The organism is Aliivibrio thorii, from assembly GCF_057368585.1.
On sequence record NZ_CM170654.1, the window covers coordinates 576,714 to 634,384 of the forward strand.

Consider the following 57,671-nt stretch of genomic DNA (forward strand, 5'->3'; position numbering starts at 1 on the left):
GATTTTGTATTGATAGGCTCATTACCCGTCACTTTCCTTGTTGTTAGGTTTAGATGAGGACGATAAGAATAGAATCGTCCAATGAAGATCGTCAAGCTGAAGAAAATAAATGGCAATAGTGCCTGCCATAACCCATAGAGTGCAGTAATTCGACGATCAAATCCGCTTGAAAGAGCGACGGCTTCTGTCGTTAATGTCATTATTCGGCCTGCTCCTAGCATTTGTGTTGGTAAATATTGTGCGAGGCTAACACTTATGCCTATAGCCCATGCATATAACATTGCGGGCAATAATAAAGGCAGTTTTATTTTTATCCAGCAATGCCATGGTGATTTTCCAAGACTTAACCCTGTTTGGGTCAGTCGTTGATCAAAACTGCGCCATGGCCCATCTAATGCGAGAAATATATAAGGGAAAGAAAAAAACACATGCGCCCAAATAACCCAAAACCAATAAGAATCACTCGAGAAATAGAGCGCACTGACCTGAAGACCAAATAATAATGAGAGTTGAGGGACTAACATTGGAATAGCGATTAATAGAGAAGGAATATGCCATCTGTATTTAATTTTAAACTCATGCCCAAGTAAGGCAAAGGCAAGAGCTATTGTGGCAGAGATAATTGCGATAATAACGCTATCTGTAATAACTGGCAGTAGAGTTCCCCATTCACTATTCCAAAAACGAAAAGTAAATGTGCTTGGTAAGAGATCTGGGAAGCGCCAACGTTGTGCAACACTCCAAAGTACCATTACAGGTAATGATAGAGCGACGATACTTGCAACAGCAGTAAAAAAAGCTAAGCCAGGGAGGCGAAGTCCCATGCGTCCAGATATTTGCCAATGACGACAGTAGGTTGTAATTCCCCACTCTAGAAAACGATGAAAAGCTATGAGTAAAAAGCAAATAACAAGGAGTATGATAGCCCCTGCACCTGCTCTAGGCTGTAATTGAATATCAGGATCACTAAACCATTGCCACACTAATACTGCAAATGTGGGTGGGTTAGTTGCCCCTATAATTAAGCTTACATCAACCACTGATACGCTATAGGCAATCACCGCTAATAGCGGAAATCGTATTTTTTTAAGCCATTGTGGAAATATACATTTCCACCATATTTGGTGACGTTGATACCCTAGGCTTGTTGCTATTTTTGCCGTTTGATCGACATTGAGTTGTTGCATAATAGAAATGCTCATTAAAAGAAGAAAAGGCACTTCTTTAATAATCAAAACTAAAATAAGTCCGACATTAATGGCGTCATTAATAATTACGGGAAAATCAAAATCTCCGACAGGGTTAAGTAGTCTTGCAGCTATTCCTGTTGGTGAAAAGAGAAAAGCGAACCCAATAGCAAAAGCGACATGAGGCATAGCAAGAAGTGGAGATAGTAAAGGTTCTATTTTTTTCCAAACAGATAATTGCCATGTACTTTGTAGAATTATAAAAGTAATCAAACAAGAGATAAGCGTACTGATAAAGGCACTGCTTATTGTTAAGGAGATGGAGTGCCAAATACCACTCCATTCAAAGACAGATATATATCCATTGAAAGATAAGGTATCTAGACCAATTGGGGGCATATAGCTTAAAGATGCACTTAAAATTCCGAGGATCCCAGGAAGGAGCGGAAGAATGCAAACCATGATAAGTAAAATATAAAAAAATGGTAATATCATGGTCTTGTTAGTAATACCTATATTAAAAATAAGCGAATAGTAGTGAAATAAGATTATGTACTATCACTGATAATGTATTGAATAAGACAAAAAGTAAACTAATTAGTTCATTTTTAGTGAGGTGCTAGTTTTGATAATTCCCTTTATTACCAATATCAAAATGAAGAGGCATTCTCCATTTCTGAATGGCTAAAAAAAGAAAAATCACACCAGATAGAGCTAAGCATATTAATGCAATAAGCCATACCTCCATCGCTAACATCAGTGTAGCGATACATAATAGAAATGGTACAAGCCTTAATCCCATCACTTTAAAACAGAATGATTCCTTTAAGGCTATGCCAGAAAAAGTAACAAAAATAAACCCAACAGGAAGCCAAAAGAAACGGCTGTCATCTAATAAGCTTAATAGTACTAATCCTATCCAAGCTGACCAGGTAATGAGCATTCTTATTTTCTTATCATAAACATGTAAATTTGCAGCACTCATTGCGGCGGAAAGAGCAAGAGTTATAAAAGTAAATTCTTTTAATGAGCCATCAATTAATACCAACGAAATATCATCGGCAATAGCAAGGCTACTTAGAAATAGAGTTAGAGAAAATAACGTAATGCCCAATCGGTAGGTAATAACGCTGATTTTATCTAGAGAATCTAATATCTCAATATGTTCTGTATTTGCCATATTTAAGTACTCAAGGTAGATATTCTATTATTAACTTTAGCATGCTTAGTGAATGTTTATTGTGTGAATTTCGTTGTAAATGTTTAATTTTAATGTTGCTCGTAAGGGGTTACTTTTCATGTTTGTAATTATTTGCTGTCAATATTTTTCTAGGAAGTAAAAATTAGTGATTTGTATCACATAAAAGATGATTTTAAATCTGCGCTATGTATACTCCTTCCCCCAATACAAGCCGTCACATGGAACAGTGAATGACCCCAAGGATTAGGACCAGCTACTGTTAAACAGCTTGTAAAGGAACCCAAATGAACATCTTTTTATATAATGTTATTCCTTCCTCTTGGAGTAACTACTTTATACCTTTATCGTCATCCTCTATGGCGAGTCCTTTCGTTTCTTCATCTTTACCTCAATCTATTAAATAGGCATTATTATGACCATTTTATTTAGCCTTATAGGCATGTGTGCGCTTATCTTTTGTGCATGGGTATTTTCAGAGAAGCGTTCAGCTATCAATTGGAAAACCGTTCTAAGAGCTCTTTTTTTACAATTCTCTTTCGCTGCTCTTGTTCTTTATTTTCCTTGGGGACAAGCAGCGCTAGCAGCTCTTAGTAGTGGGGTTTCTAGTTTATTAGGTTTTGCGGATGAAGGTATTGCATTTTTATTCGGTGACTTAGCTTCAAATGGTTTTATCTTCGCAATTCGTGTCTTACCAATCATCATCTTCTTTAGTGCTTTAATTTCTGCTTTATATTATTTAGGCATCATGCAAAAAGTCATTGCTGTTTTAGGTGGTGCAATTCAAAAATTCCTGGGTACAAGTAAAGTTGAGTCATTAGTTGCTACTGGTAATATCTTTTTATCTCAAGGTGAATCTCCTCTACTTATTCGTCCATTCTTACCTCAAATGACTCGCTCAGAATTGTTTGCAGTAATGGCGGGTGGTATGGCATCGGTTGCAGGTAGTGTACTTGGTGGTTATGCAGGTTTAGGTGTTGAGCTTAAATATTTAATTGCAGCAAGCTTTATGGCTGCACCAGGCAGTTTATTGATGGCTAAGATTTTAGTCCCAGAACAAGAAACGCCAGTTGATCAACATGAATTAACTATTGATAGAAGTGAACAAAGTAACGTTATTGATGCATTAGCAAGTGGTGCAATGAATGGTATGAAAATCGCAGTAGCGGTAGGTACTATGTTGATCGCATTTGTTAGTGTGATTGCTATGCTAAACAGCGGCTTAGAAATGGTTGCTGAATGGTTTGGTTTTGCTGGCGTAACATTACAAACTGTTTTTGGTTACTTGTTTGCACCAGTAGCTTGGATTATTGGTATTCCAAAAGCTGAAATGGTGATGGCTGGTTCTTATATCGGTCAAAAAGTAATATTGAACGAGTTCGTTGCATTTATTGATTTTGTTCAACATAAAGATCAACTATCAGCATACAGTCAAGTGATTATCACATTTGCACTATGTGGTTTTGCGAACGTAAGTTCTATCGCGGTTCAGTTAGGCTCAATTGGTGTTATGGCACCAGAGCGTCGTGCTGAAGTTGCAAATATGGGTTTTAAAGCGGTACTGGCAGGTACGTTAGCAAACCTTATGAGTGCATGTTTAGCGGGATTATTCTTTAGCTTGTCGTTGTAATCATTTAACTTCAAGTTAAAAATAAAAAGCCCATGCTGTATGAAAATACGTATGGGCTTTTGTTTAAAAATATGAGGTCAAATTAGCCGATGACAATTTGGCCTAATACATAACCAACCATACAGGCAGAAATGACTCCGATTAAACCTACTGACATAAATGAATGGTTAAAGTAGTACTTACCAATCTTGGTGGTTCCTGAGCTATCAAAGTTAACTGTTGCAATGTCTGATGGGTAATTTGGAATAAAGAAGTAACCATAAACGGCAGGCATTAAACCAATCACTAAGGCTGGCTCTAACCCTAAAGCCAGACCAACAGGTAGCATCATACGAGCCGTTGCTGCTTGAGAGTTTACAACTACCGATACAATGAATAGTGCCAAAGCAAATGTCCATGGGTGAAGTGTCACCATATCGACAATGCCCGCCCTAAATTGAGGCATCGCATATTGGAAGTAAGTATCAGACATCCAAGCGATACCGAAGATAGCTATCGCTGCCACCATACCTGATTTAAATACCACACCATTAGGCACGTCACGAGGATCGGTTTTCGTCGCTAATAGAATCACACCACCAAACGCTAACATCATCATTTGGATCACAACAGACATTTTGATCGGAGCGCCACCTTCAATGATAGTTCTTACTTCTGGCCACATAGCGATAACGACGATAGAAACAATTGCCCCTAGGAAGATAAGTACCGCATTACGTGCTTTAGTTGGTAGTTGTTCATCTAAAGAGGTTGATGTTGTATTTAAGATTTTTTCACGCCAGACAGGATCTTTTAAGCGTGCTTGGTATTCTTCATCATCTTCCAGTTCTTTACCACGACGCAAGCTGTAAAGTGCCAACATTAATGTACCAAACAAGGTAGAAGGCACAGTTACCATTAAAATCGACATTAAGGTAATTGATGCGTCAATATCGACTAATTGTGCAAGATAGTAAACTACTGCAGCTGAAAGTGGAGAAGCCGTAATTGCAATTTGAGAAGCGACAGATGCCGCTGCCATTGGACGCTCGGGGCGGATACCATTTTTTAGTGCCACATCACCAATGATTGGCATAATTGAATACACTGCATGGCCTGTACCTAGTAGAAATGTCATTGCATAAGTAACAAATGGTGCAATGATGGTAACGCGTTTAGGGTTCTTTCTTAAGATCCGTTCAGCCACTTGTAGCATGTATTTCAAACCACCTGCGGCTTCTAATATAGAGGCACAAGTAACAACGGCTAAAATGATTAACATTACGGTGACGGGAGGAGAGGTTGGAGGCATTTTGAAGATAAAGACTTCAATAACTAAACCAATTCCAGAGACGACCCCTAAGCCTATCCCACCAAATCGAGACCCGATATAGAGTACGAGTAACAAAAAGAGAAATTCAAAATACAACATAGAACCACCTGCATTAATGCAATTATAATTAAAATCAACTACAGACATTAATACCTTATATTTCATGGGGTTTAATTGAGCGAGTTCTCATTTAGATTGTTGTTGGTTTTATAAATAGAGGCTTGGTTGATCTGAATTAAATGAAAGGTCATTTTTTATCAAAAAAAGAAAAAATGGGCGCTACCTATCGGATTGTATTAGCTATCATATGTTGGGGTTTGGGTATTAACTAAGAGCTAATACCCAAAATTAGATTAATCTCGAGTGAAGTTTTGTTCTGAGAAATGGTCAAGATCGTATGGTGTTTGTTGGTAAACACAGTAGTTTAGCCAATTAGAAAACAGTAAATGACCATGACTGCGCCACGTTGCTTTTGGCGAGATCTCTGGGTTGTCATTAGGATAGTAATTTACTGGAATAGTTGGTTCCATACCTTCACCTAAATCACGAATGTATTCATTATGTAGAGTGAAAGAATCGTATTCAGGGTGACCTGTTACAAAGACATTTCGTTTGTCTTTGGTTGAGGCTAAGTAGACACCTGCTTGTTCAGACGTTGCTAGAATATCTAAGTCAGTATGTTCGCTCAAATATTTGGCTGAGAAATCAGCGTAACGAGAGTGAGGTGCTAAAAATTGATCATCAAAACCACGTAAAATAGGATGGTGTTGATCAAGGTTATCATGCTTATACACACCGGATAATTTTTCTTTACGAGTACGTTTTGGTAAATCATAAAGTAACTTTAATCCTGCTTGTGCAGCCCAACAGACATATAAACTTGAAGTCACATGATCTTTTGCCCATGTCATAATCGTTTGTAAGTGATCCCAATAAATCACATCTTCAAACTGGACTAAGCCTAGAGGGGCACCGGTAATGATCAATCCATCAAAATTACGATTCTTAATGCCTTCAAACTGGCGATAAAAGGTATCTAAATGTTCTGTTGGTGTATTTTTACTGGTGCGATTATCAATACGTAATAGCTCAACATCCACTTGTAATGGGCTATTTGATAGCAAACGTAAAAATTGAGTTTCAGTTTCAATCTTCTTTGGCATTAAATTTAAAATGATGACTTTTAGAGGACGAATGGCTTGCGTGGTGGCACGGGATTCTTGCATGATGAAAATATTTTCTTCACGCAATACTTCTGCAGCGGGGAGTTGGTCTGGTATTTTTATTGGCACAACTTATCCTTAAGTTATTTTTAATCTGTAGCATTCTATACGTCTATACCCCTAAACTACCTCATTATGAATAGAGTGTCGATACAAGAAAGGACACCAACGTATCCTTTTCTTTTTCTTTAATAAGAAGAACTCAATTACCCTAGGGTTTTAAAAAGAGTCTTCGAGCCAATTAAGCTGACTTATAACGTATTTTAAATGTGTTCAATGAAAGCTTATTTCGTGGAAGCTTTGCTAATAAAATACCACTAAGTAGTGGAAACAACATCATTAATGACTGATCTGAAATAACCGCCCCAGAAGTAAGTGCAGAGAGACTTAAAGCAACTAATGGAAAAATTAAAAAGCAGATTGAAGCTGTAAATGGTGTTGAAATTTGTCCTAATTTAAAATAAGCCACAATGCCACCAACGCTAGCAAACACACCTAAATAGACGACAGCCATAAGTGATGATGGTGAAAATGTTTGAACCGTAATATTTTCAAATGCAAATGAAGTGATAAATAGTAGCAATGAAGCGATAAAGCTAGGGATAGCGTTGTAAGTAATTACTTGAATATCTTTGCAGTGTTTCTGAACCATGACATACATTATTGCATGAATGATGACAGCTAAAGCCAATGCTCCAGATCCGATTAATAAATTATTACCTCCAATGCTCAATTCATTCGATAAGATTAGATATAAGCTCGCCACTGAAATAAATAGACCTGCAAATTGGTGAGGTGACAGTCTAAGTCCTAAAAATAGTGTTGATGTGATCATGACAGCAATTGGCATGTTAGCAAAAATGATAGACGCTAGACCTGAAGATATATACATCTCACCCGCTATCATTAACGTAAATGGGATGGCGAAATAGAAAACAGCGATAATAACCACCCATTTATTTTTTCCTTGTGGAAAGAATAACGGTTGGTTAAATACCTTTGAAAGTAAAATAAGAATCGGTGAAGCAATTAGAAAACGTAAAGCCGTTGAAAAAATTGGCGGTATACTTTCTACTGCTACTTCCATTGCAAGCCATGTTGTTCCCCAGATAAAACACACTGAGCAAAAAAGAATCAGAGAAAGGTATTTCTTATCCATATTAAGTTCCATTATATATTATTGACATTTATTTGTTTTTTATGCGTGCTGTTGCAACAAGATTAAGAGGGAATATACGTGCTTTACGGGAGGATAACTTACTTATTTGAATCTTATAATTGTCTTTTTATAGAAAATTTTTCTCTTATTACTGCTTTACGATGTCTATATGTTATTTTTACCCCTTGTTTAATTAGATCTTTCTAAATTTGAATTTGTTAAATTAGCTAGTACTAAATAACCATTGACTAATGTATTGTGTTTAGTATGCTTATCTTTTAATTATCAATGAAGGTAAAGGTTTGTAATGGGGATAGTAATTCCATGGGGGTCCTTATTTGGCGGTATACTGTTAGGTGTCTCGGCGACTTTACTGCTTTTACTCAATGGTAAAATAGCAGGGATCAGTGGTGTATTAACTGGTGTGATCATGCCTAAGAATCAGGATTATGTATGGCGTGTATTATTCATTGTTGGAATGATCTGTGGTGGTGTGATTGGAACTTACTTTCTCGGTGCAGAAGTGCCAAGTGAATATTCAACGACACCCGGATTGCTAATTATTGCAGGAATACTCGTAGGCATTGGAACAAGATTAGGTAACGGTTGTACAAGTGGTCATGGAATTTGTGGTATTGGACGGTTGTCGATACGTTCTATAACGGCGACAGCTATCTTTATGTGTGTTGCCGCGATTACTGTTTTTATTCGCCTCCATCTTCTTTAAATAAGGCAGATTATGACTACTTTATTATTTCGTATCGTTTCGTTATTTTCAGGGCTTTTATTTGGTATAGGTATGGTGATATCTGGTATGGCGGATCCTCAAAAAGTGACTGGCTTTCTTGATATTACAGGGCTATGGGATCCAAGCTTAATGTTTGTGATGGGAGGTGCATTACTCATCTTTATGCCTGCGTATTTTTTATTGATAAAACCTAAAGAGAAACCAATAAATGCAGAAGAATTTTGTTTATCAAGCAATACTCAAATAGATAAACGATTAGTTATTGGTGCTGCTATTTTTGGTTTAGGTTGGGGGATTGCTGGTGTATGTCCAGGGCCTGCGGTATCTAGTTTTGCTTTAGGTAATATGGATGTCATTGTTTTCTTCATTGCCATGATGGCAGGGTTAGCTATTACACATAAAGTGAGCCTGCGAAAATAAAATAATAGCAGTTCATTTGTAAAACAAGGCGTTCATAATAAAAATGAGCGCCTTTTTATATTTGGCTAGCAAATATAGAGGTTAGTTAGTGTAGTTATAACGATCACTTAGATTTTTAGTATCGTACTCAATTAGCTCCCATTCAAAACCGGATTTATCGTAAAAGTAGATTCGGCGTCCATATTTTTCTTGGGTAATGTTACCATTTTGTTCATAGCCTAACGCGAGTAGTTTGAGCTGGGTATTATCTAAATCGTCAACGATCATACCAATATGATTAATCGAAATGTTTTGGTATGGCCTACGTGTGTCTTTTGCTGTTAAGGGATCGTTTGGTTCTTGCAGAGCAAAGTAACAACTCTCATTTCCAACATGAACCCATCGATAGCTATTTTCAGGCGTTTGATCTGCTTTTATTCGAAAATCAGGTGCTGCATTTAGAAGAAAAGCGAGAGCAGCATCAATATTTGGAACGGTGATATTTGCGTGTTCAAATTGTGTCATGGTGACTCCTTGTCTATTTATTGCTTAAGTTATGCACACTTTAAAACCTCAAGTTAAGATTAGGTCAATCATTAATTTAAGGCACAATGAACTATTTATATAATCAGATATGTTTAATATAAAAACTTAATGATGGATATATTATTTGTAGTTTTAGGTTTTATTTATCTTTATTGTCCATGCTTTATTTAAGGTTATGAATTGATAAAACTTGATCTGTTTATATTCTATTTATGTTGCGTTCATAATCAGTAAGTTCCATTAATATTAAAAATGAGATTGTTCATGCTGAAAATGATGATTTTATGTTATAAATTCTATCTTGTTTTTATGTTTAGTATTTATATATCAATAGTATACAGTATTTCTTTGATGCTGCTTATAGGGCGTTTCTTGTTGGATCCTAAGATTCCATTTTTGAGAGGGGGAATGATATATCCACGAATACATAGTTTATTTATAATCCCTACCTCTTTCATAAATAGTATTTTAATTAATCGTGAATCTTTATTTTTTGAGATGTATAGACTATTTATATTAATAACGATTTAACACTAATGAGTATCTTATGGTCGGATTATGTTTTCAAATTAATGACTGGACTCTTGTCATTGAGGAAAATAAATTATATCGCCAAGATAGGGAAGTCTCTGTTGAGCCACGTTTAGTCAATTTATTACGTTTTCTTGCTCAGCATTCAGGTGAGGTTTTTTGTCGTGATGAGCTTATTCAACACGTTTGGGATGGCGCATTTGTTACAGACCAAGTAGTCACACAATCCATTTTTGAGTTACGTAAGATTTTAAGAGACGGTCGATTAGATAACGCAAGATATCTTGTGACAGTGCCAAAACGTGGTTACAAGTTGGTGGCAGAGACCAAGTTAGTGAATCTTGAGGACACTGAATTCTGGAAGCCTTCTGATCGTTTTATATCAGCAACACCTTCGGCTAATTCTGAATTAAAACCACAAAATGATTGCAATCAAATGATTGATAATAAAGGGGAAGATGTAAAGCCAGATCTTTCTTTTCCATCGGGGCCATTAACACGAGCAATAGCGACGATATCTAAAGATGTAGAGAAAGAGAAAAAGAAACAAGGCTCAGGTTTTAATTCTTTTCATCGATGGAAGTTACTCGCCTTTGATGCTTTTCTCGTCTGTATATTAATTGCTGTGATTGTGTCTACAGCATATCAGCAATCCGCGATTCATATTACGAAAGCCATTGATATTGACCTGATCCAATTCACTTACAGTGAAAGCAGAAATCAAAAAGATGATACTGAATTTTTAGCTGATGGGATCAGCCAAAAATTAATGTCAGATCTCGCTAGCGTAGGAAAATACCGTGTGCAGTTAGATAAAACAGCATTTACTACAGGGATATTACCGGGAAAAGTGGTTAATGTTCGGGTAGAAGAGCAACAGAGTAAAACCTATTTAGATATTGAATATCGTAGTAATACTTCAAATAAGGTTCTTTTTAGCCGTCAATATAGAATGACGAATGCAAATTTAGAGCATGTATTGCGTCAATCCTCTTTGGATCTAATGAGAGCACTTGGTGTTTCAGTCTCTGAAGAACAAATTGATATTTTAATGCTTGGTTTACCTAAAGAAAAAGGGCTACTTGAGATGCTGGTTCAGGCAAATCATTATATTAATCAACCGAATCCTAAGCGATTTGAACAAGGTATTCGATTATTGGAGAAAATATCAGAGCAAGAACCTGACAATGCTTACATTTTGGCTGAGTTATACATTGCTTATAATGCCTTTTCTGCATTAAATCCTGAACTGGAATTAACGGATAATACGTTAAAAACAGAGAAATTAAGTGAGGAGCTCGTTACTTCTTATACGAATAACATGGATAAGGTATTACCGACACGTATTTATGAAGCATTAGCGATGAATGCCATTAAACAAGATGAAAAAGAAAAAGCACAGCAATATCTGGATCTTGCTTTTGAGAGAAGAGAATCGGCTCTTTCTTATATTCTTCAAGGAAAACTTGCGGAATTGAATGGTAATTTAGATCAGGCTGGTGATGCTTATAGTCGAGCATTTTTTATGGATACATCATTAGAAACGTACATGTTAAGTGAAAATATAGCTTTTTATAGTGACTTAGAAACAGTTGCTTATTTCATGTATAAAGCGGTAACCCCGAGTGAAATTCGATTAATGTAAATCAGCAGTAATTAATAAAAAGCCCGTCGAGCATTAGTTCGACGGGCTTTTTTTAGTTTGTGGCTAAGAAATAATTAGTTAGAGCAAATATCTATGCTTTTTTTTTCTTTGGGTGCCATGCACCGTCTAAATCATCAAGCTCAGGGAACTTAGTACGGTCAAACTCTGGCGTTTTACCCGCTTTAAGTTGAACTTCGTAATCTTTAATGATTTTGATAGCCAGCTTAGAAAGAAGGATTAATGCAATAATGTTGATTAATGCCATCATACCCATAGAGGCATCAGCTAGGTTCCACACAACAGGTAGTGAAGCTACTGAACCAAACATAACCATAGCTAGAACACACAAACGGAAACCAAACAGACCTTTCTTAGAGTTGCCGTTTAAGAACATTACGTTCGTTTCAGCGTAGCTGTAGTTTGCAATGATTGAGGTGAAACAGAAAAGAAGAATAGCCAGTGCCATAAAGTAGCTTGTCCAACCGCCTAACTCATTGGTTAGCGCTTGTTGAAGAAGGCTGATACCAGTAGCTGCATCAGGTTGGTCCATTACGCCTGAAAGCATAATCATTGCCGCAGAAGCAGTACAAATAACTAGCGTATCAACAAACACACCTAGCATTTGCACAAAACCTTGTGATGCAGGGTGGTTAGGGTTTGGTGTAGCACTTGCTGCGATATTAGCCGCAGAACCCATACCCGCTTCGTTCGAGAAAAGACCACGAGCGATACCTGATTGCATTGCTTGAGCGATAGTGTATGCAACACCACCCGCTGCCGCTTCTTGCCAACCGAATGCACTTTTAACGATAAGCGTTAATATGGCAGGAACTTCAGTAATGTTCATTACAACAATAATTAATGCAATAGCAAGGTAACCAATTGCCATTACAGGAACTATTTTTGATGATGCGTTAGCTACACGACGTAAACCACCCATAATGAAGAAAGCAGAAACAGCAACAATCACCATGCCCATAATAGTTTTATCAAAACCAAATGAGTGATTCAGAGCGTCAGTAATAGTGTTGGCTTGAACTGCGTTGAATACTAGACCAAAAGCGATGATTAAGAAGATAGAGAAAAGCGTACCCATCCAGCGTAGACCTAAACCTTTTTCCATGTAATAAGCTGGACCACCACGGTATTGACCGTCAACGTCTTTCACTTTGTAAACTTGTGCCAGTGTTGATTCAATGAAAGCTGTTGCCATACCAAATAGAGCAATTAACCACATCCAGAAGATAGCACCTGGGCCACCAACGGTTAATGCAACTGCAACACCTGCCATGTTACCCGTTCCCACGCGGGCTGCCATAGAGGTACAAAATACTTGGTAAGAACTGATGCCATTTTCGATTTCTTGGCCACTACGTAAGATTTTGATTGAGTGTCCTAGTTGGCGAATTTGAATAAAACCAAGACGTAGGGTGAAGTAGACACCCACACCAACTAATAAATAAACAAGGACTTGTCCCCAAAGAAGCCCATTGATACTACCAATAACCGAAAGCAAGGCTTCGTTCATCGATTCAATAAGCGTTGAATCTGTGTTTGTCATGAAATTTCCTTATTATTAATCGTTAATTTATTTTTCTTAAATAATGGATAACGAGCGCCATCCTTTAAGAAATATAAATAACTTTGTTATAAAGTTGTATAAAATATCGTTTGCTAAGGATTTGCGGCGATTAATATAGTTCAGTCGACTTTAGCTAGTCAATCATAATGAAACAATATGTCGTACTTTTTTTACGTGTAGCGATAAATATTTACAATTTTTTCATTGAAATTTTCTCACTCAATTAACCATGAAAAAAACCTGGTCTTTAGCTGGTTAGTATTTTTATAACGAAGAGATAAAGGTCATAAATAACCCCTTATTCTTATCAATATTAGAGGTTTATATTTTTTGTTTTTTTTAATTAAATCTAAAGTTAAAACTTTAACTTATTGAAAATAATCGTAATTTAATTTTGGCTATCTTCGCTTATCAGTTTTCTTCTTTATTTTTTTATCATTATTTTATTGATAATTTTATCTTTATTTTTTTTCGATTCATTGGGCGTAATCTTCATCTCAACATTCGAGCGGGATGTTGTGTATTTACCCCAACAGAGTTTGCATGCTCCGTCTAAATAACATCTCGCCATCTTAAATAAAATTTCGCATCACGGGCTAAATAATAGAGCCCATTCGATAATCCCTGGAGATGTTATGGAATCGAATACAAAAAAAATTGGCTTAATTGCCTGTACGGGTGTTGTTGCCGGCAACATGATGGGGAGTGGTATTGCACTATTACCTTCTTCATTAGCGGCAGTTGGCTCAGTATCCATCTTTAGTTGGATTATCTGTTTAGTGGGTGCCTTAAGTTTGGCGTTTGTTTTTGCCCGCTTAGCAACGAAAAACCCTCAAGAAGGTGGCCCAATTGCTTATGCAGGTGAAGTCTCTCCTGTATTTGGTTTCCAAACCGGTGTCCTTTACTACCACGCAAACTGGATTGGTAACTTAGCCATCGCTATTACTGGCGTTTCTTACCTATCTGTTTTCTTCCCTGCTTTGAATGACCCTATCCCCGCGGCTGCCGCGACGATTGCATCAGTATGGTTATTTACCTTAGTTAACTTACTAGGTGGTAGCTGGGTAAGTCGTCTTTGTACTTTAGGTTTAGGTCTTATCCTTATTCCTGTTGTGGGGACTGGTCTTGTGGGTTGGACTCACTTTGATCCTGCTTTATATAACCAAAACTGGAATGTATCTTCAGGCACAAGTAGCCACGCTATTATCAGTGCTGTGCTTATCTGTTTATGGTCTTTTGTTGGTGTTGAATCAGCAGCGGTATCATCTGGTATGGTAAAAAATCCAAAACGCACCGTTCCTCTAGCAACAATGTTAGGTACAGCGATTGCGGGTGTGATTTATATTCTATCAACTCAAGTAATCAGTGGCATGTTCCCAGCAGCAGAAGTTGCAGCTTCAGGTGCGCCATTTGCTCTAGCAACCACTGAGATTTTCGGTAGTTGGTCAGCCCCATTTGTTGCGGCATTTACAGCCCTAGCATGTTTCACATCACTGGGTTCTTGGATGATGTTAGTTGGTGAAGCAGGTAAACGTGCCGCTCACGATGGTAACTTCCCTAAAATCTACGGTGAAACTGATAAAAACGGTGTTGCTAAAAAAGGCTTAGTCTTAGCATCACTTAAAATGACAGCACTAATGATTGCGTTAACTGTGTTCAGTTCTCAATCAGCTCACACTGCGGATTTATTTAATCAGTTAACGACTGATGCTGTACTACTAACAATGCTTCCTTACTTCTACTCAAGCATTAACTTAATTCGATTCGAAGGTATGACAACACGCAGCGGCTTTACCATGTTCTTCTCTGGTATTGCTTGTGTATTCTGCATGATTGCACTGGCTGGCGCAGAGGGTGCAACACTAACTGCAACCTTTATCGTGTCACTTGTCATCCTTATGTTCTACGCAAAAAAAATGGGTCTGAAACAATCAGAGCAACACATCAGCACTGAAGCTTCTGCCCATTAATGTCACTCGATAGCGTAAACACTTAACGCTACCAACTTAATAATTTTACCCTCAGGCGCTCCACTACCTCACCATCAAAAAGATGGGGAGCGCCTTGTTTCGTCTTGGAGATATAAAATGAATATTTTTGCTATCCTAAATCACTCAGGTGTTTTCTTTAAAGAAGAGCCAGTTCGCGAATTGCATGCTTCTTTAGAAAAAGCAGGCTATAAAGTGGTTTACCCAGTAGATGCACAAGATCTATATAAAATGATTGAAATGAACCCACGTATTTGTGGTGTGTTATTCGATTGGGATAAGTACTCACTAGACCTATGTACTGAAATTAATACGTTGAATGAAAAATTGCCGCTATATGCATTTGCAAACCAACATTCAACATTAGATATTTCATTAACTGATTTACGTCTAAATTTACATTTCTTCGAATATGCCCTAGATATGGCTGACGACATCGCACTGAAAATCAATCAAGCGACAGAAGAATACAAAGACCAAATCATGCCTCCTTTTACTAAGGCATTATTCAAATACGTAGAAGAAGGCAAATATACCTTCTGTACTCCAGGTCACATGGGCGGCACTGCTTTCCAAAAAAGTCCTGCTGGCAGCATCTTCTATGATTTCTACGGTCCAAACGCATTTAAAGCGGATGTATCAATTTCAATGCCTGAGCTGGGTTCATTGCTTGATCACTCTGGTCCTCATAAAGAAGCTGAAGAGTACATCGCTCGTACCTTTAATGCAGACAGCTCTTACATCGTAACTAACGGTACTTCTACATCAAACAAAATTGTAGGTATGTACTCAGCACCTGCAGGAAGCACAGTACTTGTTGACCGTAACTGTCACAAATCTCTAACTCACATGATGATGATGAGTGATGTTACGCCTATCTATTTCCGCCCAACGCGTAACGCTTACGGTATTTTAGGTGGCATTCCACAAAGTGAATTCACTCGTGAAGTGATTGAACAAAAAGTAGCAGCAACACCAAACGCAACCATGCCAGGTTATGCAGTTATTACTAACTCAACTTACGATGGTCTGTTGTACAACACTCAATACATCAAAGAAACACTAGATACTAAATACATTCACTTCGACAGTGCTTGGGTTCCTTACACTAACTTCAACAAAATTTATGAAGGTAAGTGTGGTATGAGTGGCGAAGCAATGCCGGGTAAAGTGTTCTATGAAACACAATCAACTCATAAATTATTGGCTGCGTTCTCTCAAGCATCAATGATCCACGTAAAAGGTGAGTTTGATAAAGAATCATTTAACGAAGCGTTCATGATGCACACATCAACATCACCTCAATACGGTATTGTTGCATCAACCGAAACAGCTGCGGCAATGATGCGTGGTAATACAGGTAAGAAACTAATCCAAGATTCTATTGATCGTGCGATTCGTTTCCGTAAAGAGATCAAACGTCTGCAAAGTGAAAGTGACAGCTGGTTCTTCGATGTATGGCAACCAGAAAACATCGATACAACGGAATGTTGGAAACTGGATCCAAAAGATTCATGGCACGGCTTCAAGGACATCGATGATGATCACATGTACCTTGATCCAATCAAAGTAACGCTATTAACTCCAGGAATGAACGAAAATAGCGAAATGAGCGAGACAGGTATTCCTGCATCAATCGTTGCTAAATACTTAGATGAACACGGTATCGTAGTAGAGAAAACAGGTCCATATAACTTATTGTTCCTATTCTCTATCGGTATTGATAAATCAAAAGCAATGCAATTACTGCGTGCATTAACTGACTTTAAACGTGGCTTCGATCTTAACTTAACAGTGAAAAACTTCCTCCCTTCACTGTACAACGAAGATCCAAGCTTCTACGAAGGAATGCGAGTACAAGAATTGGCACAAGGCATTCATGAGCTAACTCGTCAATACCGTTTACCTGAACTAATGTTCAAAGCGTTTGATGTATTACCAGAGCTTAAAGTAACACCACACGCAGCATGGCAAGAAGAGCTACGCGGTAATGTGGAAGAGGTGAAATTGGAAGAAATGGTTGGTCGCGTAAGTGCCAATATGATCCTTCCTTACCCACCAGGGGTTCCACTAGTACTTCCAGGTGAAATGGTAACGGCTGAGTCTCGTCCAGTACTTGATTTCTTAGAAATGCTATGTGCTATCGGCGCACATTACCCAGGCTTTGAAACGGATATTCACGGTGTATATGCTCAAAAAGATGGCAGTTACACAGTGAAAGTTCTAAAAGAAGATTAAGCCCTAGGGTTTTGAAGGAATATCGTTTATTTTAGGGCACGGAAGCCCTTACTCTACTTAAAATTATGGTGATGTTATGAAACGTATTCTTTCCATTCAGTCTCATGTGGTATTTGGTTGCGCAGGCAACAGTGCTGCGGTTTTTCCAATGCGAAGAATGGGAATGGAAGTATGGCCTATTAATACGGTACAGTTTTCAAATCACACACAATATCAACAAGGTTGGAAAGGCATCGCCATGCCTGCTGGCCACATTTCAGAATTGGTTGATGGCCTATCAGCGATTGAAGCAACTCATGTTTGTGATGCGGTGTTAAGTGGTTACTTAGGATCAGCAGCGCAAGGTCAAGAGATCATCACAGCGGTTCAGAAAATAAAACAAGACAATCCAAACGCAATTTACTTCTGTGATCCAGTGATGGGGCATCCTGAGAAAGGCTGCATTGTTGCACCAGAAGTGACCACTTTTTTTAAAGAGTCTGCACTCGCATCAGCAGATATTATTGCGCCTAACTTATTAGAGTTAGAAAGTTTAACCGGTATGGCGATCAACACCTTAGAGCAAGTGATTGAAGCTAATAATCAACTGCTTGATCAGGGCGTTAAGATGGTGGTGGTAAAACACTTGAGTCGTGCGGGAATTCAAAAAGATCGTTTTGAAATGCTACTGACAACGAAAGAAGGCAGTTACCACGTTTCTCGTCCTTTATATGACTTTGATGCTAAGCGTCAGCCAGTAGGAGCAGGGGATTTAATCAGTGGTGTAATGCTTGCCAACTTAATGGCGGGTTACTCTCCAATTGATGCGTTTGAGCGTACCAATGCGGCGGTTGATTCAGTAATGCAAGAAACCTTTAATTGTGGAGCATATGAACTGCAACTTATCGTATCACAAGAATGTTTTAATACACCTGACATTATCGAAAAAGCTGAAAAAGTTGCGTAATTTGGTTAATACTGAACTTGATATTTAATAGATAAAATGCATAGCCCACGATTTGTAATATTGAGGATCGTGGGCTTTTTCTTTATTAGATTATTTAATTACACCGCATACTAATCGTGATCCGCCACCACCTAGTTTTGCAGGGTGATAAGAATGGTTATCTCCGCCAGCATGAATCATGATTGAACGACCTTTAAGATCATCTAGTTTAATTATTGTTGAGAAATATCATTTAAAAATTGAAGACGCTCTTTCTCTTGTTCTGACATTTGATAGGGTTCGTCAGTTAAGCTTGACGTATCAAATGAGGAGATAGGAAAAACTGTTTCTTTACTCGCTCCATAACGTGTTTTTTCTCCTGGAAAATCCGACATTCTTTCTATTGTAATCGTGCGTAATTCAAAATTATCACCTTTCCCTTTTAACACTGAACTATGTGCTTTTAGCTCAAAAATACCAACGCCTTGAGAGAGCTTTGCTTTATTACTTAATGAGGCAATAGGATCCCCATTTTCTTGATATAGATTTGCTCTAATACGGTAATTGCCTGATTCTTTTATATCCATATTTAACGGTAATATCATATCAGCACCTGAAGAATAAACAGGGGATAGGGAGTCTACATATGCAACTGGATTTGAAAATTGGATATCAGCAATGAGCGTATCTTTCCCTTCTAAAAAAGAGATGGCTGCTTTTATTCTGACCTCTTGAGGCCAATCTTCTTGCGGTGAAAATTCAGTAGTTAGTTCTTGAGTATATTTTGAGGTAAGTGACTTTCTGGTTTCAGGATCAAGTAATTCATAATCGATATGATCAATCGGCAATTCTGAAGTTAGAGTAACGATAATTGGTTCCGGGTAATCAAATCGATATTTTTCTAAAGATAAAGCTGCGGTATGTGAGCCATCTAATACCGGAATATTAACCACGCTAAAATGATTAGGTTTTAAGTAATTAATATTCGAACTCAATAGAGGTATTGAATAAGATGGGTAACTGATGTCGTCAGCATAAGCTTGAGATAGTAAGCTAAATTGTTCGGTCAATTTTTGAGGAAATTCTTGTTTTATTTCTTTTGGTTTTAGTTCATTTAATGATGTTGATACCACATGATTAACGTTTTCTTTTAAAGCTGGTTGTAAGGTGGTATTTGCTTTAGGTGTGTGACTATTTAAGGTAGACGCTCCCTTTATTATTGATGATGAGTTGTCACGCATGATCCAATGAAAAGTGGCGGCTGAGAGCATTAATAGCACGCCAATAAATAATATATTTTTATTCATTACAGTAAATCACTAGCAAGTTCAGACATGGTTTTTGTATTGGATTTATCGACATATCGATAAGTTGTTCCAGTCATTGGGTAGGTTACAAATTTGGTCGTTACCTCAATGGGTGTTCCATTTAGTAAAGTCGCATATTTATTTGCAGCCACAACACGACCTTGGATATCAGAACCAATTAAACCACTGTGGCTATAATCACCCCCCATTAATAATGGATAATGGTAGGGCATAAAACTGGTGACAGCTTTTGCTTGGGGAGCCACATTTCCATTGAATGCAATGGTTGAAGAACATCCACTAAATGAACCTGATTGGCTTGAACCACAAGAAGAATGACTTGAAACTACTCCATCATCTTCACCCGGTAGAAAAGGGCTTGTGGACTCCAGATAGTCACTTCCTTTGCCAACAAAGCGAATGCGAGGTATGCGATTATCAGGAAGAGGAGCTAATTGACGTGCATTTGCTACTTTCAAATCATTTAGCACACCAGTGTTTTGACTATTAGGAACTTCACCAAGCCATTTTTTCATCGCGTACTTTAAAGGTGCATTTAAATATCCATTACCTTCTGAAATATTAATCGCAATATCACCCAGCTCAGAACCGCCTCCTGCTCCTGCAAAATCAAAGGTCGCAATAATATTAAGAGGAGTTAGCCCTACATTGGTCAGCCAGTTTTCTTGATTGTCTAACAAATAGCGAGCGACCAGATCCCCAGTAGAATGAGTCACTAAAATACAGCCATTTTGACAGGTGTTATTTTCAGAAAGAGCTTTTAATTTTGGCCATATGTAATCGCTTGAAATTTTTCCTGCAACACGTTCGTGAGAAGGCCAATCAATGCGGTCATCCGCTTTAGATAACCAAAAGCCTTGCCAATAATCCGCGCCTTTTTTTATCACGGTATCATGATCTGGTTTTGTCTGAAGCTGACTGGCTTGAAAGCCGTGAATAAGAATCACATAGCACTAACAGCGAAAGTAATTTCATATAATTTAATTATTTTTGAGTAATTATGTTTGTAGAATATGATTTTTATCGTTATTTATCAAATGAATGAATGAATCGATTGCGTTCTCATTTGTATAAGAATGAATCACTTTATTTTTTAATAAGATAGAGTTGTGAGTGTAACGATATATAAGATTTGCAACTTTTTCTTACAGTCCTTAATGGTATCCAGCTGCGTTATTCGTTACAGTCCGTCCGTCTTAATTCTGCTCATTTATGAACAATCCGATTAATCATTGTTTCGGATAAGGAAGCACATCATGAACACCAGTAAACAGGAACCCCCAAGTTGGTGGTTTAACTCTTTTTCTACATGATGATCTGAGGGTGATATGTCTTCAGATCTGGAGACGTATTATGGAATTCGTACAACAAAAAACAGACACAGAACATATTGAAACATCAGACAACATGCATAAAGGTTCTGGTGTTGAAGGCATTAGTATCAGCATAAAAAATGCATCAATTGGCGTGCTTTATAAGAAACGCGTATTTTGGTTAGTGCTGCTTGTTTTTGGTAATGTATTTTCAGGGGCGGGTATTGCTTACTTTGAAGAAATTATTACCTCTTATGTCGCGTTGGTTTTTTTCTTACCTTTATTAATTGATAGCGGTGGTAATGCCGGCTCTCAATCTGCAACTTTAATGGTTCGAGCGTTAGCTACCGGTGATGTAAAACCAAATGACTGGGGTAAAATGCTTGGAAGAGAAGTATTTGTCGCTCTAGGACTTGGTTTGAGTATGGCTGCTGCCGTTTACCTTTTAGGTTTATATCGCGGTGGCTATGAAATAGCGATGGTCGTTGGCTTAAGCATGATAGCCATTGTATTAATCGGTAGCTTAATTGGTACTATACTTCCTTTTGGTTTACATAAGCTCAATTTAGATCCCGCTTCTGCTAGTGTACCAATGATTACTTCTATTGCCGATATTTCAGGGGTATTGATTTACTTTGCTATTGCCTCTGCGGTATTAGAGATAGGCTAACCACTATATTATTTTAAAATATTCGCTCATTGATGAATGTATTAAAGACGCTAAAAAGCTCAATATCACTTTTGATGTTGGGCTTTTTTCCTATATAAGGCGTTATCGATTATAATGAGTTATCGGTAAATATTTCATTTTGCATCAGTTCTAAAATATGATTTTTCCTTTATACCATTCTGGATAAGTAGTTGTTCAGATTATTGCATAGGAAAAATCGATTAGAGCAAGGTATAAATTACAGTAACTAGTGGGTCTAATTACACCTAATTTTTGCAATAGAAAGGTATAACGCAGATATAATCGTTTTTAACAAGCAAGAATGCTCAAATACTTATGTAGATTGGTATTAGAGGTTAAACATATTCACTTATTTGAGGTTCCGTTTTTATGTTGTCAGAGTGGCAAAATCACAAGGCGCAATTGCGTAGCTATGTGTATAAACGAGTGGATGATGCAAGTGCGGTAGATGACATACTTCAAGATGTGTATATAAAAGCCAGCAGCAATTTGCACCAATTAAAATCTCAAGGTAGCTTGAAAGGGTGGTTATATAAAATTGCCTATAACACCATCATGGATTTTTATCGTGATAAGTTGCCGTATGATGAGTTACCGGAAGATTTAGTCGCAGAAGATGAAGATACGGTAGAGGAAGCTCGAAAAGAGATGGCTGAATGTATCCGTCCACTAATTGATGAGCTTCCAGAAAAATACAGTATTCCTTTACGTTTAGCTGAACTAGAAGGCGTTCCTCAACAAGAGATTGCTGATAAGTTAGGGTTATCCTTGTCTGGGGCAAAAAGTCGAATTCAACGTGGGCGAGTAAAGTTTCGTGAAAATCTTATGACCTGTTGTGATTTTGAACTCAATGATGGGGGCATTGTAACGGGTTACTCGCCTAAAAAGGGAAGCTGTTCCTCAGGTCAAAAGTAACCTCATTTCCTATTTAAAATAGACGGTAAATAGAAACATTATTTTCCGTTTATCTACTTTTATTTCTTTTTCTTTTTCATTTTATTTAAATTTTTTTGCGTCTTTTTCTCTATTTGTGCGTCTTCAAGTTGTTAAAAATATTTTTATGAAGAACAAAAATGAAAAATACAGATGTGAAATACCTAGAATCTAATGTGCTTTCTTTTTTAAATAACGACAATGCCATAAGTACATTGCATGACATTCGACGTGGAATTGAAAGAGAATTGATCCGTACTACGTCTGAAGGCCGTATTTCAAACTTATCTCATCCAGAAGTGTTGGGTTCTGCGTTAACGCACCCTTACATAACGACTGATTTTGCAGAAGCACAATTAGAGTTAGTTACCCCTGCAATGACAGAAAGAAAAGCGACGTTTGATTCGTTGGCTTCTTTACATCATTTTGTTGCGACTCATTTGCCTGAAGATGAAATCATGTGGGGGGCAAGTATGCCACCTGAACTGCTAAATGATGATGAGATTAAGATTGCCTCGTATGGGTCATCGAACGCTGGGCTGCATAAGGTGCGTTACCGTGAAGGCTTAGCCAATCGTTATGGAAAAAGAATGCAGTTAATTTCGGGCATTCATTATAACTTTTCATTACCCGATTCATTCTGGGTAACGTTACACGCGCACCTTGGAAGTGAATTATCATTAAACGATTTTATTTCAGAGCGTTATTTTCACTTGATCCGTAATGTTCTACGTAACGGGTGGGTTATTCCTTATTTATTTGGCGCATCGCCAGCGGTAGATAAAAGCTATTTAGCTGATCAAGAACACCCTTTAGCTACTTTTGATGAAGATACCTATTATTTGCCATGGGCGACTTCGCTACGTTTAAGCAATATGGGGTATAGCAGTAATGAGCAGTCTCTTTATCCAACGAGCTTTAATAGTAAACAAGAATACTTAACTGATTTATGTCATGCATTAACAACACCAAGCGCACGTTATGTTCACCTAAATGCTGAACAGCAGTTAAATGGGTCAGTCCTACAACTAGAAAATGAATTGTATGGTTCTATAAGACCTAAAATCGTTAATGATCAATTACGCCCTTTATATGCGATGTGTCATCACGGTATCCAATACATTGAATTACGCAGTTTGGATAATAATCCACTATTACCATTAGGGATCAGTGAAGAACAAAGTCATTTTCTTGATGTATTTCTTACCTACAACGCTTTAGCACCAAGCCCAGAATTAACCGATGATGAGCGAGTGTTAATTGCCCGACGCCAAGAATCAGTAGCAATAGAAGGGCGAAAAGAAGGGTTGTTATTACCAACGCTACAAGGTGATATTGAGCTTAAAGATCTTGGTTCTGAATTACTTGATGCAATGATACCTGTTGCGACATGGCTAGATAATGCGTTTTCCACAGAAGAGCATAAACAAGGTATTAAACGTGAACATACTAAGTTTTTAGATAGTAATTTAACGCCATCAGCACAACTGCTAGCAATGATGAAAGAGGAAAAACTCTCATATAAACGAGCAACACAGAGACTCTCAATAGTGCATTTTAAACAGCATCAAAACACTAAGATTAATGAAGAGGAAATGGCTAGGTTAACTCGTTTAGTGACGGAGTCTTTAGTTAAACAGCAACAGATGGAGACACAACAAGACATGAGTTTTGATGAGTTTATTCAAGAAAAAAATCATTTACAGTGCGACTGTGAAATAGAAGAGGCGGTAGCGTAATTTAATGAATATTTTGTGGAAATTGCGCGGTTACATCAAGATATTTTCTCGCCAATACATTATTGCCATTATCGCATTGCAAGTGGTGGCCTTATTAAGCTTGGTGCCTTCTTGGTTAATTGGGCGCATTATCGATAGCATCAGTGCCAACGAATTAACCATGTCATATTTGTTGATTCATATTGGTGGTATTGCTCTCTCTGCAATTGCAATGTATGGCTTACGCTATGTGTGGCAAAGTCAATTGTATGGGGCTTCTATTGCTATTGCGAAAGTGCTGCGTCGAGACTTATTTAAAAAGTTTTCAAGGTTGTCACCGTCATTTTATTCTCGTCGAAGTACGGGTGATTTAATGGCTCATGCCACGAATGATTTGAATGCGGTTGAAGAGGCAACAGGAATGGGGGTTATGACCTTAGTCGATTCCTTTATCGCCGGTTTGACTGTTATTTTTGGCATGATATTCATTGTGAGTGGTGAGCTTACTGCTGTTGCACTATTACCGTTTCCGTTATTGGTTTATATCACTAAACATTATGGTACTAATCTGCATAAAACATTTGGTCGCGCGCAAGCAAGTTTCGCTCATTTAAATGAAGAAGCGCGTGAAACTGTTTCTGGTATTCGTGCCGTTCGCTCTCATGGTATTGGGCAGCGTCAAGAGCAACGCTTTGGTAAAACATTGGATGAAACATTAGAAGCAAATTTAGCAGTTGCGAAAGTGGATGCCGCATTTGCACCAACTATCCAGTTAATTTACGGCTTATCATTTGTTATTTCATTGGCTTATGGTGCGTGGTTAATAAGCCACGATCAGATCTCAGTGGGTTTGTTTACTACGTTTACGTTATACCTTGGGCAATTATTAGGACCATTTCTACAATTTGGTTGGCAGTTTAATGTTTTCCAACGTGGCAGTACGTCGTGGAAACGCTTAGAGGCACTTTTTTCAGAAAAAGAAGAAGTGGCAGAAGGTACCGTTACATTACCAACTGATGCGAAAGCAACGCTGAATATTAATATCGCTTCATTTTCTTACCAGAACTCGAATCGCCGAGCATTAGAACACATTAATATGACGGTAGCTGAAGGTGGCTTTGTTGGTATAACCGGACCAACCGGCAGTGGAAAGAGTACCTTATTACAATTGATCCTAAGGCAGTTCGAGTTACAAAGCTCATCAAATATAAGTATTGATGGTCATTCTGTTGAATCATTAACGTTTCATTCATTACGCAGCAAGATGGCGTGGGTTCCACAAAAGCCATTTCTTTTTTCAGGCTCTATTGCTGAAAATATCGCACTGGCTAAACCGGAGGCAACAGAAGAGCAAATTAAACATGTTGCAGAGATGGCGGGAATTAAAAGTGAAATTGATGCCATGCCTGATGGGTTTAATACTGAATTGCGAGAAGGAGGAAGTAATCTTTCTGGTGGGCAACGTCAGCGATTAACACTGGCAAGAGCTTTACTATCTGATGCGGATATTCTGTTGTTGGATGATCCATTCAGTGCGTTAGACATTAAAACAGAAGTAATTGTCCGTCGAAATCTAAAAGCAAATTACAGCCATAAAACCATGTTATTAGTGACTCAACGTTTACCTAATTTAATCGAAGCAGATCGGATCTTTGTATTAAATGAAGGGCAAATTGAAGAGCAAGGGTCACATCATGATCTGTTGGCTAATCAAGGTTGGTATTCAATGGTTTACCAACGACAAAGTCAGCTAAATACCGTTATTGAAGATATCCCAAGTGAGAATATTCAAGGGGCAAAATCAGAGGGGGGATCTCATGCGTGAAGACAATGCACAACAGCCTAGTGATGTTTTTTTATTTAAGCGGTTATTAGCCTATTCTTTACCTCATAAAGCACGTTTTATTGTCGCCTTTATGATGCTAACGGTAGCGATAAGTGCTGAAATGGCGATTCCATGGCTAGCAAAGATTATCCTTGATGAGGTAATCGTACCGCAACAGTTTGAGTGGCCACACCTGATTGGTCTTGTTAGCTTGGTGATGTTGTTTTATGTGATATCGGCGTTATTTACGTACTTGCAAGCCGTATCATTTCGTCATAGTGCCTTGTTGGTGATTAATGATGTGAGAAAACAGCTGTTTAATCATGTGTTGAATTTCTCGATCAGTACTTTTGATAAATTATCTGCCGGTAAATTGGTTTCTTATATTACCAATGATACAGAATCCATGCGTGATATGTTTGTTTCAACGATACCGACGATCATTCAAGGCAGTTTACGCATCATTGCGATATTTATTGCGATAGCGATCTTGGATTGGCGCTTGATGCTATTAAGTTTGGTATTGATCCCGATATTACTGACAACAATGCATTTGTATCGAAAAATCTCAATGCCAGTGTTTAATGGCATTCGAGAGCAGATCAGCAATATCAATGGACGCATTAATGAATCGCTACAAGGAATGGCGCTGATCCAAGCGTTTAATCAAGAAAAAGCATTTAAAGAAAAATTTGAGCAAGAAAACCAACGCTGGTTTGAGTTTAGAACCAAATCAATCGCAATAGATAGCTTCATGCTGATCCCATTAACCCGTTTAGTGTCGAATCTAACGGCAGCAGGAATTGTGGCGTGGTTTGCTTATGGATCATTAACTACCGCAGTTGAAGTGGGTACGTTATACGCATTTTTGAACTACATCGAACGTTTCTTTGACCCGTTCCGTCAGCTTTCAATGGAGCTACGTAAATTACAGGTGGCAACGGTTGCATCAAAACGTGTATTTGAATTATTGGATGAGCAATCAGAACAGAACCGCTATCCACAAGAACATGTTGAAATCTCAGCGCCGCATGACATTGAGTTTCGTCATGTTGATTTAAGTTATGACGAAGGTAATTTGGTCTTATCTGATGTGAATTTTGTGGCTAAAGGAGGGCAGTTTACAGCGATAGTTGGTCATACTGGCAGTGGCAAAAGCTCGGTGATTAATTTGCTGATGCGATTCTATCAACAGCAACAAGGCTCTATTTTAATTGGAGGTCAGCCGATTGAATCTTTACCTGAAGTCCAATTACGTAAATTATTTGGTCTGGTTTCTCAAGATCCAACGATTTTTAGTGGTTCAATAAAAGAAAATATCGATTTATCTCATGATAGGCCAAACGAAGAAAAAGTGATGCTAGCGGCGCAACAAGTTAACGCTGATCACTTTATTAAACGTCTTACCGATGGCTATGATTATCATCCTGGTCACGGTGGAGGTTCGTTTTCTGTAGGAGAGCGACAACTGTTAGCTCTGGCTCGTGCCTTATCACATAACCCAAGCATTTTTCTTTTAGATGAGGCAACGGCTAACATTGATAGTGAGACGGAAGAGACAGTAAAAGCGGCATTAGAAAATATTCGAGATGGGAAAACGGTCATTATGGTCGCGCATCGATTATCAACCATTAAAAATGCCGACCAAATATTAGTAATGAACAAAGGAAAAGTGGTTCAAAGTGGCACTCATGATGAACTTATTGTGCAAGCGGGTGATTATAGAGAGTTATATTTAACGCAAAAAGCACAAGAAGAAGATGAACATCAGAACAGCACGCTGGGTTTAGCTAGCATTACCGCTGCTTGAATTATTTAATTTAAGAGTAATTAAAATGAATACAGAAAAAAAACCGTTTGTTTCTCAACAAATTATTGAAGACGCTTGTGAGTGGGCGATTATGCACGGTGTGGCTTTTCGACAAGCAGATAATACAGCACGACACTGTCCATTTAGTATCGCCCCAATGAGTATTGAGCGCGAAGTGTATAATCATTTATTAACAGTGACCCCATTGATAACTAAGCTTATTCATAATGTCTCTGAAGATCATGATTTCCTGCAAACATCATTAAGTAATATGGCAAAAGCCGATCCTTTCTTTGGTTTATTAATGTCACGACATCAACAATTGCATGGTGATGCAGGTAATAAACTAGTTGCCGAGCGTAAGCCATTATTATTGATGCGAACTGATTTTATGGATGACCGTCAGCACGGCGCAAAAGTCATTGAATTTAATGGCATCGCAGCAGGGATGGGGCCGTTTGGGCAGCGAGCAGCTGAGTTCCACTCTTTTATGAAACATCAATGGCCTGATACTTATAATCAATGGATTGAAGACAGCTCAGCGGTACCTGCGGATAATCATGGTTTGGAGCAATTGGCCTATGGTGTTGCAACTACTGCGAGAGCGATTAAAACGGATTTTTCAGACCAAGGTAAACCTACGTTTTTAATGGTGGTTCAGAAGAATGAAGATAACGTTTATGACCAACATTTACTTGAAGTTGAGTTGCAAAAACAAGGAATACGCACAGTAAGACGTACCTTTGAGCAGTTAAGTACTCAGCTTTCTAGTGGTGAAAGTAAGCGATTGTTACTTGAGAACGTAGGGGCCATTGATGTTGTTTATTTACGTGCGGGTTATCAATATGAAGATTATTTCGCACCGGAATTAAATGAGAAAGTCTGTTGTCAGACGCTAAGCCAAACACGATTGCTTATTGAACAGCATCATGTCGCAGTTAACGCAACAATTAGCCAGCAATTAGCGACCAGTAAATCAATGCAAATGTTATTAACCATGATGCCAGAAACTGAATATGCTCGCTGGGGACTAACATTAGAAGAGGCTCAATTAGTTAAAAGTGTGCTGGCAGAGATGAAGCCGATTAATACGCAAACGATAGATTGGTTTACGACAGAAGCAGACCAAAATCAATGGGTATTAAAAAACCAAGGAGAAGGTGGTGGTCATTGTATTTTTGGTCAGGATATCGCAGAAAAATTAAATCAGTTAGCACCAGAAGAGTACGATGCATGGGCGTTAATGCAACGCTTGTATCCCCATGAGAGAGATACTCCTACCATTGCAGTGCGTGATGGTGAGCAAACGCTAGTGAACGATTTGGTCAGTGAAATTGGCTTATTTACGGCGTATTACAATGATAAGCCAGTAACAGAGCTAGATGGCTATGCGGGATATTTAATTCGCAGTAAACCTGCCAGTGAAAACGAGGGTGGAATTCACAGTGGTAAGGGAATTTTAGATTCACTGGTTTTAATTGATTAATACAACCTATATCTAATATAGAGCCCAATATTATTTTTATATTGGGCTTTTTTATGTTTTTTAATAAATAATTCAAGTTTATAAAATTGATCTTGGATAATAAATAGAACGTTAGTTATTTAACATTATAAAAACATCTACCTGCCGAGAGTTATTTATCATTATGAAAAATAAGGCTATTTAGTGTTGTGAGATTACATTATCGATTAAAGCGATGATTATCATGGTATTTCTTCCTTGGAAAGAGGGATTTTTTCTCTCTATCGTGTGCAGACATTCATGCAGCAGGAGAAAGTTATGAAAAAATTAGGATTGATTATAGGTTTAGGAGCTATTGCTTATTTTGGCTCGGTGTATGTAGTAGATTCGTCAGACCGGACATTAAGTGACACTAAATTAGCGCAATCAAACAGTAAAAATGATCCTGTATCTTCTGCTGCTTTTAAAGTATTAACTGAAAATGGTTGTAGTTATTGCCATACAGATAATAGCGAAATGCCTTTTTATGCCAATTTTCCTATCGCGAAACAAATTATGCAAAAAGACGTTGAAAGTGGATTACGTCATTTTCAGTTTGATGATGTTTTATCTAGTTTTTCTAAAGGTAATGAAATATCCGATGTTGCTTTAGCTAAAATTAGCGGCGTATTAAATGATTCATCCATGCCTCCTAAAGCGTATTTATCAATGCATTGGCGTTCAAGTTTATCTGATGATGAAAAGCAGACTTTACGTACGTGGATTAAACAAGAGCAAGAAAATAAACAGTCATTAGCAAGCGAAGCATTTAAATATGAAGCGATTCAGCCCATTAATGACGCTATAAAAGTTGATAATGATAAAGTGGCTTTAGGTGAAGTGCTTTATCATGATACCCGCTTGTCGGGTGATAACACTGTTGCGTGTTCAAGTTGTCACTCCTTATCAACAGGTGGGGTTGATAGGTTAACAACATCTACAGGCATTAATGGGGCTAAAGGTCCCATTAATGCACCAACAGTATTTAACTCTTCTTATAATATTCACCAGTTCTGGGATGGTCGAGCAAGTGACTTACAAGAACAAGCAGGAGGCCCTCCTATGAATCCAATTGAAATGGGATCGACTTCATGGGAGCAAATCACTCAAAAGTTAGGCTTGATGAGGGAGTTAAAGCTGCTTTTGCTAAAATCTACCCTGATGGTATCACGGGGGACAATATAACTGATGCGATTGCTGAGTTTGAGAAAACTCTAATTACACCAAACAGTCGTTTTGATCAGTTCTTAAAAGGTGACGATTTAGCATTGAATGCACAAGAAAAAAATGGCTATGAGCTATTTAAGCAAAATAAATGCTCGACGTGTCATGCTGGTCAAGCGATGGGCGGGCAGACATTTGAAGTCATGGGATTAAAAGCAGATTACTTTACTCAGAGGGGGAATGTATCTGAGGTGGATAATGGTCGGTTTAATGTGACAAATAAAGCCTATGATATGAATCGTTTTAAGGTCCCAACGTTACGAAATATTGCACTTACTGCGCCTTATTTCCATGACGGCAGTGTTAATTCATTGGATGAGGCGGTTGCTGTAATGGCTGAATACCAAGTCGGGGTCACATTGAGTTATAGTGAGATCGCGGATATTAGTGCTTACTTGAAGACATTAACTGGTGATTATAAAGGTCAAATGTTGAATTAATTTTAGGATTAATAAGTGACAAAAAGAAAAGCCCAATATTAAGATTATTGGGCTTTTTACATGGTTAATGTAGGTATTGATTTAGTAAAAAACTATGCTTTTGATGCTGCGAGTTCTTGCAGTTGTTCAATCGTCGTTTCAGCAACGAGTACGCCATCAATGAAGTAACTTACTTGGTTATCATTTTTTAAACCAAGAAGCGTTGCTTTATCTCCGTTTGAGTACGTAATATCCATTTGAATCGTATTTTCATCGATTTGTTGAAATTCACCTGTTTCATAAGTTCTTTGCAGGGTGATAGGGGCTACAGGTGCTGTTTTTAATGAGTCATCTAAATCGTCATTAATATTTAGCATGGTTTCGGTTTTACTATCAAAGATGTGTGGAGAGCCATTAATTGGGTTTTTCCCCGTCCAGAATTCAAGCGAGTTAAAAACGATATAATCGGCGGCGGTTGTAATTGCATAAACGGGTGATAATAAAAAGTTCACTCCCGCTCGAGCGTATCGGTTATCTACGACTTCAACGTTGAATTGCATTAGTTTCCCAGTCACTGCCATACTACCAACACATCCTGATAAACTGACGGCTACAGCGGTCATTGCCACAACTTTTACAAATGTTTTTTTCATGTTCCCTCACTTACCGTTAAGTACTTTGCTAGAACTATTAACATAGTAGTTAATTCTTTAATGAGTAGAGAAGGGCGCTAATATTTAATCATTTATTTTTTATTATGTGCGGAAGTGCAAAAAAGTAATACCAAACACAGTAAGTAAGTGATCAGACATAGCGCAGGAAAAATGCTTGAGAACAAGACGGTACTTTCGATAAATAGCCTCGATAAGTAGGTATTCTACAATCAAAAATTTCAACGCAGTTATCGAGCATTTTAACCAGTTAGGATGAACAGTGATTTACTACGATTGGTATAATGAATAAGAATTGTGTTTTTAAGAATCATGTGTGAGTAATTGGCCAGATAGTCTCTTTTAAATAAAGGCTATATGTACAGACACAAAAAAGCCCAACCTCTTTCGAAGCTGGGCTTTTCCAAACGTTTGGTGGAGCTGGGGGGATTTGAACCCCCGTCCGAAAACCGTTCACCGTTGGCGCTACATGTTTAGTCGATCTTTAATTTCACCGTAAAACTGCGAACCGACACGCTATCTTATGGCTAACCTGAATTATAATTCGAACTTCATCTCTCAGGTGGGAGAATCCATTCTAGTTCGTTTGGGTTTGATCCCCTGTTATTCCCCGTCTTACAAACGGAAGCTAGGGCAGGAGAGCTCTGAGCAGGTTATTAAGCTGCTAGTGCGTAGTTTTCGTCGTTTGCGACTATTTTTTTGCGGCTTTTTACGTGGCCAACCGCCCCACGACATGCTCCTCGGGTTTCAAAATTCCCGTCGAATCCTGAATCAGCCCCAAAGTTTTGTTACCAGATGATACTAACAGAAAAACAGCGTCTGTCTAGTTAGTATCAATCTAACTGGTTGAAATTAACGCAAACTACTCTTCATAATTCGTGCTTTATCTCGATTCCAGTCTTTTTCTTTTGAATCTGTACGTTTATCGTGCAGTTTTTTACCTTTAGCTACGCCAACTTTGATTTTCGCCCAAGAGCGAACCCAGTACATTGTTGTTGCTACTAACGTCATACCTTCACGGTTTACACGACCAATAAGGTTATCAATTTCTTTGCGGCTCATTAGTAATTTACGAATACGAGTTGGATTCGCTACAACATGAGTCGATGCCGCTTGTAGTGGAGTGATGTTCATACCACTAATAAAAATTTCACCATCACGGACATAAACGTAACTTTCCGCGATATTAACTTTACCAGAACGAAGAGATTTAACTTCCCAGCCTTGGAGTTCAACCCCAGCTTCGATTTCATCTTCAATGAAATATTCGTGGCGAGCTTGCTTGTTCATAGCAATGGTATTACTGCCCGCTTTATCTTTAGATTTTTTCTTTGCCATAATGCCCACATTATACGTTATTAGTTGAGAGTTGGGGAAGTAGTTTGGCTCTTAACATCAAGATGGTATGATGCTTACCTCTATAATGTAAAGGATAATTTATGCCACAGGTTAGCCGATCTGCATTAGTGCCGTTTAGCGCAAAGCAGATGTACGATTTAGTCAATGATGTTGCTTCATACCCTAGATTTTTACCAGGGTGCTCTGGCTCAAAGATTATCGAGCAAACAGAAGGGGCAATGGTTGCATCTGTTGATGTAGCTAAAGCTGGGATAAAGAAAACATTTACGACAAAGAATACGCTGGTTGATTCTCAAGTTATTGGTATGAATTTAGTCGATGGCCCTTTCAAATCTCTTACTGGTGGTTGGCACTTTATTGCGTTGGATGAAACGGCGTGTAAAGTAGAATTGAAGCTTGAGTTTGAATTTTCTAATGCTTTAGTTGCAATGGCGTTTGGTAAAGTATTTCAAGAACTAACCAATAATATGGTGAATTCATTTACTCAAAGAGCGAAGCAGGTTTATGTCAGTAATTAATGAGATGATTCACGTGGAAGTAGTGTACGCACTACCAACTGAGCAAGTGGTTTTTAAGCTTGCTGTAAAAGCGGAACAAACCGTAGAAGAGATCATTAGGCAATCTGGTGTATTAGAGCGTTATTCTGATATTGACCTCAAAGTGAATAAGGTAGGAGTGTTCAGTCGAAATATAAAACTGGATGCGACGATTAGAGATAAAGATCGTATTGAAATTTATCGTCCTTTATTGGCTGATCCAAAAGAAATTCGTCGAAAACGAGCAGAGCAAGCGAAAAAAGAAGCAAGAAAGAAATAGTTTAAATGGCTTTTTAAAGTGAATAAAAAACCGGAGTTCGTTTAGGTACTCCGGTTTTTTGTATTTTACACGAATCTTTAAAAAGAAAATTAAATCTTTTCGTAGAAATTATCACTCATAGGAAATACACCGTCGAGACTGGTTAAATTTCCATTGTCATCAAAATGAACAATAAGATCTTTTTGAACTGAATCTTCATGGCCATGAGTAAATAGATAAATATAGTACCAAGTATTTGGGTAGCCTGATTCAACAAGCATTGGAGAACCCATAACAAACTGTACCTGCTGTTTTGTCATTCCAAATCGCAGTTTATCGACGGCTTCCTGTTCGACGTAGTTACCTTGGGCAATATCGATTCGATACACCAATGGTTCTAATAGCGAGCAACCACCCAGAAGCCCAACAGCAAGGGGTAGAGCAATGATCCATTTTTTGAATTGCATAGTTCGTACAGCTTAGCCTTTAAAATAATGATTAGATGATAAACAAGCTGACCTAATAAGTAAAAAGGTTAAGCGTGTTCTGGTGTGTTTTGACACTAAATTTTGAATCTAGTTGCATTCTATGGTGGGTTTTAAAGGTAAATGGAGACAAAAAAGCCAATATCATGAGTTCAATATTGGCTTTTTGAGGTTATATCAGTAGTAAATTGTTGTGATTAAGCGGCATTTAGTAACTCTTTTGCATTTGCTAATGTGTGGTCTGTAATTTGTGTACCACCTAGTAAACGAGCTAGCTCTTCGATGCGCTCTTCTGTGCTTAATGCTCGCATTTGAGTTTCTGTTTTACCTGAGTTAGTGTGCTTAGCAACAAATAATTGGTTATGTCCGCAACCTGCAACCTGAGGCAGGTGGGTAACACAAAGTACTTGGGTTGATTCACCAAGAGTTCGTAGCATTTTGCCAACGACTGCGGCGGTTGGCCCACTAATACCCACATCAACTTCATCAAAAATCAAACTTGGCGTATCGACTTTTTGAGCGGTGATTACTTGAATTGCTAATGAGATACGAGATAACTCACCACCAGAGGCTACTTTTGCGATAGGGTGCAAAGGTTGACCTGGGTTTGTTGAAACTTTAAAGCATAAGGTATCTATACCAAGCGGTGATATTTTAGTGACACCATCGCTTTCTATTTGGATATCAAATACCGCTTTTTCCATGCTTAACGTTTGCATACTTTCGGTGATTTTGTTGTTTAATTCTTTTGCATAACGTTGACGGCTCTTCGTGAGCTTATGGGCTGCTTCTAAAAAGTGCAGTTTTAGCTCTTCGACTTCTTGCTCTCGTTGCTCACGTTTTTCATCTGAGCAATCAAGACGATCGTATTCTGCTAATAATTGTTGATGGTGTTCATACAGTTCTTCAGCAAGTACGTGATGTTTTTTAGCCATAGACATTACTCGGCTAAAACGCTCTTCAACAAATGCTATTTGCTCAGGATCGACATCGATACAATCTAAATAATTTTTTAACTCATGAGTAGCTTCTTCAACTTGAATCATTGCTTCATTAAGCATTTCTGATAATGGCGCTAGTTGAGGGTCTAATTGACCAAGTTGCTGGATATGATTGTTCGCATATTGCAGCAATTGAAGTGCATTTACTTCATCATTTTCATATAGAACAGATACTGCTTGTTGGCAGTAATCAACTAATTCACCAGAATTAGAAAGGCGTTTATGATCTTCTTCTAGCTGTACGAATTCTTCTTCGCCTAAAGCTAATTCGTTTAATTCTTTTATTTGATATTCAATTAATTGCTTTTGAGCTTCATTTTGTTGACTATTTTTAATGAACTGCTTAAGAGAGTTATCCGCTTGGCGCCATGCTTGATAGCGGCTACGAGTTTTATTTAGTAAAGAAACATGCCCCGCATACTGATCTAACATATTCAGTTGATAGTCAGGCTTCATTAATTCATGGTGAGCATGCTGTCCGTGAATATTGATCAGTAGATGACCTAGTGTTTTTAGTTGTGCAGCAGGAACAGGGCTACCATTGATAAAGCCGCGAGAACGGCCTTCTTTGGTGATTACGCGGCGTAAAATACACTCATTACCATCATAGAGCTCATTGTCTTCTAACCATCGTTTAGCATTCAGGTTATTTTCTAATGTGAAGAGTACGGTGATCTCTGCTTTTTCTTCTCCTTGGCGAACCATAGAAGCTTCGGCGCGATCGCCTAAACATAAGCCAAGCGCATCAATGGCAATAGATTTACCTGCACCAGTCTCACCAGTAATAGTGGTCATGCCTTTGGTTAAATCAAGCTCTAATGATTTTACAATTGCGAAATGAGTAATTTTGATATGTGCCAACATAAGCCATTCTCTGTGAAATTTAAACACTAAAAACACTGTATAAAGAAACAGTATATACTGTTTCTTTATACAGTAAAGTTTAAATTAACTTTTTGTGAGTGGCTTATCTTTATCTGTATTTAGAGATTAGAAAAGTTTACTTGACCAACCAAGCTTATTTCTAAGTACATGATAGTAGCTATAATCTTTAGGATGAATAAGCTTTAGTTTGCTTGGGCTTTGGAAAATATGAACTTCATCTCCAGGACTAACCGGTAAAGACACCTGCCCATCACAGCTCACTTCTAATGAACTGCGGTTTTCTGGTGAAATGAATAATTTAATGTGACGCTTACCTTCAACAACCAGTGGTCGGCTTGAAAGGGTATGTGGAAACATTGGCACTATTGAGATTGCATTTAGGTTTGGTGACAGAATCGGTCCACCACCGGAAAGTGAATAGGCGGTTGATCCTGTTGGTGTTGAAATGATTAAGCCATCTGATCGTTGTGAGAAAGCAAAACTCTCATCAATATAGACTTCAAACTCAATCATATGAGCGACTTGACCGGGATGAAGAACGACCTCGTTAAAAGCGGTATTGTGACTTTTAACCTGACCATGACGATGAACTTCAGCTTCTAATAAAAAACGCTCTTCTTTGACGAATTCACCATTTAATACAGCCTGTAGTGGCTCTTCAAAATTATCAGGATCAAGGTCGGTTAGAAAGCCAAGATTGCCTCTGTTAACACCAATAACAGAGATATCGAAACGGGATAGAACGCGAGCTGCACCTAGCATATTTCCATCACCACCGACAACAATAGCAAGGTCGGCTTGTTCGCCTAATTTTAATAGGTGATTAAAGTGTTCATCGGGAATATCAGGTAGGGCTTCACGTAAACGGCTATCGATTAATACAGGGTAATTTAATCCAGTAAGCCAATTATAGAGAGCTAAATGTGTTTTTACTGCACTTGGGTCTCTTGGTTTACCAATGATTGCGATAACGTTAAAGGCTGTTTTCATATCCATCATCCGTCATGAAATGGGCAACAAATGTTACAATTAGTACTATTATGCTTGAATCGCTTTATTTAGTCCCCATAATAATGACAAAGTTTTAATTTGCTTATAGAGCGATGCCTTGGTTTGTATTAAGATCGCTTTATATAGCTAATCATTAGCATTCTGGAGAAGCAGTAATGAACAACGAAGAAAACAAAGTTAACGAAGAAGCAGTAGTAGAAGATCACATTGAAGCCGTTGGTACAGAGGCTGATGTTGAGTGGAATGAATCTGCTGAAGATAACCAAGAAGCAAAAATCGCGGAACTAGAAGCAGCATTACTTGCAAGCCAAGCACAGCTTAAAGACCAACAAGATGCGGTTTTACGAGCTAAAGCAGAAGAGCAAAATGTTCGTCGTCGTGCTGAAGGTGATATTGATAAAGCGCGTAAATATGCGTTGAAAAAGTTTGCAGGTGAACTGCTTCCTGTTATCGATAATCTAGAGCGCGCTCTTGAGAATGGCGATAAAGAAAATGAAGCGGCGAAAGCCTTGCTTGAAGGTGTTGAATTAACACTACAAACGTTTATTTCAACGGTTGAAAAGTTTGGTCTAACAGTGATTAATCCAGTTGGCGAAGCATTTAATCCTGAACTTCATCAAGCGATTGGTATGCAAGCAAGCCCTGACCATGAGTCAAATACGGTAATGATTGTGATGCAAAAAGGCTACTCATTAAATGAGCAAGTACTTCGCCCTGCAATGGTTATGGTTGCTCAATAATCACTATTTTTAATTAAATTAAGTGATGGATAATGAAGCGAATTCATAATGAATTCGCTTTTTTTTGTCTTTTTTTTAAGATGAGTTGTCTTTGTTGTTAGAATTCGCCTCATAAATAAGGAATGGGCTTCAAAGGTTTATATATTTACTCTATTGGCTATCGTTATTTCTTTTGTTTTTTACTACATTTTAATCATCATGGAATGATATAAATTAAAATATATGGAAGAAAATATGAAATTAGCATCAATGTTTTTTAGCGCACTGTGTCTATTATAGCCCGTTGAGCCTTGCAGGACATGTTGTTGCTTCTGATACTTATTCATCAATGGCATTACCAAATGATGCAAAAGTATATAATGCACCAACGACTTCTGGATGGGCGAATGGAGCGACGATAGTACAGGGATCCCTAGAGGTGATGCTGCGCCTTCGTATTGGGCTGATGATATTATAGATAAAAGCATCACAACCTCTGAACCTTGGAGTGGAATGACACCGTGGTTTACGGTATTTGAAGATCAAAAAAACATATCGAGAAATGTTCGTGTGGTGATTGGTGATGCTGATATGTGGTTACTTCAATCGCTTGATGGAACAATGAATCCACTAACCGCAGAATGGGTCAATGCTACTGTAAATAGAGCATCGGTCTCTTGGGCTGCTTATTATTCTCACAACATTATTAAATATATTGAAGATGTCCCATACCGCCGTTCTGGTGATGGTTTAAAAGAGTATCAATTGCATCCAGAACATTATCCATTGCATGGTGGAACCAGTAAGGTTGAAAATGTTTTGGCTGCTTTTGTTCGAATGAAAGCATGGTTGGTTCCCGATAAACCACAAGGCAAGCAAGATATTAGTACGGCGAAAGTGTTAATCAGCACCGGAGCAGATTATTACCCAACGGTGAATACATCGGTTTCTCACGGTGATTTATCCAATGCTAATTATCTTCCAGGAGCTGGAGGAAGTCGTTTTCAATATCTAACTACAACACCAACTTGGTATTATATGGGAACGGTTGCTTCTGATGGCTTATTAATTGTGGATGATAATAGCCCCTACATTAAATCGGGTGGTAAAACCTATTTAACAAAAGAAGAATGGCAACAAAATCCTCCGCCTATTGAAGCTAAAGTCGTGGGCTGTAAAACTTTTGACTAAGTTTATATGATTAAAGAACATTCTGAATGATAAGCCTGACATGATTGTTAGGTTTTTTTTTGCTCAGATGAAAATAAAATTGATTTTTTTTTATTGTTTCCCTTGAATTGTGATTTAGCGCCCTTATTAATTACTCATAGAATGAATTATGGGATTTAGTCCCTGTCCTTATCCAAGTTGTTTTGGGTGAGTTTAAATAGATAAATTGGAGATAACCTGATGGGTAAGATCATTGGTATTGACTTAGGTACAACTAACTCTTGTGTTGCTGTTTTAGATGGCGATACGCCACGTATTTTAGAGAATGCAGAGGGTGAACGTACAACGGCATCGGTAATTGCATACACAGATGGCGAAACTCTTGTAGGTCAGCCAGCTAAACGTCAAGCGATTACTAACCCACAAAATACATTATTTGCGATTAAGCGTCTGATCGGTCGTCGTTTTGAAGACGAAGAAGTACAACGTGATATCCAAATTATGCCGTACAAAATTGTTAAAGCTGACAACGGTGATGCTTGGGTTGAAGCGCAAGGCCAAAAAATGGCTGCTCCTCAAGTTTCTGCTGAAATTCTTAAGAAAATGAAGAAAACAGCGGAAGATTTCCTAGGCGAAGAAGTGACTGGCGCAGTAGTAACTGTACCTGCTTACTTTAACGATGCTCAACGTCAAGCAACGAAAGATGCTGGTCGTATCGCAGGTCTTGATGTTAAACGTATCATCAACGAACCAACAGCAGCAGCGCTAGCTTACGGTCTAGACAAAAAAGGCGGCGATCGCACTATCGCAGTATACGACCTTGGTGGTGGTACGTTCGATATCTCTATCATTGAAATCGACAACGTTGATGGTGAGCAAACTTTCGAAGTGCTTGCAACAAACGGCGATACTCACCTAGGTGGTGAAGATTTCGATAACCGCATGATCAACTTCCTAGTAGATGAGTTCAAGAAAGAGCAAGGCATCGACCTTAAAACTGATCCTCTAGCAATGCAACGTGTTAAAGAAGCAGCAGAAAAAGCGAAGATTGAATTATCTTCAGCTCAACAAACTGACGTAAACCTTCCTTACGTTACTGCTGATGCAACAGGTCCTAAGCACATGAACGTTAAAGTTACACGTGCAAAACTAGAATCTCTAGTTGAAGATCTAGTAGTTCGTACTCTTGAACCACTAAAAGTGGCTCTAGCTGATGCTGATTTATCAGTAAGTGAAATCACTGACGTTATCCTAGTTGGTGGCCAAACGCGTATGCCTATGGTTCAAGCTAAAGTTGCTGATTTCTTCGGTAAAGAAGCTCGCCGTGACGTAAACCCTGATGAAGCAGTAGCAATGGGTGCTGCAGTTCAAGGTGGCGTACTAGCTGGTGACGTTAAAGATGTCCTTCTTCTAGATGTTACTCCTCTATCTTTCGGTATCGAAACGATGGGTGGTGTAATGACTAAACTAATCGAGAAGAACACAACGATCCCAACTAAAGCGGACCAAACGTTCTCAACTGCTGAAGATAACCAAAGTGCGGTAACAATCCACGTACTTCAAGGCGAGCGTAAGCAAGCGACATACAATAAATCTCTAGGTCAATTTAACCTAGAAGGTATCCAAGCAGCACCACGTGGTATGCCACAAATCGAAGTAACATTCGACCTAGATGCTGATGGTATCCTAAATGTATCTGCAAAAGATAAATCGACTGGTAAAGAGCAGAAGATCACAATCCAAGCTTCTGGTGGTCTAACAGACGAAGAAATCGAAGCAATGGTACAAGAAGCTGAAGCAAACAAAGACGCGGACAAAAAGTTCGAAGAGCTAGTAACAGCACGTAACCAAGCGGATCAAATGATCCACGGTACGAAGAAACAAATCGAAGAAGCAGGCGATGCCCTTCCAGCTGACGAGAAAGAAAAAATCGAAGCTGCAATCAAAGCACTAGAAGACGTTAAGTCAGGCGATGATAAAGAAGTAATCGATGCGAAAACTCAAGAGCTAATGCAAGCAGCACAAAAGCTAATGGAAATCGCTCAACAGAAAGCGCAAGCACAACAAGGTGCTGAAGCGGGTGAGCAACCTAAGCAAGAAGATGATGTAGTAGACGCTGAGTTCGAAGAAGTTAAGGATAAATAATTCCTGTCGTTTTAAGCCGCTATTTCGGCGTTAAAAGTACTCATTTACTAACGTAAACTCCGTGCTTTTTCCTTGAACTAGCGACTTATAACTTAATGAATTAATTATCGGTTTCTCGATAGAAAATATATTGCGGGCGTTGGAGTTTTCTCTACCGCCCGCAAGTTTGTAATTAGGTCAATCTAGATAATCACTTTCGGTTTGTGCTGATCCTAATTATCTAGATTGAACTCATACTGATGGTGTCACTGCCGGCAGTATCAAAAGAATTGGTGACCAAAGCATGTCTAAACGTGATTTATATGAAGTATTGGGCGTAAGCCGTGATGCTTCTGATCGTGATATTAAGAAAGCCTATAAGCGTCTAGCGATGAAATTCCACCCTGACCGTAATCAGGGGGATGAGACAGCGCCAGAAAAGTTTAAAGAAGTAAAAGTTGCGTATGAGATCTTAACGGATGCTCAAAAGCGTTCAGCTTATGATCAATACGGTCATGCAGCCTTTGAACAAGGTGGTATGGGCGGTGGCGGCGGCTTTGGTGGCGGTCAAGGTGACTTTGGCGATATCTTTGGTGATGTGTTTGGTGACATCTTTGGTGGCGGCCGTCGTGGCGGCGCTCAACAGCGTGCACAACGCGGTTCAGATTTACGTTACAACATGGAACTTACACTAGAAGAAGCGGTTCGTGGTTGTGATAAAGAGATTGAAGTACCAACATTAGTCTCTTGTGATCCATGTGAAGGTACTGGTGCTAAGAAAGGCACATCTTCATCAACTTGTAGCACTTGTCATGGCCATGGCCAAGTTCAAATGCGCCAAGGTTTCTTTGCTGTACAGCAGGCCTGTCCTACATGTCATGGTAAAGGTAAGATCATTAAAGAGCCATGTAACTCTTGTCATGGTGAAGGTCGCGTTCAAAAGACGAAAACGCTTAATGTTAAGATCCCATCAGGGGTTGATACTGGTGACCGTATTCGATTATCTGGCGAAGGTGAAGCAGGAGAGCACGGCGCTCCAGCTGGCGATCTATATGTACAAGTTCACGTCAAGGAACACAACATCTTTGAGCGTGACGGCAACAACTTATACTGCGAAGTACCTGTAAGCTTTACTATGGCTGCTTTAGGTGGTGAAGTTGAAGTTCCTACTCTTGATGGTCGCGTAAGCTTGAAAGTACCTCTAGAAACTCAAACGGGCCGTATGTTCCGTATGCGTGGTAAGGGTGTTAAAGGCGTTCGTACGCACAGTGCTGGTGATTTAATCGTTAAACTGATTGTTGAAACTCCAGTTAAACTGACTAAGCGTCAAAAAGAGCTTCTTCAAGAGTTCCAAGAATCTTTTGATGGGAAAGATGCGAAAAAGCATAATCCAAAATCAGAAGGCTTCTTATCTGGTGTGAAAAACTTTTTTGATGATTTAACTAAATAAGTTAATCCGTCAGTAAATAAATTGAAACCTAATGATATTTATTTTATATTGTTAGGTTTTTTTATGCCAAAAACAAATAATAAGATATATTTTTCACACCTCTTGACCATTATTTATACTTAATCGTTTATTATGTAACCAATTGTGTTTTTAGCTTCTTAATAGATGAGAGAGTCGGCATGGTGTTATTTAAACGGATATTGTTAGTATTTATTGTTTTATTATTTGGCTTAGCTTCTGCCAGTGCAGACATAATGCAGGGCGGAAAAACAGTACCAAGTTTCAAGCAGGATGCCGAGTCTATCCGACATACTTATGAAACTCAGCTCTATACTTTATCTGCATTTAAAGCGGGTCATTATGGTTTACGCATGTATCGCCAAACGATGGACCCCAAATACTCTGCTGCTATTTGGTCTGATATGGCACGAGTTGCTAGTCGACTTAATCAATTTTCTTCAGAAGTACACACTCCTAAACAAATTGAGGCTTATTCACAAAAACGCTTAAGCACATATGTCGATGATACAGATGTCCGTAGCATGTTACGTTATCAAGCGACTAAATCCATGCCTGAATATTTTTATCTTGGTGTCGATTTACTCGGTTCAATGGCAAGAGCAGACGAGTACGGATTAAAACATTGTAATGATAAAGAGCTAAGAGAAATCATTCGTCGTTATGATTTTAAAAAATACGCGACAGATGAAGCGATGATAAAAGCATGGGCAGCTCAGCTAGCGAACCAAGTTTATTGGTTACGTCAATTAGGTGAGCAGGATGTGGTTGATGAGTTTGTTGAAGCATTCAAATTAGCCTACCCAGATAATAAAGATGCAGCGCTTTCTAAGCAGCAGTATGGCAATAAAATCTATGGCTTAACGCATATTTTATTAGCCGACTCTCAATATTATCAATACCCCCTAAAAGAGTCTGATCATCAATGGATATATGATTATCTGCGTAATAATATTGATACTATTTTAGAAAGAGCCAAAGAAGACATTATTTCAGAAGTAGGAATTACCTTCTTATTGGCAGGGTTAGAAGATGACCCTGTAGTCTATAAAACACAAAAACACATTCAAGATGCGATTAACCGTGAGAAGAATATGGTGCCATCAACATCAAACAGTACTGATTTAACTGATGGTGAGCACCGTAATGTATTAGCGATAATGTTGCTTGATTGGCAAACGCCGCATGCCGCGCCAACGATTCAAAATGAACCAAGAGTATTTACAAGTAAGCCCTATGGCCTAGTGAAAAAATAAACTAACGTCTTTGTATTGTTAGCCACTTACACTTACATTGTAAATAAAATAAAAAATGCCCAGAGATAATGATATCGCTGGGCATTTTTATTGAATCAGATAAGAGTATTTAGTTTACGCTAGGCCTTGAAGCTTAACGAATTTCTCTAGTAACTCTTCATCTGTTTCTATGTTGTTTGGATCTGAAACGACACAATTGTTGATTGGGCAAACAGACTGACAAGTAGGGATATCGTAATGCCCCTTACATTCAGTGCATAGGTCTGGATTAATCTCGTAGATATTATCACCCATGCTGATTGCTTCGTTTGGGCACTCTGGCTCACACATATCACAATTGATGCATTTCTTATTGATCAATAACGCCATTACTTACTTGCCGTGTGGGTTACGAGTATCTTCACCCGTGTGTAAGTTACGCATTAGAAGACCGTATTCTAAATCAACGTTCGCAGGAACAGGTATAAACACAAAATGGCCATTGCCTTTTGCTTCATCAACAGCTTCACTCTTACGGTTTTCCATTACATCTAGAGTCAGTGTTAGGTTACCTTGTGGTGTCATGATCTCTACAGAGTCACCGACTAAGAATTTATTCTTAACATCAACTTCAGCTAAATCACCACGGCGTTTACCTGTGAACTCACCAACGAATTGTTGAGAATCAGAGATAGAGTAGCCGTAATCGTAATTTTGGTATGTGTCATGTGTATGACGACGTAAGAAGCCTTCTGTGTAACCACGGTGAGCTAGGCTTTCTAGCGTACCCATTAGGCTTTCATCGAATGGTTTGCCTGCAACTGCATCATCAATCGCTTTACGATAAACTTGAGCAGTACGAGCACAGTAGTAGAAAGACTTAGTACGACCTTCGATTTTAAGAGAGTGAACTCCCATCTTAGTTAGGCGCTCTACGTGTTGGATAGCACGAAGATCTTTAGAGTTCATGATGTAAGTACCATGCTCGTCTTCAAATGCAGCCATTTTCTCTTCAGGGCGGTGTGCTTCAGAAAGAAGAACTACTTCTTTAGTCGGTTTGCCTAAACCTAGAGTGTTGTCTGGACGTTCGTCTTGAACTTCCACATCTTGGATCTCAACACCGGTTGGATTCGCTTCAACGATTTGACCGTTTTCGTCTTCTTTAGCTTCTTCAGCTTTGTATTCCCAACGACATGCATTAGTACATGTACCTTGGTTCGGATCACGCTTGTTCATGTAGCCAGAAAGTAAGCAGCGACCAGAGTACGCCATGCATAATGCACCGTGTACAAAAATTTCTAGTTCTGTATCAGGGCAGTGTTCACGGATCTCTTCAATTTCTTCTAGTGATAATTCACGAGATAGGATCACACGCTCAACACCTTGAGTCGACCAGAATTTCACTGTAGCCCAGTTAACCGCGTTAGCTTGAACTGACAGGTGAATAACTACTTCAGGGAAAGCTTCACGAACCATCATGATTAAACCAGGATCTGACATGATTAATGCGTCAGGGCCCATCGCAACGATTGGCTCTAAGTCACGAATGAAGGTTTTTAACTTTGAGTTATGTGGTTGGATATTGCATACCACATACAGTTTTTTACCTTGCGCGTGCGCTTCGTTAATGCCGATTTCTAGGTTTTCATGGTTGAATTCGTTGTTACGAACACGAAGGCTGTAACGTGGCTGGCCTGCATAAACTGCATCTGCACCGTAGGCAAACGCATAACGCATATTTTTAAGGCTGCCCGCAGGCGAAAGTAGTTCTGGCTTAAACATGATTGCTTCCCAATGTTGTATTCTGATCTCAGGTCAGGTCATATCACTCGGATATGAAGGAGGCCGGATTTTACATGGAAAGTGAGGGAAGTGCTAGGGTATAAAGAGAGGTTTCAGGTCGCCTCGCTTGCAGGTTGAAGAAAACAACAAAGAAAATAGGGGATTAAGAGTTCAGATCGCTGCGCTAGCAGATTTCAGAGGTGTTTGCTGACAGTATAATATTAAAGAAAATTATTTTTTATTGGTGATCTTGCCGCAAGCACCTCTAAACCCTTCAAGGGAGCTTGCGACCGATCTGAACCCTGCTTTTACTCTTCCTCTTCAATGCCACCAAGTGCTTTGAAAAGGTCAGGCAGCAGAGCATCAAGCTCTGAACTCATTAGAGAAAAATCAGCATCAAAACGTGCTGCTTTATCTTCAAAACCAATATCTTCGTTTTGGTCTTTAATTTCATCGCTGAATTTTAGGCGTTTTAGAGATAGGTCATCCGCAAGGATAAACTCTAAACGGTCTTGCCAAGTTAGTGCTAACTTCGTTACGACTTTGTTTGCATCAATATGAGCGTGGATCTCATCACACACTAATTCTTGTTGTTTACAACGGATCACGCCGCCATCTTCTAAGATAGCTTTTAGTTCTGCTTCTTCACCCATCTCAAAGCCTTGAGGAGTCGTGCCTGTTTTAACCCATTCGGTTAATGCATTTTCAATAGGTTGCGTTGAAGTAAGAGGAACAACAGGTAAGCTGCCAATGGATTTACGCAGTAACGCTAGTACGTCTTCTGCTTTTTTGTAGCTGCCTGCATCAACAATAATAAAACCTGATTCAGGCAAGATTAATGCGTAAGTTTGTTGGTGTTTGCTAAAAGCGCGAGGAAGAAGATCAATCACGATGTCATCTTTAATAGAGTCTTTCTCTTTTTTCTTAAGAGGGCGACCTTGCTCTAGTTCCATAGCATCAATTTTTGCGTTCATTGACTCTTTAATCACTGACGCTGGTAACATCTTTTCTTCTTTCTTAGCGCAGATAAGAATATTTTTGCTTGCTACGTGAGTTAGCATATCACCATGACGGCCCATTGCAGTTACCCAGCCAAACTTTTGCATGTCTTGGCTACCACAAGGTGTGAAACGGAAATCGTTCAGTTGTTTTTCAAGTTGTTCAGGATTGAGATCAATCTCTTTAGTAAAACGATAAATTAAACAATTTTTAAACCACATCATGCTGCTGAATTCCTGTCTTTTTTAAGTGCGCTTATGATAGGAGATTTTGGTCCATTATGCTTGCAAAGTTTTCGGGATTTTAGGGAAATGCCCATAAGGTTGAAAATTGAATGATGAATTTATGAACTTTTCTTTTCAATGATCACAAAAGTGTCATAATTACCTTTAATAATAGCGTTATAAGTTTTGTTGGCTAATTTAGGTAAAAAGAATGTCTAGAAGGATCCTTGTAGTAGAAGATGAAGCGCCAATCCGTGAAATGCTGTGTTTTGTATTAGAGCAGAAAGGATATGAACCAATAGAAGCAGAAGATTATGACACTGCGCTTGGTTTACTCTGCGAACCTTACCCTGATTTAATTTTGCTGGATTGGATGTTGCCAGGTGGCTCAGGTATTAATTTGATTAAGCACCTTAAGCGTGATGAGTTTACCAAAAAAATTCCAGTGGTAATGCTCACCGCTCGCGGTGAAGAAGAAGACAAAGTGCGCGGTCTTGAAGTTGGCGCAGATGATTACATTACAAAACCATTTTCACCAAAAGAGTTAATGGCGCGCTTGAAAGCGGTTATTCGTCGAGTATCTCCAACATCAGTTGAAGAGTTGATTGATGTTCAAGGTTTGAAACTAGATCCTGTTTCACATCGTGTAACCGCGAATGATAAGGCATTAGATATGGGGCCGACTGAGTTTAAAATGTTGCATTTCTTTATGACTCATCAAGAGCGAGTTTATAGCCGTGAGCAATTATTAAATAATGTATGGGGCACAAACGTGTATGTAGAAGATCGCACGGTTGATGTTCATATTCGTCGTCTTCGTAAAGCGCTAGAGCTAGAGGGGCATGACCGCTTAGTTCAAACTGTTCGTGGCGCGGGTTACCGTTTTTCTGTTCAAGCATCGTAATTAATAATCAATAAAAGCACAAAAGGTAAGATACATGGTTGAACGTCTTTCTTGGAAAAAGTTAGTCGGTGAATTGGCTTTTTTTTACATACCTTGGATCATTGTCGGGTATTTGTTTGATGCGATATGGCCATTGTTGTTTCTTGCCTCGTTTATTTTATTAATTTGGCATTTGCATAACCAAATTAAAATGTCTCGTTGGTTGCATGAAGGACGCAAAGCAACGCCTCCTTCGGCCTCTGGCAGTTGGGAACCTATTTTTGATGAAACGTATCGTTTACAGAAGAGGCACAAAAAGCGTCGTAAAGAATTATCTGCATTAATTCGCCGTTTTCGACAAGGTGCAGAGGCTCTGCCTGATGCGGTGGTGGTTTTCCGTAATGAAGGAAATATTGTTTGGTGTAATAGCTTAGCGCAATCGCTTCTTGGTTTTCGCTGGCCTGATGATTCAGGGCACCCGATTACAAATTTAATACGCTCCCCAGATTTTTTTCAGTATTTAATGGCTCAGGATTTTGATATTCCATTAGATATGCCGTCTCCTATCAATACAGATAAAACACTTGAAATACGTATCGTGACATACAGTGATGGTGAGTATTTGATGGTAGTGCGTGATGTTAGTCAGATTAAACAATTAGAAGGGATGCGTCGTAACTTTTTTGCTAATGTGTCTCACGAATTACGAACTCCAATGACCGTGCTTCGTGGCTATTTAGAAATGTCAGAAGACCCAGAGATGCTTGTTGGCCCAATGTGGAATCGAGCCCATGGAGTAATGACGGAACAATTGTCGCGGATGGAAAGTTTGGTTGAGCAGTTATTAACACTTTCTAAGATAGAGGCCGCGGCGACATCTATGTTGGAAGATCGTGTTGATGTACCTTCTATGCTCGATATTTTAGAGAAGGAAGCGGTGGCACTAAGTGGAAATAGAAACCACAAAGTAACCTTTAATATAGAGCATGATCTTAAAGTGCTAGGTGATGAAGACCAATTACGTAGTGCGATTTCAAATTTGGTTTATAACGCAGTTAAACATACGACTGATGGCGCAGAGATTACTGTTGAATGGAAGAAAGCTAAGTCTGGCGCAATATTAATGGTCACAGATTCTGGTCAAGGCATAGAGCCGCAACATATCCCTCGCTTAACGGAACGTTTTTATCGTGTAGATAAAGCTCGTTCAAGAGATACTGGTGGCAGTGGGCTAGGACTTGCTATTGTAAAACATGCACTTAGTCATCATGATTCACAATTAGAAATACAGAGTAAATTAGGAAAAGGAAGTACTTTCTCGTTTATTCTCCCTAAAAAATTGATTTTGAAATAAGGACATAATGAATAACATGCATAGTCAAATACAAAGATGGTCTCGGGCGCTTTTTCCTGTGGGATTTCTTTGGTTGTGCATTGCTCAAAGTAGCTTGGCCTACGATGGGAAATTATCTCATTATGAACGTGTATCAGGTATTTCTGGTAATTTGTCTTCAATTGGTTCTGATACTCTTGCAAATATGATGACACTTTGGGCGGAAGATTTTCAACGGATCTACCCCCGAGTTAATATTCAAATTCAAGCTTCAGGCTCGTCAACAGCCCCTCCTGCATTAATTGAAAGTACGGCACAATTTGGACCGATGAGTCGTGAGATGCGGCAAAGTGAAAAAGCCGCTTTTGAAAGACAATTTGGTTACCCACCTACTGAAATCCGAGTCGCTATTGATGCCCTCGGAATTTTTGTTCATCAGGATAACCCAATTAAAGGGTTAGATTTTATTCAACTTGATGCAATATTTTCAGCCACATTACGCTGTGGTGCATTAAAACCGATTAATCGCTGGCAAGATTTAGGTATAAAGAGTCGTTGGGCTACGCATCAAATCCAATTATTTGGTCGTAACTCAGTGTCTGGTACCTATGGCTATTTTAAAAATAACGCCTTGTGTGACGGAGATTTTAAAGTCAATGTTAATGAGCAACCGGGATCTGCGTCGGTGGTTCAAGGAATTTCAGCTTCAGTTAATGGCATTGGTTACTCAGGCGTGGGCTATCAAATGTCTGGGGTGAAATTATTACCTATCAGTAAAGAAGGTACTGATTATATTGAGCCAACAACGGATAATATAACGAGTGGTAAATACCCTTTAGCTCGTTTCTTATATATTTACATAAATAAGCCTCCAACTGCAAAGCTTAAGCCTTTGGAGGCTGAATTTATTCGTTATATGCTTTCTGAGAACGGACAAAAAAGAGTAGAGCAAGATGGATACATTGCACTGTCTGAGCGATTTGTTTTACAAGAACTGTCCAAATTAGATTTGCACTAAACTGTCATTATAGTGTCATCCACATAATGAAATATAAAATAACTATCAATAATTAAGAACAGAGGTTAACTCATCATGGCATACGCCAAACCTAATCAGAGATCTAGAGATAAACAGCGACGTGTTGTTGATCTGATTATGCGTGTGTGGGTGAAATCCAGTGGCATAGGGATCATTGCTGCTCTTATGCTTATTTGCTTTTATTTATTAGCGGTTATTGCTCCTATTTTCACACCAGTAAGTGTTGAATCTCTTTCTCAATATACTGTTTCTTACGATAATAAAACGTTGGCAATAGGTTCGGATGAGCAAGGAAAAATGGCTTATCGAATTGATGATACTGGGCGTGTTCAGTTTATTGATCTAATGAACAAAAAATTAGTGAGTGAACAGCAGATCATAAAAAATTCAACGGCTTTTACTTCAACGATTGAAAGCCAAGATTGGTTCGCATTTGGGGATGATAAGGGGCGTGTCCAGTTTGCTCAAATTGGATTTCAAACAAACTACTCAAAAGGAAATAGACAACTTATTCCTTTGGTTGAAAAATTTGCGCCATTTCCTTCTATTCAGGTAGATGAACAACAACAAGCATTAACTCAATTGGCATTAAGTTTAACCGCAACTGAAGGGGTTATTTTAGCTAAGACAAAAGATGAGCGTTTATTGGGGGTTGAGCTTGATAGTGTGGTTAATCAAATGAGTGGTGAAATGGTATGGAAAGCAGTACCTATCACATTTGATAAAGCTGGTTTAGATAAAATTGATGCATTACTTTCAATGGTGATAACACCGAATAATGATTTTCTATATTTGTTATATCAACATGAATTACAAGTTTGGAATTTAAAAGATCATAAAGCGAGTTTGCGTGAGCGAATTATATTAAAAGATCCTGCCCAAAAGTTAGTTTTACTTTCTGGCGCTCACTCTGTTTTAGTTCAATTTGAAAATGGCGATCTATCACAGTGGTTTGATACGATTAATAATGAAAAGCGCTCATTAACATTAATTCGAACTTTTCATGTTGGATCTCCTATTTCACAGTTGGCACCAGAAGTGTATCGAAAAGGGGTGAGTATTATTGATACTAAGGGTGATTTAGCTCTTATTCACACGACCACAGAAAAAGCACTTTATCGTCAGCATATGTTTAATGATGATGTGCTGGCTGTCACTCAACCTCCTAATGCAGAAAAGCTTATCGTTCTTACTCAAAAAGGATGGCAATGCTTTGAGGTTACGAATCCGCACCCTGAGGTAAGTGTGCAATCTGTTTTTGGTAAAATGTGGTATGAAGGCTATCCGGAGCCTGCTTATATTTGGCAATCAACCGCAGCAAATGATGATTTTGAATCTAAATTCAGTTTAATGCCTCTGGCTTTTGGTACCTTAAAAGCCGCTTTCTATGCGTTAATTTTTGCAGGTCCAATCGCTATTGGTAGCGCTATTTATACCGCTTACTTCATGTCTTCCAATGTTCGTCGGTATGTAAAACCAACCATTGAAATTATGGAGGCACTACCGACCGTTATTATTGGTTTGTTAGCGGGAATTTGGTTAGCCCCCATTGTTGAAAATAATTTAGTAGCCGTATTTAGCTTATTTGTATTTTTCCCCTTAAGTATGATGATTATTGCGTTTATATGGCACATATTACCAGCTCATATAATGAGGAAGTTGCCTAGAGGACAGCATGCAATTTTACTGATCCCCGCGTTGATTGGGATTGGGTATCTTACTTTCCAGTATGGTTATTTAATTGAAAGCTGGCTATTTGATGGTGATTTACGACATTACCTTGGTGATAAAGGGGTCGGTTACGATCAACGTAATGCATTAGTGGTTGGGATTGCAATGGGCGCAGCTATTATCCCGACGATTTATACGATAGCAGAAGACGCTATTTTTTCAGTACCTAAACATTTATCTGAAGGCTCATTAGCTTTGGGTGCTACCCAGTGGCAAACCTTAACTAAAGTGGTTTTGTTAACGGCAAGTCCTGGTATTTTTTCTGCGGTGATGATGGGGTTAGGTCGTGCGGTTGGTGAGACTATGATTGTATTAATGGCAACCGGTAATACACCAATTATGGATGGTAACATTTTAGAAGGAATGCGAACTCTTGCCGCAAATATTGCGATTGAGATGCCAGAATCAGAAATGGGCAGCACACATTTTAGAATGCTTTTCTTAGCCGCCTTTTTATTATTTGTTTTTACCTTTTTCGTTAACTCATTGGCTGAATGGATACGCCAAGGGTTACGTGAAAAGTACCGTAGTTTATAGGTTGGTGATATGACGGTGAATAATGAAACATTGGATTAAATTAGGATCCCTCTGGATATGGCTGACTGCTGGTTCGGTAAGTATCAGTATGATTGCTGTTCTTGGTATTTTATTGCTGATTGGCTGGAAAGGACTTTCTTATTTTTGGCCAACCCCATTGCAAGAGTGGCACACGATTGATGGTAAAGTCATTGTTGGGCAACTTTATGATGTAGAAAAACTGCATGATACTAATACTGAGAAAAAAGAACGACTAGTTATCAAAGTCGGGAATCGAGATATTAATGGTTTTGATTTTATTAATATTGATAAAGACAAAATTAAATCTGTAAAAAAAACTGTAGATTTAGCTGTGGTGGATAGGCTTCAAAATGGTAAATATTTCGGTACTATTATTGAAACATCGAGCGGTCTTGAGTTAACGCGATTGCAAGTTGAAGCGTGGGTGCGTAGCGAAAAAGCAAAAATAGATCTATTAGAACAAGAGCAACGTAAACTGTATCGATTGCTTGATGCCTTACCAAGTTCAGGTTTATTAAATGACGAGAGTAAAAAACGAGAAATAGAATTAAATGAACAAGCAGAAACTATCTCTAACCAACTCAGTCATAGTTACCTAATTTTACAAGACAGCCAAGGTGATAAATATAAATTAAGTAGTGATAATGTAGTTGATATTTGGTTTCCTAATGCAATGTCTTTAAAAGAGAAAACAATGCATTGGTTAGGGGAGTTATACGATTTTATATCTGACAACCCAAGAGAAGCTAACTCAGAAGGGGGCGTTTTTCCTGCGATTTTTGGCACTATTTTATTAGTACTTTTAATGTCAATTATAGTCATGCCATTAGGGGTCATTGCTGCTATTTATTTACATGAATACGCAAAGCCAAATATGCTGACAAGATTAGTTCGTATTGCGGTGATTAATCTAGCAGGCGTACCGTCGATTGTTTATGGTGTGTTTGGTTTAGGCTTTTTTGTTTATGTTGTAGGGGGGACGCTTGATCAGCTTTTTTATTCAAATGAATTACCTACACCGACGTTTGGCACCCCTGGGTTATTATGGTCAGCACTCACTTTGGCTATTTTAACGTTACCAGTAGTGATTGTTGCAACAGAAGAGGGGCTCAGCCGGATTCCAAACTCTGTACGCCATGGTTCACTAGCCTTAGGGGCTACACAATTTGAAACCTTGTGGAAAATCGTTTTGCCTATGGCAAGTCCAGCCATTATGACAGGGTTAATTTTAGCGGTTGCAAGAGCTGCTGGCGAGGTAGCTCCTTTAATGTTAGTTGGTGTCGTTAAATTAGCGCCTTCTTTACCTGTAGATAATGTTGCCCCTTATCTACATTTAGATAGAAAATTTATGCATCTTGGTTATCATATTTATGATGTTGGTTTTCAAAGTCCTAATGTCGAAGCGGCCAGACCTATTGTGTATGCAACGGCCTTTTTATTAGTAACCGTTATCATTGGATTAAATTTAACGGCCATCGCAATTCGTAATAATTTACGAGAGAAATATCGAACATTGGAGTTATAACTATATGTATTCATTATCACCGGATCTCTCTTTTCTATCGCCAATAGACGTAAATAATTTATCGGATGAAAATACCGCAATAGAGATTAATAATCTTTGTTTAAAATACGATAAAACATTCGCATTATCCAATATAGAGATGCGTATCCCTAAAGGACAAGTAACGGCGTTTATTGGACCATCTGGTTGTGGTAAATCTACGTTGCTACGTTGTATTAATCGCATGAATGATCTTGTTGATAATTGCAAAATCCAAGGATCTATTAAATTATTTGGTGATGATATTTATCAATCAAATACTGATATTCCTTCATTGCGCCGCCGAGTTGGAATGGTGTTTCAACGACCTAATCCGTTTCCTAAATCAATATATGAGAATGTAGTTTACGGTTTACGTTTACAAGGGATTAAAGAAGCGCGAATATTAGATGAAGCAGTAGAAGAAGCCTTGAAAGCTGCAGCTTTATGGGATGAAGTAAAACACCGTTTGCATGAAAATGCGTTTGGATTATCAGGTGGTCAGCAACAGCGTCTTGTTATTGCTAGAGCCATTGCAATTGAGCCTGAGGTCTTATTATTAGATGAGCCAACCTCTGCATTGGATCCAATATCGACGCTGACGATTGAAGAACTTATCTATGAATTAAAAAGCAAATATACCGTAGTTATTGTGACTCATAATATGCAACAAGCAGCGCGTGTAAGTGATCATACTGCGTTTATCAACCAAGGTAAATTGGTTGAATATGGTAATGCAAATACAATTTTTACTTCTCCAGTGCATAAACAAACAGAAGATTACATCACAGGCCGTTATGGGTAATTAACCTACGGTAGGCCAATTAATAAGATAAGGATATACCATGCAACTTGGTCGACATATTTCAGGCCAATTCAACACCGAGCTTGAAGCCATTAGAACCCATGTATTAACCATGGGAGGGATGGTGGAGCAGCAACTTACCTATGCATTAGAAGCATTGCATAATCACGATGCGGAATTAGCAAAGCGTGTCATGCATGAAGATCATAAAGTTAACGCAATGGAAGTGGCGATTGATGAAGCGTGTACTCGTATTATTGCTAAGCGACAACCTACAGCGAGTGATTTACGTTTAGTGATGGCAATCATTAAAACCATTACTGATCTAGAACGTATCGGTGATGTTGCCTCTCAAATCGCCAAGGTTTCACTGGAAAACTTCACTAATAAACAGCACTCATTACTTGTTTCTCTTGAGTCTTTAGGCCGTCAATCGGTCAAAATGATGCATACAGTTTTAGATGCTTATGCCCGAATGGATGTTAAAGCGGCAACCGAGGCGTATAAGTTTGATGATAAAATCGATGCGGAATATGAAGCGGTAGTACGTCAGCTTATGACATATATGATGGAAGACCCAAGTTCCATCCCAAGTATTATGAAAGTCATGTGGGCGGCTCGAGCGATTGAGAGAGTGGGTGATCGTTGTCAGAACATTTGTGAATATATTATCTATTTTGTAAAAGGCAAAGATGTGCGCCATATTGGTGACCAGAATATTGATGATGTGATCAAGTAACGATTTGACTTAAAAATAATACTCATAGGGTGGCTTTTTGAACTATGCTGTATTTATTGGTGAAGATGAGTATATTATGAGCTATTGCATTCACTATGCGATTGATAATACAAAAATAGATTAATTTAATAATCATAAATTATAGTAATAAGGGAATATATTATGAAGAAGATTTTAGTTGGTACTTGTGCGGCATTATCTATGGTTTCATCATTTGCGATGGCTGATAGCACACCTGTGATGTTCTCATCATTAAATGGTTTCAATGCACCAGCGGCAAGTGAAGTTACAGGAGTTCGTCTAGCGGCTCTTCATGGTAAAACGGGTGATGTAACAGGTGTCGATTTTGCGTTTGGTATGTCTGAGAGTGATAACCTAACAGGTGTTAACTTCCCACTGTTTATCGGTGCGAACAAAGTTAATGGCAACATGACAGGTGCTTCTTTTGGTCTGTTTAACTGGCATATGGGTGATGATTTAGGTGCGAACCTAGGTTTTGTAAACATCACTAATAATGTTAAAGGTGCTAACGTATCTGCAGTGAACTACTCTGAAGGTTACACCATGGTTGATGTCGGTGTTGCTAACCTTTCAAATGATTCACACGTTCAAGTTGGTTTCTTTAATATGACATCTGAAATTAAAGGTGTTCAAGTTGGTCTGATCAACTGTGCGGAAAATGGTTTTCTACCTTGTTTCCCTATCGTGAACTTTGCGATGTAATTTGATTTAAAAATTAATTAAATAAAAATGGCGCTGTTTATAATCAACAGCGCCATTTTTGTATCTGGTCATTTACATATTTGAATTGGTGTCACTTAAAATGTGAGTGTCATCGCGATATTGACGTTAGTTGATAAATCATAAGGAATATAGGTATCACTCATTGGGAAGTAATTTAAATCAACTCCAGCTCTGAGCCCTAAGTGATCAGTAGCTTGGAAAACATAAGAGGCACCAATACTAGAACCGAGTGCACTTTCTTTTGTTGTGTTACCACTTTTTGTTTTCTTTCCATCATAATTTGCAATACCAGCCTCAAGTTGCATACCATGAATTTTTGCAGCACCAAACATATGCTGAATACCAAAACGGTATGAATCGATGGTTTCATCATACATAGAACTACTATAAACCGTATGACCATAACTGATAAAAGCAGCATCAAAACCTAATACGTCAGTAACCCCTGCTTGAATACCAAAGCCGCCGTAAGTTCCTATTTTTATTTCAGGTGAAAGGTGGAAGTCATTAGCAAAAATATTTGCACTAAATAGGGTTGCGATAGCAATAACTAGGTGTGACTTTTTCATACTGGATACTCTCTCATAATAGTTTAAAAAAGCATCCGTGCTTTGTTTATATAATGTATTTTGATGAGGTGATAGTAAGGAAAAAGACCTTTGGTCACTAATCACATGTGTTTATCTCGCTCATAATTGAAGCTTATTAATGATAAATAGAAATTTATTCAATTATGTTTATCGGTTATGGCGAGTGAGTAAAAGAAAAGGTATTGGTTATATAGTTATTTTAGATAATACATATAAAAAAAAGCCTCTGGATGAGAAACAGAGGCAGGATTACCTACTAGAGTAGATGTCAAAGACTAAAACTGAACATCTATTTGCTATGCACTAATGAATTAAATGTATCTCAATTCTTAGCATGAGTAAGTTAAGAACTTAAACAAAAAAGATTATGTGGGAGTTAAATATAACTGGCTAATGAGTACCAGTTATATTTGCAATAAGCTGAGCTTATCTATTAATAATTCATACCGTAACAATATGATTTATTTAGTGCTGGGCTTCTAATAATAAATCAGTAATTAACTGATTTAGCCAAGTGTGCAAAGGGTTCTTTTTGTGTCTTTGATGGTAATAGCTGTAAATTGGATAATTTAAAGGAATATCACCGAGAGCGAGATCAATGCGTCTTAAACCAGAGTATTGATGAGTTGGAAATATTGAAGTTGATGGAAAGTACATATCAGTATGTTGGATGACGTCAATCAGGGCCATAGGCAATTCTGA

Annotated in this window: 48 protein-coding genes, 1 other RNA gene and 2 pseudogenes (3 of these 51 running past the window's edge); 29 read left to right on the top strand and 22 right to left on the bottom strand. The window is 38.4% G+C overall.

The genetic code is table 11. The features are described 5' to 3' along the window. On the bottom strand, positions 1-22 hold the 5' end (the start) of the coding sequence (locus AC2IP4_RS02535; protein WP_375321135.1) for an ATP-binding cassette domain-containing protein. 626 nt of this gene lie to the left of the window's left edge; 22 of the gene's 648 nt are visible here — the first part of the coding sequence; its start codon is at positions 20-22; its stop codon lies beyond the left edge, outside the window. Then, on the bottom strand, positions 1-1,679 hold the 5' portion of the coding sequence (locus AC2IP4_RS02540; RefSeq protein ID WP_375322818.1) for an ABC transporter permease. It extends 19 nt beyond the left edge of the window; only the first 1,679 of its 1,698 coding nucleotides appear in the window; its start codon is at positions 1,677-1,679; the stop codon falls past the left edge of the window. Before AC2IP4_RS02540 ends, AC2IP4_RS02535 begins: the two co-directional genes overlap by 41 nt. 127 nt (positions 1,680-1,806) lie before the next feature. Continuing rightward, positions 1,807-2,367, bottom strand: coding sequence for a DUF2301 domain-containing membrane protein (locus AC2IP4_RS02545; protein ID WP_375321134.1), 561 nt, complete (start codon positions 2,365-2,367; stop codon positions 1,807-1,809). Positions 2,368-2,800: 433 nt separating this feature from the next. Here AC2IP4_RS02545 and AC2IP4_RS02550 point away from each other — a divergent pair, with 433 nt between their 5' ends. Continuing rightward, complete coding sequence (locus AC2IP4_RS02550; protein ID WP_375321133.1) at positions 2,801-4,015, top strand: NupC/NupG family nucleoside CNT transporter; 1,215 nt, start codon at positions 2,801-2,803, stop codon at positions 4,013-4,015. A gap of 82 nt (positions 4,016-4,097) precedes the next feature. Here the strand turns inward: AC2IP4_RS02550 and AC2IP4_RS02555 are convergent, their stop codons facing one another. The 3 genes from AC2IP4_RS02555 to AC2IP4_RS02565 all read right to left on the bottom strand — a co-directional run bounded on the left by AC2IP4_RS02555 (position 4,098) and on the right by AC2IP4_RS02565 (position 7,709). Next, positions 4,098-5,426 (bottom strand): anaerobic C4-dicarboxylate transporter, encoded by a 1,329-nt coding sequence (locus AC2IP4_RS02555; RefSeq protein ID WP_375322817.1) that lies wholly within the window; start codon positions 5,424-5,426, stop codon positions 4,098-4,100. 254 nt (positions 5,427-5,680) lie between these two features. Continuing rightward, complete coding sequence (gene metA, locus AC2IP4_RS02560) at positions 5,681-6,619, bottom strand: homoserine O-acetyltransferase MetA (protein ID WP_375321132.1); 939 nt, start codon at positions 6,617-6,619, stop codon at positions 5,681-5,683. Positions 6,620-6,791: 172 nt separating this feature from the next. After that, positions 6,792-7,709 (bottom strand): DMT family transporter, encoded by a 918-nt coding sequence (locus AC2IP4_RS02565; protein WP_375321131.1) that lies wholly within the window; start codon positions 7,707-7,709, stop codon positions 6,792-6,794. A gap of 307 nt (positions 7,710-8,016) precedes the next feature. Here AC2IP4_RS02565 and AC2IP4_RS02570 point away from each other — a divergent pair, with 307 nt between their 5' ends. Together AC2IP4_RS02570 and AC2IP4_RS02575 are read left to right on the top strand one after the other, a co-directional pair. After that, on the top strand, positions 8,017-8,436 hold the full coding sequence (locus tag AC2IP4_RS02570; protein ID WP_375321130.1) for a YeeE/YedE family protein: 420 nt from the start codon (positions 8,017-8,019) through the stop codon (positions 8,434-8,436). Between the two features lie 12 nt (positions 8,437-8,448). After that, a complete protein-coding gene (locus tag AC2IP4_RS02575; RefSeq protein WP_375321129.1) occupies positions 8,449-8,877 on the top strand; it encodes a DUF6691 family protein in 429 nt (142 codons plus the stop codon). An 81-nt stretch (positions 8,878-8,958) separates the two neighbouring features. On the opposite strand, the gene AC2IP4_RS02580 is transcribed toward AC2IP4_RS02575, so the two are convergent. Continuing rightward, positions 8,959-9,381: a VOC family protein gene (locus tag AC2IP4_RS02580; RefSeq protein ID WP_375321128.1), complete on the bottom strand. Its 423-nt coding sequence runs from the start codon at positions 9,379-9,381 to the stop codon at positions 8,959-8,961. 568 nt (positions 9,382-9,949) lie between these two features. Between AC2IP4_RS02580 and cadC the strand changes: the two genes are divergently transcribed. Beyond that, positions 9,950-11,578 carry a lysine decarboxylation/transport transcriptional activator CadC gene (gene cadC, locus AC2IP4_RS02585; protein WP_375321127.1) on the top strand — a complete coding sequence of 543 codons (1,629 nt, stop codon included), beginning with the start codon at positions 9,950-9,952 and terminating at the stop codon, positions 11,576-11,578. Positions 11,579-11,669: 91 nt separating this feature from the next. Here cadC and AC2IP4_RS02590 read toward each other — a convergent pair whose 3' ends face one another. Beyond that, positions 11,670-13,139, bottom strand: coding sequence for an alanine/glycine:cation symporter family protein (locus AC2IP4_RS02590; protein WP_375321126.1), 1,470 nt, complete (start codon positions 13,137-13,139; stop codon positions 11,670-11,672). 656 nt (positions 13,140-13,795) lie between these two features. Here AC2IP4_RS02590 and cadB point away from each other — a divergent pair. The 3 genes from cadB to pdxY all read left to right on the top strand — a co-directional run bounded on the left by cadB (position 13,796) and on the right by pdxY (position 18,332). Further along, positions 13,796-15,130, top strand: coding sequence for a cadaverine/lysine antiporter (gene cadB, locus AC2IP4_RS02595; protein ID WP_375321125.1), 1,335 nt, complete (start codon positions 13,796-13,798; stop codon positions 15,128-15,130). A 117-nt stretch (positions 15,131-15,247) separates the two neighbouring features. After that, a complete protein-coding gene (locus AC2IP4_RS02600; protein WP_486306724.1) occupies positions 15,248-17,386 on the top strand; it encodes a lysine decarboxylase CadA in 2,139 nt (712 codons plus the stop codon). Positions 17,387-17,462: 76 nt separating this feature from the next. Further along, on the top strand, positions 17,463-18,332 hold the full coding sequence (gene pdxY / locus AC2IP4_RS02605) for a pyridoxal kinase PdxY (RefSeq protein ID WP_486306723.1): 870 nt from the start codon (positions 17,463-17,465) through the stop codon (positions 18,330-18,332). 90 nt (positions 18,333-18,422) lie between these two features. Here pdxY and AC2IP4_RS02610 read toward each other — a convergent pair. The 3 genes and pseudogenes from AC2IP4_RS02610 to AC2IP4_RS02620 form a co-directional block, all read right to left on the bottom strand. Beyond that, a pseudogene (locus AC2IP4_RS02610) lies at positions 18,423-18,545 on the bottom strand (superoxide dismutase family protein); the annotation flags it as partial. Continuing rightward, positions 18,545-19,618 carry a hypothetical protein gene (locus AC2IP4_RS02615; RefSeq protein ID WP_486306722.1) on the bottom strand — a complete coding sequence of 358 codons (1,074 nt, stop codon included), beginning with the start codon at positions 19,616-19,618 and terminating at the stop codon, positions 18,545-18,547. The gene AC2IP4_RS02615 and the pseudogene AC2IP4_RS02610, both read right to left, overlap by 1 nt. After that, positions 19,618-20,586, bottom strand: coding sequence for a hypothetical protein (locus AC2IP4_RS02620; protein ID WP_486310526.1), 969 nt, complete (start codon positions 20,584-20,586; stop codon positions 19,618-19,620). Before AC2IP4_RS02620 ends, AC2IP4_RS02615 begins: the two co-directional genes overlap by 1 nt. A 406-nt stretch (positions 20,587-20,992) precedes the next feature. Between AC2IP4_RS02620 and AC2IP4_RS02625 the strand changes: the two genes are divergently transcribed. The 7 genes and pseudogenes from AC2IP4_RS02625 (at position 20,993) to AC2IP4_RS02655 (ending at position 31,097) form a co-directional block, all read left to right on the top strand. Further along, on the top strand, positions 20,993-21,622 hold the full coding sequence (locus tag AC2IP4_RS02625; protein WP_486310527.1) for a magnesium transporter: 630 nt from the start codon (positions 20,993-20,995) through the stop codon (positions 21,620-21,622). Between the two features lie 390 nt (positions 21,623-22,012). Continuing rightward, positions 22,013-22,558 (top strand): RNA polymerase sigma factor SigZ, encoded by a 546-nt coding sequence (sigZ, locus tag AC2IP4_RS02630; protein ID WP_486310528.1) that lies wholly within the window; start codon positions 22,013-22,015, stop codon positions 22,556-22,558. 158 nt (positions 22,559-22,716) lie between these two features. Beyond that, positions 22,717-24,315, top strand: coding sequence for a glutamate--cysteine ligase (gene gshA, locus AC2IP4_RS02635; RefSeq protein ID WP_486310529.1), 1,599 nt, complete (start codon positions 22,717-22,719; stop codon positions 24,313-24,315). A 4-nt stretch (positions 24,316-24,319) separates the two neighbouring features. Beyond that, on the top strand, positions 24,320-26,119 hold the full coding sequence (locus tag AC2IP4_RS02640; protein ID WP_375321119.1) for an ABC transporter ATP-binding protein: 1,800 nt from the start codon (positions 24,320-24,322) through the stop codon (positions 26,117-26,119). After that, positions 26,112-27,929 carry an ABC transporter ATP-binding protein gene (locus tag AC2IP4_RS02645; RefSeq protein WP_486310530.1) on the top strand — a complete coding sequence of 606 codons (1,818 nt, stop codon included), beginning with the start codon at positions 26,112-26,114 and terminating at the stop codon, positions 27,927-27,929. Before AC2IP4_RS02640 ends, AC2IP4_RS02645 begins: the two co-directional genes overlap by 8 nt. Before the next feature lie 25 nt (positions 27,930-27,954). Beyond that, positions 27,955-29,415 carry a glutathione synthase gene (locus AC2IP4_RS02650; protein ID WP_486306715.1) on the top strand — a complete coding sequence of 487 codons (1,461 nt, stop codon included), beginning with the start codon at positions 27,955-27,957 and terminating at the stop codon, positions 29,413-29,415. 297 nt (positions 29,416-29,712) lie between these two features. After that, a pseudogene (locus AC2IP4_RS02655) lies at positions 29,713-31,097 on the top strand (cytochrome-c peroxidase). Positions 31,098-31,189: 92 nt separating this feature from the next. Here AC2IP4_RS02655 and AC2IP4_RS02660 read toward each other — a convergent pair. The 3 genes from AC2IP4_RS02660 to smpB form a co-directional block, all read right to left on the bottom strand. Then, on the bottom strand, positions 31,190-31,729 hold the full coding sequence (locus AC2IP4_RS02660) for a DUF3332 domain-containing protein (RefSeq protein WP_105055360.1): 540 nt from the start codon (positions 31,727-31,729) through the stop codon (positions 31,190-31,192). A gap of 430 nt (positions 31,730-32,159) precedes the next feature. Continuing rightward, positions 32,160-32,526, bottom strand: a transfer-messenger RNA (tmRNA) gene (ssrA, locus tag AC2IP4_RS02665). A gap of 73 nt (positions 32,527-32,599) precedes the next feature. After that, positions 32,600-33,085: an SsrA-binding protein SmpB gene (gene smpB / locus AC2IP4_RS02670; protein ID WP_060991708.1), complete on the bottom strand. Its 486-nt coding sequence runs from the start codon at positions 33,083-33,085 to the stop codon at positions 32,600-32,602. 101 nt (positions 33,086-33,186) lie between these two features. Here smpB and AC2IP4_RS02675 point away from each other — a divergent pair, with 101 nt between their 5' ends. Next, a complete protein-coding gene (locus AC2IP4_RS02675) occupies positions 33,187-33,624 on the top strand; it encodes an SRPBCC family protein (RefSeq protein WP_375321115.1) in 438 nt (145 codons plus the stop codon). Then, entirely contained in the window at positions 33,611-33,922 is a 312-nt protein-coding gene (locus AC2IP4_RS02680) for an RnfH family protein (RefSeq protein ID WP_105055338.1), read from the top strand. The genes AC2IP4_RS02675 and AC2IP4_RS02680 overlap by 14 nt, the downstream gene beginning before the upstream one ends. A gap of 89 nt (positions 33,923-34,011) precedes the next feature. Here AC2IP4_RS02680 and bamE read toward each other — a convergent pair whose 3' ends face one another. The 3 genes from bamE to nadK form a co-directional block, all read right to left on the bottom strand. Beyond that, on the bottom strand, positions 34,012-34,368 hold the full coding sequence (bamE, locus tag AC2IP4_RS02685; protein ID WP_105055337.1) for an outer membrane protein assembly factor BamE: 357 nt from the start codon (positions 34,366-34,368) through the stop codon (positions 34,012-34,014). A 215-nt stretch (positions 34,369-34,583) separates the two neighbouring features. Next, positions 34,584-36,251, bottom strand: coding sequence for a DNA repair protein RecN (gene recN / locus AC2IP4_RS02690; protein ID WP_375321114.1), 1,668 nt, complete (start codon positions 36,249-36,251; stop codon positions 34,584-34,586). A gap of 126 nt (positions 36,252-36,377) precedes the next feature. Then, the gene (gene nadK, locus AC2IP4_RS02695) at positions 36,378-37,262 is read right to left on the bottom strand and encodes an NAD(+) kinase (RefSeq protein WP_060991703.1); all 885 of its coding nucleotides are present in this window, start codon (positions 37,260-37,262) and stop codon (positions 36,378-36,380) included. A gap of 176 nt (positions 37,263-37,438) precedes the next feature. On the opposite strand from nadK, the gene grpE reads away from it, so the two are divergent. The 5 genes from grpE (at position 37,439) to AC2IP4_RS02720 (ending at position 44,020) form a co-directional block, all read left to right on the top strand. Continuing rightward, positions 37,439-38,023, top strand: a complete 585-nt coding sequence (gene grpE, locus AC2IP4_RS02700; RefSeq protein ID WP_105055334.1) for a nucleotide exchange factor GrpE — start codon at positions 37,439-37,441, stop codon at positions 38,021-38,023. 378 nt (positions 38,024-38,401) lie between these two features. Next, positions 38,402-39,193 carry a hypothetical protein gene (locus AC2IP4_RS02705; protein WP_486306713.1) on the top strand — a complete coding sequence of 264 codons (792 nt, stop codon included), beginning with the start codon at positions 38,402-38,404 and terminating at the stop codon, positions 39,191-39,193. A gap of 219 nt (positions 39,194-39,412) precedes the next feature. Then, positions 39,413-41,317, top strand: a complete 1,905-nt coding sequence (gene dnaK, locus AC2IP4_RS02710) for a molecular chaperone DnaK (protein WP_375321112.1) — start codon at positions 39,413-39,415, stop codon at positions 41,315-41,317. 283 nt (positions 41,318-41,600) lie between these two features. After that, positions 41,601-42,746 carry a molecular chaperone DnaJ gene (dnaJ, locus tag AC2IP4_RS02715; RefSeq protein ID WP_375321111.1) on the top strand — a complete coding sequence of 382 codons (1,146 nt, stop codon included), beginning with the start codon at positions 41,601-41,603 and terminating at the stop codon, positions 42,744-42,746. Positions 42,747-42,925: 179 nt separating this feature from the next. Continuing rightward, positions 42,926-44,020 carry a DUF3541 domain-containing protein gene (locus tag AC2IP4_RS02720; RefSeq protein WP_486310531.1) on the top strand — a complete coding sequence of 365 codons (1,095 nt, stop codon included), beginning with the start codon at positions 42,926-42,928 and terminating at the stop codon, positions 44,018-44,020. 114 nt (positions 44,021-44,134) lie between these two features. On the opposite strand, the gene AC2IP4_RS02725 is transcribed toward AC2IP4_RS02720, so the two are convergent. The 3 genes from AC2IP4_RS02725 to rdgC form a co-directional block, all read right to left on the bottom strand. Continuing rightward, positions 44,135-44,389, bottom strand: coding sequence for a YfhL family 4Fe-4S dicluster ferredoxin (locus AC2IP4_RS02725; protein ID WP_060991694.1), 255 nt, complete (start codon positions 44,387-44,389; stop codon positions 44,135-44,137). Positions 44,390-44,392: 3 nt separating this feature from the next. Next, positions 44,393-45,781 (bottom strand): prephenate-dependent tRNA uridine(34) hydroxylase TrhP, encoded by a 1,389-nt coding sequence (gene trhP / locus AC2IP4_RS02730; protein ID WP_486310532.1) that lies wholly within the window; start codon positions 45,779-45,781, stop codon positions 44,393-44,395. A 308-nt stretch (positions 45,782-46,089) separates the two neighbouring features. Continuing rightward, positions 46,090-47,001, bottom strand: coding sequence for a recombination-associated protein RdgC (rdgC, locus tag AC2IP4_RS02735; RefSeq protein ID WP_375322816.1), 912 nt, complete (start codon positions 46,999-47,001; stop codon positions 46,090-46,092). 214 nt (positions 47,002-47,215) lie between these two features. On the opposite strand from rdgC, the gene phoB reads away from it, so the two are divergent. The 8 genes from phoB (at position 47,216) to AC2IP4_RS02775 (ending at position 56,358) form a co-directional block, all read left to right on the top strand. Beyond that, positions 47,216-47,908, top strand: a complete 693-nt coding sequence (phoB, locus tag AC2IP4_RS02740; RefSeq protein WP_375321109.1) for a phosphate regulon transcriptional regulator PhoB — start codon at positions 47,216-47,218, stop codon at positions 47,906-47,908. 34 nt (positions 47,909-47,942) lie between these two features. Then, on the top strand, positions 47,943-49,241 hold the full coding sequence (gene phoR, locus AC2IP4_RS02745; RefSeq protein WP_375321108.1) for a phosphate regulon sensor histidine kinase PhoR: 1,299 nt from the start codon (positions 47,943-47,945) through the stop codon (positions 49,239-49,241). Positions 49,242-49,248: 7 nt separating this feature from the next. Further along, entirely contained in the window at positions 49,249-50,238 is a 990-nt protein-coding gene (locus tag AC2IP4_RS02750) for a PstS family phosphate ABC transporter substrate-binding protein (RefSeq protein WP_375321107.1), read from the top strand. Between the two features lie 75 nt (positions 50,239-50,313). Further along, on the top strand, positions 50,314-52,527 hold the full coding sequence (locus AC2IP4_RS02755) for an ABC transporter permease subunit (protein ID WP_486310533.1): 2,214 nt from the start codon (positions 50,314-50,316) through the stop codon (positions 52,525-52,527). A gap of 22 nt (positions 52,528-52,549) precedes the next feature. Next, the gene (gene pstA, locus AC2IP4_RS02760; RefSeq protein WP_486310534.1) at positions 52,550-54,073 is read left to right on the top strand and encodes a phosphate ABC transporter permease PstA; all 1,524 of its coding nucleotides are present in this window, start codon (positions 52,550-52,552) and stop codon (positions 54,071-54,073) included. Between the two features lie 4 nt (positions 54,074-54,077). Then, a complete protein-coding gene (gene pstB, locus AC2IP4_RS02765; RefSeq protein ID WP_486310535.1) occupies positions 54,078-54,896 on the top strand; it encodes a phosphate ABC transporter ATP-binding protein PstB in 819 nt (272 codons plus the stop codon). Positions 54,897-54,936: 40 nt separating this feature from the next. Next, the gene (gene phoU, locus AC2IP4_RS02770) at positions 54,937-55,635 is read left to right on the top strand and encodes a phosphate signaling complex protein PhoU (RefSeq protein WP_486310536.1); all 699 of its coding nucleotides are present in this window, start codon (positions 54,937-54,939) and stop codon (positions 55,633-55,635) included. A 162-nt stretch (positions 55,636-55,797) separates the two neighbouring features. Continuing rightward, positions 55,798-56,358, top strand: a complete 561-nt coding sequence (locus AC2IP4_RS02775) for a VC2662 family protein (protein WP_375321103.1) — start codon at positions 55,798-55,800, stop codon at positions 56,356-56,358. Between the two features lie 95 nt (positions 56,359-56,453). Here the strand turns inward: AC2IP4_RS02775 and AC2IP4_RS02780 are convergent, their stop codons facing one another. Beyond that, positions 56,454-56,948 (bottom strand): hypothetical protein, encoded by a 495-nt coding sequence (locus tag AC2IP4_RS02780; RefSeq protein WP_375321102.1) that lies wholly within the window; start codon positions 56,946-56,948, stop codon positions 56,454-56,456. Between the two features lie 486 nt (positions 56,949-57,434). Then, positions 57,435-57,671: the 3' portion of a LysR family transcriptional regulator gene (locus tag AC2IP4_RS02785; RefSeq protein WP_486306705.1), read on the bottom strand. Its footprint extends 690 nt past the window's final position; the window shows 237 of its 927 coding nt (coding positions 691-927); the start codon falls outside the window, past its right edge; the stop codon is at positions 57,435-57,437.

Excerpts from the sequence above, each read along its gene's own strand:
- AC2IP4_RS02550 (WP_375321133.1), top strand. The coding sequence starts at position 2,801 with ATGACCATTTTATTTAGCCTTATAGGCATGTGTGCGCTTATCTTTTGT.
- AC2IP4_RS02545 (WP_375321134.1), bottom strand. The coding sequence starts at position 2,367 with ATGGCAAATACAGAACATATTGAGATATTAGATTCTCTAGATAAAATC.
- smpB (WP_060991708.1), bottom strand. The coding sequence starts at position 33,085 with ATGGCAAAGAAAAAATCTAAAGATAAAGCGGGCAGTAATACCATTGCT.
- AC2IP4_RS02575 (WP_375321129.1), top strand. The coding sequence starts at position 8,449 with ATGACTACTTTATTATTTCGTATCGTTTCGTTATTTTCAGGGCTTTTA.
- pstA (WP_486310534.1), top strand. The coding sequence starts at position 52,550 with ATGAAACATTGGATTAAATTAGGATCCCTCTGGATATGGCTGACTGCT.
- AC2IP4_RS02640 (WP_375321119.1), top strand. The coding sequence starts at position 24,320 with ATGAATATTTTGTGGAAATTGCGCGGTTACATCAAGATATTTTCTCGC.
- AC2IP4_RS02750 (WP_375321107.1), top strand. The coding sequence starts at position 49,249 with ATGAATAACATGCATAGTCAAATACAAAGATGGTCTCGGGCGCTTTTT.
- nadK (WP_060991703.1), bottom strand. The coding sequence starts at position 37,262 with ATGAAAACAGCCTTTAACGTTATCGCAATCATTGGTAAACCAAGAGAC.
- AC2IP4_RS02570 (WP_375321130.1), top strand. The coding sequence starts at position 8,017 with ATGGGGATAGTAATTCCATGGGGGTCCTTATTTGGCGGTATACTGTTA.
- AC2IP4_RS02650 (WP_486306715.1), top strand. The coding sequence starts at position 27,955 with ATGAATACAGAAAAAAAACCGTTTGTTTCTCAACAAATTATTGAAGAC.
- recN (WP_375321114.1), bottom strand. The coding sequence starts at position 36,251 with ATGTTGGCACATATCAAAATTACTCATTTCGCAATTGTAAAATCATTA.
- pstB (WP_486310535.1), top strand. The coding sequence starts at position 54,078 with ATGTATTCATTATCACCGGATCTCTCTTTTCTATCGCCAATAGACGTA.
- cadB (WP_375321125.1), top strand. The coding sequence starts at position 13,796 with ATGGAATCGAATACAAAAAAAATTGGCTTAATTGCCTGTACGGGTGTT.
- AC2IP4_RS02600 (WP_486306724.1), top strand. The coding sequence starts at position 15,248 with ATGAATATTTTTGCTATCCTAAATCACTCAGGTGTTTTCTTTAAAGAA.
- gshA (WP_486310529.1), top strand. The coding sequence starts at position 22,717 with ATGAAAAATACAGATGTGAAATACCTAGAATCTAATGTGCTTTCTTTT.
- sigZ (WP_486310528.1), top strand. The coding sequence starts at position 22,013 with ATGTTGTCAGAGTGGCAAAATCACAAGGCGCAATTGCGTAGCTATGTG.
- AC2IP4_RS02555 (WP_375322817.1), bottom strand. The coding sequence starts at position 5,426 with ATGTTGTATTTTGAATTTCTCTTTTTGTTACTCGTACTCTATATCGGG.
- AC2IP4_RS02615 (WP_486306722.1), bottom strand. The coding sequence starts at position 19,618 with ATGAATAAAAATATATTATTTATTGGCGTGCTATTAATGCTCTCAGCC.
- cadC (WP_375321127.1), top strand. The coding sequence starts at position 9,950 with ATGGTCGGATTATGTTTTCAAATTAATGACTGGACTCTTGTCATTGAG.
- phoU (WP_486310536.1), top strand. The coding sequence starts at position 54,937 with ATGCAACTTGGTCGACATATTTCAGGCCAATTCAACACCGAGCTTGAA.
- AC2IP4_RS02580 (WP_375321128.1), bottom strand. The coding sequence starts at position 9,381 with ATGACACAATTTGAACACGCAAATATCACCGTTCCAAATATTGATGCT.
- dnaJ (WP_375321111.1), top strand. The coding sequence starts at position 41,601 with ATGTCTAAACGTGATTTATATGAAGTATTGGGCGTAAGCCGTGATGCT.
- bamE (WP_105055337.1), bottom strand. The coding sequence starts at position 34,368 with ATGCAATTCAAAAAATGGATCATTGCTCTACCCCTTGCTGTTGGGCTT.
- AC2IP4_RS02660 (WP_105055360.1), bottom strand. The coding sequence starts at position 31,729 with ATGAAAAAAACATTTGTAAAAGTTGTGGCAATGACCGCTGTAGCCGTC.
- AC2IP4_RS02720 (WP_486310531.1), top strand. The coding sequence starts at position 42,926 with ATGGTGTTATTTAAACGGATATTGTTAGTATTTATTGTTTTATTATTT.
- AC2IP4_RS02680 (WP_105055338.1), top strand. The coding sequence starts at position 33,611 with ATGTCAGTAATTAATGAGATGATTCACGTGGAAGTAGTGTACGCACTA.
- pdxY (WP_486306723.1), top strand. The coding sequence starts at position 17,463 with ATGAAACGTATTCTTTCCATTCAGTCTCATGTGGTATTTGGTTGCGCA.
- AC2IP4_RS02675 (WP_375321115.1), top strand. The coding sequence starts at position 33,187 with ATGCCACAGGTTAGCCGATCTGCATTAGTGCCGTTTAGCGCAAAGCAG.
- AC2IP4_RS02780 (WP_375321102.1), bottom strand. The coding sequence starts at position 56,948 with ATGAAAAAGTCACACCTAGTTATTGCTATCGCAACCCTATTTAGTGCA.
- AC2IP4_RS02725 (WP_060991694.1), bottom strand. The coding sequence starts at position 44,389 with ATGGCGTTATTGATCAATAAGAAATGCATCAATTGTGATATGTGTGAG.
- phoR (WP_375321108.1), top strand. The coding sequence starts at position 47,943 with ATGGTTGAACGTCTTTCTTGGAAAAAGTTAGTCGGTGAATTGGCTTTT.
- AC2IP4_RS02705 (WP_486306713.1), top strand. The coding sequence starts at position 38,402 with ATGGGCGAATGGAGCGACGATAGTACAGGGATCCCTAGAGGTGATGCT.
- AC2IP4_RS02625 (WP_486310527.1), top strand. The coding sequence starts at position 20,993 with ATGGAATTCGTACAACAAAAAACAGACACAGAACATATTGAAACATCA.
- AC2IP4_RS02755 (WP_486310533.1), top strand. The coding sequence starts at position 50,314 with ATGGCATACGCCAAACCTAATCAGAGATCTAGAGATAAACAGCGACGT.
- AC2IP4_RS02565 (WP_375321131.1), bottom strand. The coding sequence starts at position 7,709 with ATGGATAAGAAATACCTTTCTCTGATTCTTTTTTGCTCAGTGTGTTTT.
- grpE (WP_105055334.1), top strand. The coding sequence starts at position 37,439 with ATGAACAACGAAGAAAACAAAGTTAACGAAGAAGCAGTAGTAGAAGAT.
- trhP (WP_486310532.1), bottom strand. The coding sequence starts at position 45,781 with ATGTTTAAGCCAGAACTACTTTCGCCTGCGGGCAGCCTTAAAAATATG.
- rdgC (WP_375322816.1), bottom strand. The coding sequence starts at position 47,001 with ATGTGGTTTAAAAATTGTTTAATTTATCGTTTTACTAAAGAGATTGAT.
- AC2IP4_RS02645 (WP_486310530.1), top strand. The coding sequence starts at position 26,112 with ATGCGTGAAGACAATGCACAACAGCCTAGTGATGTTTTTTTATTTAAG.
- phoB (WP_375321109.1), top strand. The coding sequence starts at position 47,216 with ATGTCTAGAAGGATCCTTGTAGTAGAAGATGAAGCGCCAATCCGTGAA.
- AC2IP4_RS02775 (WP_375321103.1), top strand. The coding sequence starts at position 55,798 with ATGAAGAAGATTTTAGTTGGTACTTGTGCGGCATTATCTATGGTTTCA.
- dnaK (WP_375321112.1), top strand. The coding sequence starts at position 39,413 with ATGGGTAAGATCATTGGTATTGACTTAGGTACAACTAACTCTTGTGTT.
- AC2IP4_RS02590 (WP_375321126.1), bottom strand. The coding sequence starts at position 13,139 with ATGACAAACACAGATTCAACGCTTATTGAATCGATGAACGAAGCCTTG.